Below are 41,187 nucleotides of genomic sequence, written 5' to 3'. Positions count from 1 at the left end.
CCTCGTCATCACCCCCGTCGGCAGTGACGGAACCATCGCCCTGACCAACAACTCCAACGGCACCGTCCACCTCACCGCCGACACCTCCGGCTACTACATCGCTGGAACCGCCGTAGACCCTGGCTCGTTTTCCTCCCAGACACCGTTCCGGCAGCTTGATACGCGCAACGGCACCGGAGGCACCAGCGGACCAGTCGCTCCCGGAGCCACCATCAAGGTCCCGGTAACCGGACGGGGCGGCATCCCGGCAACAGGCGTGTCAGCCGTGGCCGTAAACGTCACTGTCACCGAGCCCACCAGCAACGGATTCATCACCGTCCACGCCGGAGGCACCACCCCACCGGGAACCTCCAACCTGAACTTCGCCGCAGCCCAAACCGTGCCCAACCTCGTCATCACCCCCGTCGGCAGTGACGGAACCATCGCCCTGACCAATAACTCCAACGGCACCGTCCACCTCACCGCCGACACCTCCGGCTACTACATCGGTGGCTGATCAAATGCCGATCCTGGTCAGCTGGGAGGCAGGAAAACAGCCCGAATCCACGAAGGAAATTCCAGTAAGGGTATCCTTAGCTGAGAGCCGCATCACAAAGTGCCAAGATGTTGCCATGCGCATGGATCACGTCTCTTACGCCTGTGAACACGACGGCCTCGCGGCCACTACCGAACGTATTGCAACTGCCCTCGGCGTTGAGGCAGTGAAGGGCGGGGTGCACCCCCGGTTCGGAACCCGGAATATGATCATCCCGCTGGCCGGTCACAAGTACCTGGAGGTCGTGGAGGTCCTGGACCACCCCGCTTCTGACAAGGCACCGTTTGGACAGGCCGTACGGGCCCGTTCCGCGGCCGGCGGCGGCTGGATGGGCTGGTGCGTCGAAGTGGACGACCTCGCCCCCTTCGAGGAACGCCTTGGCCGCTCCGCCGTCAACGGCAACCGCAAGTTCCCGGACGGCCGCGAGCTGGTCTGGAAGCAGATTGGCATCCTGGGCCTCATCGCTGATCCCCAGGTCCCGTACATGCTTAAGTGGGAGGGCGATCCCTCGCTTCACCCGTCCAACGCCTACCAGAGCAGCCTCAAGATGAGGTGCCTGACCATCGCCGGCTCCGCGTCGAGGGTCACGGAATGGCTGGGCGAGCCGGTGGAGAAGCCGCTCGAAGATGTTGCGGTCGAGTGGGTCGCCCCGCACGGAACGCCGGGCATCCTGTCGGTCACCTTTGAGACCGCCAACGGGGCCGTCACTATCTGACGCTCCAGCCCTAGTCTCTTTTTGGGAGATGGGTGTGCCGGGTCCACGCCCGGATAATCTTCGGCCGCCATGAGGTGGTGACAACGGCGTCACCACCTCATGGCGGCCGAATTCGTTCAAGCGGCGTTTGACTTTTTGGGCTCAGGGCAGCGGATTTTTCTGCGCCAAGCATGCTCTTTTTCACACGGGACATTTGGGCTGCGACAGGGAACCTTTGCGTCCAAAAAGTACGACGACGGCGGGCGGCTTCGGTGGTCCGGCTTACCCACTCAGGTAAGCTGCTCGGCGCAGCTCATATTGTCAGACCCCTGTTGGATGATCTTCATATGGGAATCAGCGGTGGTGTGAGGGCAGGTGCGGAGGGCGTTCATGCCTCGGTGGCTGCCCTCGGTGCGCTGGATGCCATAAGTGCGCTGGAGCGGGAGGATGCTTTCCTGGCCTCCGGGGTTGGTGTTGGTTCCGGTGTTGATGTGCTGCAGCGGCGGTACGAGATCCGGCTGGAGCGGCTGGAACTCACGGCCCGGTTGGAGGCGCAGCTCGCGGCGATGAAGGCGCGGGATGCAGCCGAGGCGATCGGGTTCCAGCAGGCCATGACCCCGCCCGACGCGTCCATCCAGGACCGCACCTACGCCGAGATGTCCGTGGTGGAAGAGATCGCAGGGGTCCTCACCGTCAGCTCCGCCGCCACAGGCGCCCTGGTGGAACAGTCCCGAAAAATCTGCTCCCTCCCACCGGTGTTCCAGGCCCTGTCCACCGGTGCCATGTCCTGGCAGCACGCCCGCATCGTCGCGGACGAAACCGAGGGCCTCGACGCGGCCGGCGCTGCCGCGCTGGTGGCGCACTTCTTCGACCCCGACGCACCCCACCCCGCCCGCGGCGCAGCCCCGGGCGAACTCGTCCCCTCCCGCTTCCGGGCCAAAGTCCGTTCCTGGCGCGAACGCCACCACCCCGAGACACTGCAGAAACGCCACGCCAAAGGGGTGACGGACCGGCGAATGGAATACACCCCGGACCGGGACGGCATGGCCTGGATCTCGCTCTACCTCCCCGGCGACACCGCCTGCGCCATCTGGAACCGCACCACCGCCACCGCCCGCGGCCTCCAAGGCCCCAACGAACCACGCACCATCACCCAACTCCGCCCCGACATCGCAGCATCCCTGCTCCTCAGCGCCGGCAACACCAAGGGCACCGGCACCACCACCGCGGCAGAGCCGGCCAGCATCGACGACGGGACCGGCAACGACGACGTGACCGGCAACGCCATCAGTTCGTCGGCCGTGAGGGAGATCGGCAAGGTCCCCACCCCGCGGGCCGACGTCCTGGTCACGGTGCCGGTGTTCTCCCTGCTCGGACTCACGGATGAGCCCGCCATGCTCGACGGGCTCGGCCCCATCCCGGCATCCATGGCCCGCAAACTCGTCGCCGACGGCGCGGCCTTCTACCGCGTCCTGGTCGACCCCCGCGACGGGGCACCCTTGGAGATCGGCCGGAAGAACTACCGGCTCACCGAAACCATCAAACGCTGGATCAGGATGCGCGACGCCAAATGCACCTTCCCCGGCTGCACCAACCGCACCCCGGACAACGAAACCGACCACCTGAAAGCCTGGGAACACGGCGGACCCACCGGCACCAGCAACCTGGCACAACTCTGCCCCAAACACCACCGGCTCAAACACCACACCCAATGGACACCAGACCCGGCCACCACGAGTGAATCACCCGGCTGGACCTCACCCACCGGCCGCCACTACAAACCCGAACACCCCCACCCAGAACCCACACACTGGCCACCGGGAATCCTGCCGGCGGAAGCTATCGTGGCTGCCATGCCGGTGGATGCTCCACAGTGGCAGCAGCTGCTCGCGGGCATGCCTGATTGGGCCGATCCACCACCCGAAGATCCACCCGGCGAAAACCTGCTCGAGCCGGGCGAACTATGCCCGACAGATCCACTGTGGGAGGACTTCTACGCGCAGCCCTTCATTCTCCCACCGGACCCAGAAGCGGACTCCTGGTTGCTGCTGTCGTTCATCCGAGAGCAGCTATCACGCCAATAACGCCCTGCATCGTCATAACGGTGAGGCCGGGCAGCCCAGACTGAGGAGGTGGGGTATCTACCCCAACCCCACCGCCTTCCCGAAAAGGCTGAACCCGACGAACGCCACGATATCCAGCAGTGCGTGGGCTATCACCAGTGGCATGACCCGACGTGTCCGGGTATACAGCCAGGCAAAGACAATGCCCATCACTGCGTTGCCAATGAATGGACCGAAGCCCTGGTACAGGTGGTAGCTGCCGCGCAGCACCGAGCTCACGGCGATGGCCAGCGGCATGCTCCATCCGAATTTCCCAAACCGGTCGAGCAGATAACCCACCACAATGACTTCCTCGAGCACCGCATGGCGGACGGCCGACAGGATGAGGACGGGAACCGTCCACCAGTAGGCATCCAATGCACTGGGAATGATGGCCGTGGTGATCCCGAGCGCCCTGCCGGCCGCATACAGGCCCAGCGAGGGGATGCCGATCAGTGCAGCCAGCCCCAGCCCCTGAAGCAGGTCCTTTCCGGGCCGGGCGAAATCGAACCCGAGCTTCTGGAACGCGGACCGGGAGGTGCCGGGCTCACCGGGCGCGGCGGGGCGGTCCTCAGTAAGGAAGTACAAAACCAGCAGTACCGGCACCAGCGCAAAGACGATATCCAGCAGCTGGTACGTCAGGTCAAAGTACTCGCGGGTACTTTGGGAACGGTTCAGGGTGGACGTGCCCTCCGCCAGCGGGGCGCGGGTCATCTTGTCGAGCAGCTGCACCACGGAGTAGACGGCCGACTGGCCCAGGGACAGGCCCAGGACGATCCAGACTTCGAGCCGCAGGCGGCGGCGGGAGGGAACCAGCATGTTCCCATCTTGCCTTCAGTTTCTGGATCCGGCCTGATGGAACTGCCGATGCACCCAGGTCCGCAACATCAGGAGGGTGCGACGATCACTTCCGTGCCGTTGGCCTCGAACGCAGCCTTGTCACGGGCAGAAATGCCGGAATCCGTGATCAGCCTGTTGAAGTCATAGCCGTCCATGGTGGCGAAGGCGCGCACTCCTACCTTGGAGGAATCCGCGATGACATAGGACACCCGGGCACGGGAGGCCAAAAGGGCATTGACCGAGGCCTCCCCCTCGCCCGTATTGGTGGGCCCCACCTCGGGATCGATGCCGTTGACGCCAATAAAGGCGATGTCCAGCACCACCTTCTGCATGATGATGTCCGTGTAAGGCCCCACCAGTTCGTAGGACCGCGGGTTGAGGATCCCGCCGGTAACCATCACCTTGATGTTGGGTCGGACCGCCAACTGGCCGGCAATATTAATGGCATTGGTCACCACAGTGAGGGTGGGCTGGTTGGAGGGTGCGTTCAGGTCCTCCCGGGTGGCGAGAATCTGTGCAAGGGCGGTGCTGGTGGTACCCCCGCAGAGACCGATCACCGCACCCGGACGAATCAAGGCCGACGCACACTGCGCAATCTGCTCTTTGGCTTCGGCATGGTCGTCGCGGTTGTAGCGGCCTGGCAGGTCGTAAGCCAGGGCACCCGTGGTCGCCCCGCCGCGCGTCCTCGTCAAAAGCCGGCGCTTGGCGAGGCTGTCCAGGTCGCGCCGGGCAGTGGCCGGGGAAACATTGAGGGTGCTGACAATCTCGTCAACCTCTACCTGTCCCGTCTTCGCCAGCAGGTCGAGAATTGCCGTAAGCCGGTCAGTGCGCGTCATTCAAGTGGGCCTCTCAATCAAAGCAGCCACCATTCCTGATGACGTTTTCTGACTATAACGTACATTATATGATCAGAAACAATCATGTGAGCGTACTGAAGCTATCGCTCTCTGGCTCCGGCCCGCCACACAGCGTACGTCAAGGGCACGCCCGGGCGGTAAGCGAGGTGCGTGGCCGAAGGCGCATTCAGCAGGTGCAGGTCGGCACGGTGACCGACGGCGATTGACCCCACGGCGCGTTCACCGTCCGCATCCTGCCCGGTGTCCTCGTGCAACGCCAGGGCACCGCCATAAGTGGCGGCCCGTACTGCCTCATGCACGGAGAGGTGCATCTGCAGGACAGCAGTGGTCACGCAAAACGCCATGGAGCTCGTGTAGGACGTACCGGGATTGCAGTTGGAAGCAATTGCCACCTGCACTCCGGCATCGAGAAGCTCGCGGGCAGGAGCCAGCGGCTGGCGGGTGGAGAGGTCGCAGGCCGGGAGGCAGGTGGCCACAGTGCCGCGCTCCCCCGCACCGCTCACCGCGTCCCACCCGGACCACGAAGCAGCCAAGGCTTTGACGTCCTGCCCCGACAGGAAGTTCACGTGGTCCACGCTCGCCGCTCCCAGCTCCACGGCAAGTTGCACGCCGGGCCCCTCACCGAGCTGATTGCCGTGCACGCGGAGGCCCAGGCCCGCGTCCCGGCAGGCCAGCAGTACCCGGCGGGACTGTTCAGCGGTGAACGCGCCCTCTTCGCAGAAGACGTCGGCCCACTGTACGTACGGGCGAACGGCGTCGAGCATGGGTCCGCAGACCAGGTCGGTGTACTCGTCCGGGTCCTGGCCGGCGGGAACCAGATGGGCGCCGAGGTAGGTCACCTGGTCTGCCACCGTGGACGCGATGCGGGCGCTGCGGGCCTCATTCTCGACGTCCAGGCCGTAGCCGGTTTTGGTTTCCAGGTACGTGGTTCCCTGCGAGACGGCCTCGGCCACCCGGCCCATGGCCAACCGTGTGAGGTCGAAGTCGGAGGTGGCGCGCGTGGCTTCCATGGTGACGGCGATGCCGCCGGCGGCGTAAGCCTCGCCCGCCATCCGGGCTTCGAACTCGGCGGTGCGGTCGCCGGCGAAGAGCAGGTGGGTGTGCGAGTCCACCCAGCCTGGCAGCATGGCCCGGCCTCCAGCGTCGACGGCGTCGTCGGCTGCGGGGGCATCGGCTGCGGCACCGATCCATGAGATCCGTTCCCCCTCGATGACTACCGCCGCATCCTTCAGGACCCGCTGCTCAAGGTCCTGCGTCATCAGCTCGGCAATATTGGTGATCAGGGTACTCATGGGACCATTCTTCAACGCCGGATGGACCAGCGTGTGGCGGCCAGGGCCTGCGCTGTCCGGGATGCCGGACCGTCGGCTGCGCCGGCAACGAAGGCAGTACCTCCGGAGGAGTCCTGCCCGGCAAGGATCTGGGCGGCCGCGAACTCCGCCAGGGCTGCCGAGGTCTGGAACCCATATCCGCCCTGCCCCGCCAGCCAATAGAACCCTGCCGCTTCGGCGTCGAATCCCGCAACCGGAACTCCGTCCGCGGCTTCGGTCCGCAGCCCCGTCCACGCCCGCCGGACTTCCGTAATCCCCAGGCTGGTGAAGGCGTTCAGTTTCTCCACCAGGCGTTCCACGTCTCCGGGGCGCGGGCGTGCATCCTCGGGGCCACTGGGAACGGTCTCCGACGGCGAAATCAGGACGTCGCGGCCGTCGGGGCGGAAATAGAACGTGTTGTCTGCGGCAGCCACCATTGGAGTGGCGCCAGGAAGGGGACGTTCGACGGCGGCAATCGCCGCGGTGCGCCGGTACGGCTGCAGGCCCAGCTTTTCGACGCCGCTGATCACCGCGAGCTCGTCCGCCCAGGCTCCCGCGGCGTTGACCATCACTCCCACTTCGAACCCCTCGGCACCGGCACCCACCTGCCAGCCCGAACCCAGCCGTTGCGCCGAATGGACTCGGGCGCCGGTGATGATGTCGGCGCCGGCGGCGAGCGCCCGCTTGCGATGTTCTTCCAGGAGCAGCGGGGCGTTGCAGCCAAAGGATCCAGTATCTAGTCCCGCGGCAGCAAAGGTTCCGGGCTTCAGGGCCGGGCAGAGCTCCAGGGCGCGCTCCACGGAGATGGGCTGCATGTGCCCACTGGCTTCCGCGGCCACCTCAGCCTCGGAGCCGATCAGCATGAAGCTGCGCGGCGTCAGGACCGGTTCCGGGAGTTCCGCGTCCCGGGCCGCGAGCAGCTCCAGGGTCCGGACGGTGAGTTCCTGGACCACCGGCGGCCCGTAGCTGGGGATCAGCTGTCGGGCGGAGCGGGAGGACGTGTGGTACGCCAGCTCCTGCTCCGCCTCCACCAGGACAACACTGCAGCGGCCCGCGAGCGCGGACGCAAGGGAGAGGCCGGCAATGCCGCCGCCCACGATCAGGACATCGTAATGAGCTGCCATCGGTCCATCCTTGCAGAATTCAGCTGGGGTGCGGCAGGTGTCAGGCTGCCGCCTCGTCACGGCTGGCGACGAAGGCACGAACGCACGCTTCGACGTCGTCCGCTGAATGTGCGGCGGAAAGCTGCACCCGGATCCTTGCGGCACCCCGCGGAACCACGGGGAAGCTGAAGGCGGTGACGAAGACTCCGTGCTGCAGCATCCGGTCGGCCACCTTGGCGGCCATCACGGCATCACCGAACATCACCGGGACGATGGCGTGCTCGCCCGGAAGCAGGTCGAACCCCTCCTCGGTCATGCGGCGGCGGAAGAGTTCGGCGTTTTCGAACAGCCTGCGCCGCAGGTCACCGGAGCTTTCCACCAGGTCCAGCGCCTTGAGCGTGGCTGCAACGATGGCCGGAGCCAGGGAATTGGAGAACAGGTAGGGCCGTGCCTTCTGGCGGAGCATGGCGACAATCTCCCTGCGGCCGGACACGTAACCGCCCGAGGCTCCGCCCAGCGCCTTGCCGAAGGTGCCCGTGTAGATGTCCACGCGGTCACTGACACCGGCGTGTTCGGGAGTACCCGCACCTGTGGCACCCATGAAGCCCACGGCATGGGAGTCGTCCACCATCACCAGGGCGCCGTACTTGTCGGCGAGGTCGCAGATGGCCTCGAGCGGGGCAAGGTAGCCGTCCATCGAGAACACGCCATCGGTGACGATGATCTTCCGGCGGGCGTCCTTCGCTTCCACCAGCTTGGCTTCCAGGTCCGCCATGTCCTGGTTGGCGTACCGGTACCGCTGTGCCTTGCACAGGCGGATTCCGTCGATGATGGAGGCGTGGTTCAGGGCATCGGAGATGACGGCGTCCTCGGCCCCGAAGAGGGACTCGAACACCCCGCCGTTGGCGTCGAAGCAGCTGGAGAACAGAATGGTGTCCTCGGTACCCAGGAACTTGGCGACCCGGGCTTCCAGTTCCAGGTGCAGGTCCTGGGTGCCGCAGATGAAACGGACGCTGGCCATCCCGAAACCGCGCTCGTCCATGGCGGCCTTGGCGGTGCTGATGATGTCAGGATGGTCAGCCAGTCCCAGGTAGTTGTTGGCGCAGAAGTTCAGCACGTCGGCGCCGGGGCCGCCGATCTGTCCGGCGGTGATGTGGCTGGACTGCGGTGAGCTGATGCTGCGTTCGGTCTTGTAGAGCCCGGCCGCGCGGATTTCTTCCAGCTCGTCGTGGAGCTGATCCTTCATGGAGGTGTACATGGGGTTCCTTAGTATCGGGTCTTAGAGTCGGGTCCAGTCCAGGACAACCTTGCCGCCCACGCCGCTGCGGGCAATCTCGAAGCCCTTCTCCCAGTCCGCGGCCGGCAGTGCGTCCGTGACCACGGCGGAGATTCCGGCGTGGAGCACCGGGTTGGACGAGAGCATGGCGCTCATGGCGTACCAGGTTTCGTACATCTCGCGGCCATAGATGCCCTTGAGCGTGAGCATGTGGGTGACCACCTTGCCCCAGTCGATGGTGATCTCCTGGCTGGGCAGCCCCAGCATGGCGATCCGGCCACCGTGGTTCATGTTGTCGATCATCTCAGGCAGCGCGGAAGGGTGCCCGGACATTTCCATTCCGACGTCGAAGCCTTCGCGCATGCCCAGCTCACGTTGGGCGTCGCGCACCCGGGTGGTGGAGACGTCGATGGCAAGGTCGGCTCCGAGCTGCCGGGCCAGGTCGAGCCGTGGCTTGGAAACGTCCGTGATGGCGATTTTGCGTGCACCCGCGTGGCGGGCGACGGCGATGGCCATCAGTCCAATGGGGCCGGCGCCGGTGATCAGGACGTCCTCGCCCACCAGCGGGAAGCTCAGCGCGGTGTGGGTGGCGTTGCCGAACGGGTCGAAGATGGCGCCAAGCTCCGGGGTGACTGAAGGGTCGTGGTGGACCCAGACGTTGGTTTCGGGGATCACCACGTACTCGGCAAAGGCACCGTCACGCTGGACACCCACACTGACGGTGTGGATGCACATCTGGCGGCGTCCTGCGCGGCAGTTCCGGCAGATGCCGCACACCACGTGCCCTTCGCCCGAGACCCGGTCGCCTACCTTGACCTCCCGGACGTCGTCGCCCACCTTCACCACTTCGCCATAAAACTCATGGCCGGCAATGAGGGGAGCCTCGATGATCCCCTGCGCCCATGGATCCCAGGACTGGATGTGCAGGTCCGTGCCGCAAATGCCGGTGGTCATGACCCGGATCTTCACGTCCGCCGGCCCGGCCTCTGGTTCGGGCCGCTCGACGAGTTCGAAACCGGCCTGCGGGCCAGCCTTATAAAGGGCCTTCATTGGCATCCTTACTGATTGGGGTTCACGTTTGCGGGGTATGTCATCCCCATTGAAGCGCCGAGCACGCGTAAGCACAACAGCATTTTTCTCAATCAACGATGTAGTAATAGCTAATGATTAGACTGGAGCCATGGAGGTTCATCAACTCGAAATTCTGCGGGAACTCGGTGCCCTGGGCAGCGTGAAGGCGGTGGCCGACACGCTCATGGTCACCCCGTCGGCAGTGTCGCAGCAACTGGCCCACCTGCAGCGCAGCGTGGAGGTGCCCCTGACGCGCAAGGAGGGCCGGAACCTGGTGCTCACCGAAGCCGGCCAGGTCCTCGCCGACGCCGGTGCCGCCGTCGTCAGCGCCATGGCCGAGGCCCGCGGCGCGCTGCGGACCTATCATGGCTCTCCCGCCGGCAGGGTGACGGTCAGCGGGTTCCACAGCGCGGGACAGGCTTTGTTCGCGCCGCTGGCCAGGATGCTGGACCGGCCGGAGCATCCGCGGATCGAGCTCTCCGACGAGGATGTTGCGCAGCAGGACTTTCCCGCCCTCACTGCCCGTTACGACCTGGTGCTGGCGCACCGCATGGACCACAGCCCGCGGTGGCCGGCGGAACGGGTAGCCGTCATCCCCCTGGCGCACGAACCCCTCGACGTGGCACTGCCCGCCGGCCACCCCTTGGCGCAGAAGGACACGGTGACAGCGGACGACGTCGGCGCCGAAGCCTGGGTGACCAGCCACCCTGGCTACTCCCCCGCCGACGTTCTTGCCGCCGTCGCTGCCGTTTCCAGCCGGGAACCGAACATCGTCCACCGCATCAACGACTACTCGACGGTGGCGGCCTTGGTGGCCACCGGCGGCGTGGTGGGACTGCTCCCCAGGTACACGGCAGGGCCGGTGCTTAACCCGGACATCGTGCTGCGCCCGCTGGCGGGGATCAGCACCCGGCGCAGGATCGACCTGCTGGCCCGGCCGGAGAACCTGAAGCGGCGGGCGGTGGTGATGGTGTGCGAGGCACTTGAGGACATCATGGCGGGGCTGGTGCGCCAGGGCTGAAAAGTGCAGCGGGGCTGAAAAAGTCAGGCGCCCTGGTCGTCCTGGTGGTCTTTGCCCATCTTGTGGCCAAGGCCTTGACCGTGTCCCGGCGCGCCGCCCAAACCATGCCCCAGCCCAGGGCCGGGCTTGTCACCGGCGCCCTTCACGATCCGCTTGGCCGTGGCATTGTCCCCGTCCTTGACGCCTGCAATGCGGACGGCATCCCCTGCGGCAATGTCCGCGATGGTTCCGTCCGTCGGCTTAAGCCTCTTGCCGTCGTCGCGCTTTGCTCCCGGGCTGGCCGGCATGCGTGGGCTGGCTGGCGCGTCCGGGCTGGCAGTAGGCGCGGAACCATCCGCTGCTGCCGGAGGAATCCTGGTGATTCTCGTGTCGCCGTTGACGGTGTAGGTCTGGATGAAGCCGTCCTCGCTCTTGACCGTGATGGCCGAGCCGCTGACCGATTCCACCGTCCCCCGCTGTTCCAGGACGGTCTGGAAGGTGCCATCCGCGTTCTTGACCACCTCCTCGCCATGAAGTGGCTGGGGACGCTGGGCTTTCTTGTCCTGCTTGTTTTGCTGTCCGGGCGCGCTGCCTGAATGGCCTGGGGCGGATTGCGGTGCCGATTGTGACGGCGAGGGGGTGGGCGTGCCCGTGGCCGACCAGGCAAGGGCAGCCCCCGTGCCGGTCAGCGCAAGGGCCACCGCCCCGGCAAGCGCGGCCTTGCGCACCCTCATTGATTCCCGGACCACCATGGTTGTTCCTCCCGCACCTTCGCGCCGCAACTCCCGGCCCGGGGCACCGGCTCACCTGGCCTCAAGTGTAAGGGTGATGCGCACGCTCAACCACGGGTACTTTCTGTGACGGCCGCCTGAGTACTTAAAGCGCAACTGGGTCGCAGTTGTTGTCGTTATGAGGGCTCAAAACGACAACAACTGCAACCCAGTTGGGTGGGTTTGCTAGACGGTGACGCCCAGCTTCTCCAGGATCAGTTCGCGGACGCGGCCGGCGTCGGCCTGGCCGCGGGTGGCCTTCATGACCCCGCCCACGATCGCGCCGATGGCCTGGACCTTGCCGCCGCGGATCTTCTCCGCAACGTCGGGCTGGGCGGCGAGCGCGGCGTCGATGGCTTCCAGGAGGGGGCCGTCGTCGGACACCACGGCGAGGCCGCGTTTTGCGACAACCTCTTCCGGGGTGCCTTCGCCGGCGAGCACGCCGTCCAGCACCTGCGTGGCCATCTTGTTGTTGATCTTGCCGGCCTCCACCATGCGGGCGAGCTCCACGATGGTGGCCGGCTCGACGCCCAGCTGGCCGGGGTCAACGTCGGCGGCCTTGGCGCGTCCCACGATCTCGCCCATCCACCATTTGCGGGCCACGGAGGCCGAGGCGCCGGCGGCAATGGTTTCCTCGATCTCGTCCAGGACCCCGGCGTTCACCACGTCACGGAACTCGAGATCGGAGTAGCCCCAGTCAGCCTTGAGGCGCTTGCGGCGCTCGGCCGGAGGCTCGGGCAGGGTGGCGCGCAGCTCCTCCACCCATTCCCGGGAGGCAACCACGGGGACCAGGTCCGGTTCCGGGAAGTACCGGTAGTCGTCGGCGTCGGACTTGGGCCGGCCCGAGGTGGTGGTCCGGGTGTCCTCGTGCCAGTGCCGGGTTTCCTGGACAACCGGGTTGCCGGAATCCAGGACGGCTGCGTGGCGCTGGATCTCGTAGCGGACAGCGTGTTCGACGGCGCGCAGCGAGTTCACGTTCTTGGTTTCGGAGCGGATGCCGAACCGTTCGCGGCCGTGCGGGCGGAGCGAGACGTTGGCGTCGCAGCGGACGTTGCCGCGTTCCATCTTCGCGTCGGACACACCCAGGTTCTTCACGATCTCCCGGACAGCGGCCACGTACGCCTTGGCCAGCTCCGGCGCGCGCGAGCCTGCGCCCTCGATGGGCTTGGTGACGATTTCCACCAGCGGCACGCCGGCACGGTTGTAGTCCACCAGGGAGAAGTCGGCGCCGTGGATGCGGCCGGTGGCGCCGCCCATGTGGGTCAGCTTGCCGGCGTCCTCCTCCATGTGCGCGCGCTCGATCTCAACGCGGAACACGGTGCCGTCCTCAAGCTCGATGTCCAGGTAGCCGTCGTACGCGATGGGCTCGTCGTACTGGGAGGTCTGGAAGTTCTTGGGGGTGTCCGGGTAGAAGTAGTTCTTCCGGGCGAAGCGGCAGGATTCGGCGATCTTGCAGTTCAGCGCCAGGCCGATCTTGATGGAGGATTCCACGGCGGTCTTGTTCACCACGGGCAGGACGCCGGGCATGCCCAGATCCACTTCATTGACATTGGTGTTGGGCTCATCGCCGAAGACGTTCGGGGCGGAGGAGAACATCTTGGTCTTGGTGTTCAGCTCCACATGGACCTCGAACCCCAGGACGGGATCGTACTTCTCCATGGCCTCATCGAAGCTCAGGATTTCGTCAGTGCTCATTATTTTGCCTCCTGGGTTTCGAGGGTTTCAGCCGCAAGGTCGGGAGCCTGGGCCAGCAGCGGGCCGCCCCACTTCGCTTCGAGCAGCGACTCCAGGACCGCACCCACCCGGTACAGGCGGGCATCCTCGCGGGCCGGGGCCAGCAGCTGGATGCCAACGGGCAGCCCGTCCTCGTCCGCCAGCCCGCCGGGCAGCGACAGGCCGGGCACGCCGGCCAGGTTGGCCGGGATGGTGGCGACGTCGTTGAGGTACATGGCCAGCGGATCGTCCAGTTTTTCACCGAGCGGGAAGGCCGTGGTGGGGGCGGTGGGCGAGATCAGGACGTCGGCCTGCGCGAAGGCAGCCTCGAAGTCCCGCTGCACCAGGGTGCGGACCTTTTGGGCGGAGCCGTAGTAGGCATCGTAGTAGCCCGCGGACAGGGCGTACGTGCCCAGGATGATGCGGCGCTTGACCTCGTCGCCGAAGCCGGCGGCGCGGGTGGCACCCATGACGCGTTCAATGGTCATGGGGCCCTCTTCGGGGAGGACGCGCAGGCCGTACCGGACGCCGTCGAACTTGGCCAGGTTGGAAGAGGCCTCGGAAGGCATGATCAGGTAGTAGGCGCCCAGGGCGTACTGGAAGTTGGGGCAGGAGACCTCAACGATCTCGGCGCCGGCTTCCTTGAGCAGCTCGAGGGCGTCGTTGAAGCGGTTTTCGACGCCGGCCTGGTAGCCCTCGCCGTGCAGTTCCTTGATGATGCCGATCCGCAGTCCCTCCACGTTGCCGGTCTTCGCGGCGGCAACGAGGTCAGCCAGGGGTTCGGGCAGGGAGGTGGAGTCACGGGGATCGTGCCCGCCGATGACCTGATGCAGCAGGGCGGAGTCCAGCACCGTGCGGGTGACGGGACCGATCTGGTCCAGCGAGGAGGCCATGGCGATGGCGCCGTAGCGGGAGACGCTGCCGTAGGTGGGCTTCACGCCGACGGTTCCGGTAACGGCACCGGGCTGGCGGATGGAGCCGCCGGTGTCCGTTCCCAGGGCCAGGGGCGCTTCGAAGGCGGCAACGGCGGCCGCGGAACCGCCGCCGGAACCGCCGGGGATCCGGTCAAGGTCCCACGGGTTGCGGGTGGGGCCGAAGGCCGAGTGCTCGGTGGAGGAGCCCATGGCGAATTCGTCCAGGTTGGTCTTGCCCAGGATGGGCATCTTGGCGGCGCGCAGGCGTTCCACGACCGTTGCGTCGTAGGGGCTCTGCCAGCCCTCGAGGATCTTGGAGCCTGCCGTGGTGGGCTGGCCGATGGTGACAATCAGGTCCTTGACCGCGATGGGAACACCGGCCAGGACGTGCAGGGCCTCGGCTTCGGCACCCCCGGCGGCACGGATCGCGTCCACCTCGGCCGCGACGGCCAGGGCTTCCTCGGCGTTAACGTGCAGGAAGGCGTTGACCTTGCCGTCAACGGCGGCGATGCGGTCCAGGTAAGCCTGGGTCACTTCGACGGCGGTGACCTCGCGGGCGGCGAGCTTTTCGGCCAGCTGCGCGGCGGACAGTCGGACCAGGGCGTCGGCGCTGGTGCCGGTGGAGTTTTGTTCAGTCATGGTTATGCCTCATCCAGGATGGCCGGGACCTTGAAACGGTTTTCATCGGAATCCGGGGCGCCGGAGAGGGCCTGTTCCGCCGTGAAGGTGTGCCCCACGACGTCGTCGCGGAACACGTTGGTGAGCGGAATGGGGTGCGAGGTGGCCGGAACGTCGTCCCCGGCGGCCTCGCTGACGGACTTGACCGAATCGACAATGACGGCGAGCTCGCCGGCCATCCTGTCCAGCTCTTCGGCACTCATCTCGATGTGAGCGAGACGCGCGAGATGCGCGACGTCGTCACGGTTGATCGCAGCCATGGATCTCCCCTGCAAAGTTCGAATTGTTTTCCGATCCAGTCTAGTGCGGAAACGCAGATGCCCGTCTGACATCCCCCAGCGGGCGTCAGACGGGCACCTTCGATGCCCGGTCCGGTCACGGGGACGGGAGCGCGGGCAGCTACAGACTAACCGATCCCAATGGCTCCGGTCAGCATCCCGACCCCGAGCATTACAAGCGAGATCACGGCGGTGCGCCAGAGGACCTTCTTGTGGTGGTCACCGAGGTCAACCTTGGCCAGCGACACCAGCAGCAGGATGGCCGGAACCAGCGGGCTCTGGAGGTGGAACGGCTGGCCGGTGATGGAGGCACGGGCCATGTCCGCGGCTCCGACGCCATAGTGGGCGGCGGTCTCGCTGAGGACCGGCAGCACGCCGAAGTAGAACGCGTCGTTGCTCATGAAGAACGTCATGGGGATGCTGAGCACGCCGGTGATGACGGCCATGAACGGGCCCATGGAGGACGGGATGATCTGGACCAGCCAGGCGGACATGGCTTCCACCATGCCGGTGCCTTTGAGGACGCCGGTGAGGACGGCGGCGGCCATGACCATGCTGACCACGGCCACGATGGACGGTGCGTGCGCAATCAGCTGGGCGCCCTGGTCCTTGACCTTGGGGAAGTTGACCAGCAGGGCGATCGCGGCGCCAACCATGAACACGAACGGCAGCGGGATGACGTTGGCCACGAGCACCACCATGACGGCGACCGTCAGGGCCAGGTTGAACCAGAACAGCTTGGGCCGCAGGGTGCTGCGGTTGGGATCAAGGGCGGTGTCGGCAAGTCCGGCGCCGCCGTTTTCAGTAGCGGTGTCGTTGCGCTCCAGCACGGCCACGGAGGATCCGGCCGGGAAGCCGTCGACGGCGGGGGCTGCTCCGCCGGGGTTGCCGCCCTTGCGTCGGCCGGTGCCAACACCGGTGCCCGCGGCACCCGCCGGGCTGCCGCCGTCGAACTCTTCGGCAGTGTCCGGCACGCTCCAGATCTCCGGCGCAGTGGCGCGGAGCCGGTTTCGTTCCTGCAGGCCGAGCAGCCAGGCGAAGGCGAAGACCACGACCAGGCCGGCCACCAGGGAAGGGATCATGGGGACGAAGACGTCGTTGACGTCGATCTTGAGGGCGGTGGCGGCGCGGGCCGTGGGGCCGCCCCACGGCAGGATGTTCATGGTGCCGTTGGCCAGGCCGGCCACGCAGGTGAGGACCACGGGGCTCATCTTGAGGCGCAGGTAGACCGGCAGCATGGCCGCGGTGGTGAGGATGAAGGTGGTGGAGCCGTCGCCGTCCAGCGATACGGCAGCGGCCAGGATGGCGGTGCCCAGGACGACCTTGGCGGGGTCATTGCCCAGCTTGCGGAGGATGAACTTCACCAGCGGGTCAAACAGCCCGACGTCGATCATCAGGCCGAAGTAGATGATGGCGAACATCAGCAGGGCCGCGGTGGACGTCATGGACTTCATGGAGTCCATCACCATATCGCCGATGCCCAGGCCGGCGCCGGCGAAGAGGCCAAAAACAGTAGGGACAATGATCAACGCCAGCACTGGCGTCAACTTCTTCGTCATGATCAGCACCATGAATACCGCGATCATGGCGAATCCAAGTATTACCAGCACAGCCGGCTCCTTCTTGTGAACAGCACCACGGCGGTGTGATGCGTGCTACAGACTGTAGGGTGGCGGCCGTCACGGCAGTGCCTTTGGCTCAATTGATTGGCATACTGCTTATTTGGAGCATTTTGCTCATTGTGCTCACCGGGCTTTTCGCACTTTTCGTGCTGCCACGGCACCCTTGGAGCGCAGCGCCACAACCCGCTAAACCCGCGCCAGACCCGTCAAGGAGGATGAATGCAGCGTCCCGTGCCCCGGCAGCCGGTGCGGTTTTCCACCCAGACGCTGCTGCTGCAGCTGGCGGTAGTGCTGTTGGTGGTGCTGCTCAGCGCCGCCGTGCACGCCTGGCTCACCTATGACCGGGTAGGCAGCGATGCGGAGAACCAGGCGCTGACCCTGGCCCGGACCGTGGCCTCCGACCCGGAAACCCGCGCCAACGTGCAAGCCATCAGTGAACAGCCCGGCACTCCTCCGCCCGCCGAACTCCTGGCCGGGCCCCTTCAGTCATCGGCCGAGGCTGCCCGTACCCGGACCGGAGCACTGTTCGTGGTGATTACCGACGAAACCGGCATCCGGCTGGCCCATCCTGATCCGCACCGGCTTGGTGAAAAGGTCAGCACCGACCCGTCCGAGGCGTTGTCCGGGCAGGAGGTCACCACCCGGAACACCGGGACGCTTGGCCCCTCCGCCGGTGCGAAGGTTCCGGTGTACGCTCCGGGCACCGGCATGGTGGTGGGCGAGGTGAGCGTGGGCTACTCCATGGAAACCGTGGCCCAGAGCGTGGCCCGCGACATCGGACCGGTGGCCCTGACGGCCGCGGGCGCCCTGCTCGCCGGGGTCCTGGGCTCCTTCCTGCTGCGCCGCCGGCTGCAACGCCTCACCCTGGGGTTGGAACCGGAGGAGATCAGCACGCTGGTGCACGACCAGGTGGCGGTGCTGCAGGGCGTGGACGACGGCGTCATTGGCATCAGTGCCGACGGCCGGATCAGCGTGTTCAACGCCGCCGCGCAGCGACTGCTGGGACTGCCCGACCTGTCCGGCACGCGGTGGGAGAATGCGCCGGTGCCAGAGCAGCTGAAGACGCTCACGCGGGCGGTCCCCCGCGTAACCGGCGCCGCAGGTTCAACACTTGACGCCCTGGAGCTGGTGGCCGGCGGCCGGGTGCTGGTGGTGAACGCCCGCAAGGCGCTGCACCGGCGGGAGGACCTGGGCTGGGTGATCATGCTGCGCGACCGGACGGAACTGCAGGGGCTGACGCGGCAACTGGATGCGGTAGGGACCATGTCCACTGCGCTGCGGGCACAACGCCACGAGTTTGCCAATCAGCTACACACGCTCGCCGGCTTCCTGGGCATCGGGCAGCACCAGGAAGCACGCGATTACCTGGCCACGCTGGCGGCCACCGGTCCGCTGAAGTTTCCGGTGGACCAGGCCGAGCTGCTCCAGGACCCGTACCTGCAGGCGTTCGTGGGCGCCAAGGGCGTGGAGGCTGACGAGCGCGGCGTCACGCTGCGCATTGGACCGGAAACCCTGGTCCGCGGGCAGGTCACAGATGCCCAGGATGTCACCACGGTGCTGGGGAACCTGATCGACAATGCCGTCAATGCGGCTGTGGCGGGCTCAGCGACGGACCGGTGGGTTGAGCTTGAGGTGCTGGACGAGCCAGGCGACGACGGCGGCACACTGCACGTGGTGGTCGCGGACTCTGGTGACGGGCTGGCAGAGGGAACGGCTACGGAGCACGTGTTTGCCGAGGGCTTCACCACCTCTTCCGGTCCCGTCCGCGCCGGCGGCGGCCAGGGCTTCGGGCTTGCCCTGGCGCGCCAGCTGGCCCGGCGCCGCGGCGGTGACGTAAGGGTGCTCGAACGCGGGACGAAGGGCGGGCCGGGAGCCGTGTTCATGGCCACCCTTCCGCACACCACGGCAGGCAACCCTGCCAACAGTAATCCGGGGGCAGCCGGAAAGGACGGAAATGGCTGACGATTTTCGGGTTCTGATCGTGGACGACGACTTCCATGTGGCCAAGCTGCACGCCGCCTATGTGGACTCGGTGGCGGGCTTCCTTGCCCTGGCCCCGGTTGGCACGGCGTCGCTGGCGCTGCAGGCCATCCACAGCCTGCGGCCTGACCTGGTGCTGCTGGACGTCTACCTTCCCGATGCCTCCGGCCTGGACCTGCTCCAGCAGCTGGATGTGGACACGATTATCCTCAGCGCTGCCTCCGACGCCGCATCCGTCCGGGTGGCATTCCGCCGCGGCGCCCTGGGGTACCTGCTCAAGCCCTTTACGTCCGAGTCGCTGTCCCAGCAGCTGCGCTCCTACGCCCGGTACCGGCGCCTCCTGGCCCAGCCGGGCGCACTGGACCAGGAGGCGGTGGAACGTGCCAAACGGTCGCTGATTCCGGGCGACGTCACGCCGTCGTCGAAACCCCGCTCGGCAACCGAGGCGGCGGTGCTGGAGTCACTGGCCCCGGGCGAGCAGTACTCTGCCGCCGAAGTGGCCTCCCGCGTGGGCGTCTCCCGGGCAACCGCCCAGCGCTACCTGTCTTCACTGGCCGACGACGGCGCAGTGGACATCCAGCTCCGCTACGGCACCACCGGCAGGCCGGAGCACCGCTACGGCCTGCCGGGAAGGTAGGGCAAGAAACCTAGGCGCTCTTCTGGGCGACCAGTTCGATCTCAACGAGCATCTTCGGGTCCAGGAACGGGAGCACATGGACCAGGGAGAGGGTGGGGCGGATCTCGCCGAACACCTCGCCGTGCGCCCGGCCGGCTTCTTCCCATTTACTGATGTCCGTCAGGTACAGCTTGGACTGCACCACGTCCTCGTAGGCGAAGCCGGCGTCGGCCAGGACCTTGCCCAGTTTCTGCAGGATGTACTGGGTCTGGGTGTAGAAGTCATCGCCCACCACTCCGTCCTCGCCGCTGGCCGCAGTGGCGGAGATGTAGAGGGTGTTGTCCACCTGGACGGCACGGGAGTAACCGAGGGTCTGTTCCCAGACGGATCCGCTGCCGAAGGTTTTGCGCATGGGTGGGCCTTTCAAAGCTGGAATGGGTCGCCACCACTGTAGGGCTGCTACAGGTCGCGCCGATAAACCAGCAGTTTTGTGTCGGTGCCGGGAACGAACCAGTCCCGCTCGGGCACGCGCTGGAACCCGGTCTTGCGGTACAGTCCGTGCGCGCTTTCCCAGGCCTGGCCGGTGGTGAGGGACACTGCCTTGATGCCGGGAAGGGTTTTCGCGTGATTAAGGATGGCGTCCACCATGGCCTTACCGGCACCGCTGCGCTGGACGGCCGGGTCCACCACCAGCATGCGGAATTCAAGCTCGTCCTGCAGGGCGATGTCCGCGTACGGTTCCCCGGCCAGCGCCAGGGTGACTGAACCGATGACGATCCCTTCCCGTTCTGCCACCCAGATGGTGGCCTGCTGGGCGCGGGCCGCAACGTCCATGATCTTGACCATGTACGGGTGGGCGGGGTCGTCAAAGTAGCCTGCGGAAAGGTAGGAGTCGCCGGTGATGCGGGCGACGGCCGCGAAATCGGCCTTGACGGCGGGACGGATGGTCAACTGCTTGTGCACCCGTCAATGGTAGTAGCTCCCGTGCCTGCCCTCGGGCGGAACAGTGCTTTCCGTGATCGAACTATCACTACGGGCGACTGGAGCACGTGCGGCTGCCTGGAACGCTCCCCTACAGCGGGAACTTGCCGGACAGTTCCAGGCTGGCGGCGCACGTCCAGGCGTCCAGTCGCTCATCGTCCGCGGGGCCGCCGTCAAGGGGGCTGGTGAGGCGCGGCCTGCGCACCCAGCAGCCGGCTTCCTCCGCGATCAGGGCGCCGGCCGAGAAGTCGTGCTCGTTCAGTCCGCGCTCGCCGTAGGCGTCATGGGTTCCATCGGCCACCATGCACAGGTCAAGGGCAGCGGAGCCAAGCCGGCGGACATCGGCAAAGCCGTCCATCAAAGTACCGAAGGCCGCAGCCTGCTGGACGCGGATCTCGGGTTCATAGCTGAACCCTGTGGCCAGGATCTGCCCGGCGCGCCCCGGAACCGGGCCGTCGAGCCTGGTAACGACGCCCCGCTCCTCCAGCCACGCACCCTGGCCGCGGGCAGCGTAGTACACGCGGCCCAGCGCAGGCGCGTTCACGACGCCGGCCTGCCAGACGCCGTCGGCATCCGCCACCGCCACCGAGGTGGCGTAGTAGACGATATTGCGGATGAAGTTGGTGGTGCCGTCCAGCGGATCAATGGACCAGCGGTAGCCGGTGGGATCGGCGGGGCGGGTGGTTCCCTGCTCCTCACCGGTGACGCTGTCGCCGGGCCGTGCCGCGGAAATGACGTCCCGCACCGCACTCTCGGCTGCGACGTCGTAGGCGGTGACCCAGTCCCCTGCCGCCCCCTTGTTGCTCGCGTCCAGGGCGTTGCCGTCGCGGCCGGACAGGACGTGGGCACCAGCGGCGGCAGCCTGCCGGGCCACCTCCAGCAGTTCCGAAGCGGAAGTCATGCGTTCTCCCCAGTCTCGTCTTCGATTGCCGCGTCTTCCGTCTCGTCTTCGTCCGCTGCTGCCGCGTCACCCAAAGCGGCGGGGCCGCCGTCGAGCAATTGCCGGAACCCATCCTCATCCAGCACCCGGATCCCCAGCTGCTCTGCCTTGTCCAGCTTGCTGCCGGCGCTTTCGCCGGCCACCACGTAGCTGGTGTTCTTGGATACGGACCCCGCGGCCTTGCCGCCCCGGAGCAGGATGGCCTCCTTGGCCTCGTCGCGGCTGAAGTTGGGCAGGGAGCCGGTGACCACCACGGTGAGCCCTTCGAGGGTGCGCGGCATGGACTCGTCCTGTTCGTCCTCCATGCGGACACCGGCGGCGGCCCAGCGGTCGATGATCTCCAGGTGCCAGTCCTCGGCGAACCATTCCTTCAAAGCGGCGGCGATGGTGGGGCCCACCCCGTCCACGTGGGCCAGTTCCTCCTCGGAGGCTGCACGGATGCGGTCCATGGAGCCGAACGCCTGGGCCAGGGCCCGCGATGCCCGGGGACCAACGTGCCGGATGGACAAGGCGACCAGCACGCGCCACAGGGGCTGGGTCTTGGCCTTTTCGAGTTCCTTGAAGAGCTTCTGGGTGGTGGCGGTGGGCTTGGAGGGCGACTTGGCGGTGCCCTTGCTGAAGAAATACGGCACCAGCTCGGACTCGCCTGTGGGGACTCCCTTGACCTTTTTCTCGCGCCGGATCCGGACGCCGGCCAGGTCCTCCGGGGTGAGCTCGAACAGCCGCGCTTCGGAAGTCAGCGGCGGCACCTCAGGCTCCGCGGGCTGGGTAAGGGCGATGGCGGCTTCCCAGCCCAGGGCCTCGATGTCGAACGCACCCCTGCCCGCTACGTGGAACACCCGTTCGCGCAGCTGGGACGGGCACGACCTGGCGTTGGGGCAGCGGACATCCACGTCCCCTTCCTTGGCGGGGGCCAGCGGCGTGCCGCAGGAGGGGCATTCGGTGGGCATGACGAAGTCGCGCACCGGCGGGTCCTGCTGGTCGCGGAGGTTCAGGACCGGGCCCACGATCTCGGGTATGACGTCCCCCGCCTTCCGCAGGATTACGATGTCGCCGATCTTGACGCCCTTGGCCTTGACCACGTCCTGGTTGTGCAGGGTGGCCATTTCCACGGTGGAACCGGCGACCTTGACCGGCTCCATGACGCCGTAGGGGGTGACGCGGCCTGTGCGGCCCACGTTGACCTGGATGTCCAGCAGCTTGGTGTGGACTTCCTCGGGCGGGTACTTGTAGGCCACGGCCCAGCGGGGAACGCGGGTGGTGTTGCCCAGGGCCCGCTGGGTGGCGAAATCATCCACCTTGATCACGATGCCGTCGATCTCATGGAGCAGCTTGTGGCGCTGGTCGCCGTACCGCTTGATGAAGCCCAGCACGTCGTCGCGGGTTTCCAGCACCTCGAAGTACGGGCTGACCGGCAGGCCCCAGTCCTTGAGCAGCCCGTACGTCTCCGACTGGCTGCCGGCGGCAAGCCCCTCCCGGGCGCCGATGCCGTGCACAAACATCTTCAACGGCCGCTTGGCAGTCTCGGCCGGATCCTTCTGGCGCAGCGACCCGGCTGCCGCGTTCCGCGGGTTGGCCAGCGGCGCCTTGCCGGCCTGGATCAGTGCCTCGTTGAACTCGGCGAAGGCCTTGGACGGGATGAAGACCTCACCCCGTACCTCCATCTCGGCCGGGAAGCCAGTACCGCGCAGTTCCTGCGGGATTTCCTTGATGGTGAGCAGGTTGTGGGTGATGTCCTCACCCGTGGTGCCGTCGCCGCGGGTGGCGGCACGCACCAGCTTGCCGTCCCGGTACAGGAGGTTGACTGCCAGGCCGTCGATCTTGAGTTCGGTCAGCCAGGCTGCCTTGGCGCTGCCGTCACCGATTTTTTCGATGCTGGCCTCGGCCCGGTTGAGCCAGGCCTCAAGCTCCTCCAGCGAGAAGACGTCCTCCAGGCTGTACATCCGCTGCAGGTGTTCCACCGGCGCGAATGCGGCGGAGACCTCGCCGCCCACTTCCTGGGTTGGTGAATCGTTGGCCACCAGTTCCGGGTGCAGCGCCTCGATCTCCTCGAGCCGGCGGAAGAGGGCATCGAACTCGGCGTCCGACACCAGCGGAGCATCCTCCTGGTAGTACGCGAACCGATACTTCCGCACCAGGTCCGCAAGGTTTTCGTATTCCTCGCGGACGGCCTCGGTGGGGATCGCCTCTGGTTCGTGCGGTGCCGGGGTCCGGGTGGCGGTCTTTTCTGCGGGTCCTGGTCCTGTGCTCACAGACCTATCTTGCCCTACACCTCCGACAGCCACCCGGCAGGCCCGCGCGGCAGGCAGTAAGCGCTGCGGCCGGGAAGCGCCGAAGCCAGGCAGTGTTGCCGCAGGAACAGGTCAGTGCGACCGGAGCCGGTTGCGCGTCCACCAGGCAAAGGCGCCGGCTGACACGGCCAGCAGCACCGTTCCGGCGGCGATGGGCAGCAGGGCCGGGCCGCCGGGGGCCTGGCCTCGGACAGGGGCTGCGGCAGCCAACTGCGCTGGCGCGGCGGACCGGGTGACGGGGCTGTTCCAGTCCTGGCCGCTGGACGGACCGGTTGGAGGCCGGTAACCGGCTGCGGCCGAGGCGGTGCCAGGCGCGGGCTCATCCAAGTCCGCCCCTGCGGTGGCAGGGATCGCGGCGGGATCAGGTGCCGGGGCAGCGGGCTGCGGGGCCGTATCTGCCTGCGGAGGCTGGGGCTGGGCAGGCTGGGCGGGCGGCTCGGCAGGGGGTGCCGGCTGGGCGGGCGGCGGAGCCGGTTCCTTGGATTTCCGCGGCCGCCCGTTCTGGCCCGTGTCCGGGCTGCTGGCAAGGATGGGAAGACAGATCAGCCCGCAGTCGGTGGCCTGCGTGCCGGACGCCGGAGCGGGCGAGGGTGCAGTGGTTGCAGCGAGTGCCGAGCCTGCTGGGAAGAAGCCAAAGGCGAGGGCCAGGACGGCTGCGGATGCCGTCGTCGAAACGGCGTGGCGGAACGGTGCGGACGGGGTCATTGCTACCTTTCGATGCGCGCAGCCCCCCACCACGGCTTTCTGGTGTCCCCGGTAGTCTTCTACAGCGCCCTGCGGGGCCGCAAATCCGCAACGGCGCCGGCCCCGCAGTTGTCCGGGCTGTTCAGTCCCGGTTTTCAGGCGGCAGCGCCACCTGGATCTTCCGCGCCTTGCCGCGTCCCACCACGTAGCCGCGGCCGGGGATGAACTCGGGACTGACGCGGCCCAGCGAGGTGTTGAGCAGGCTGTCGCCCTCGATGTCCCCCGGGTTGAGCAGCAGCCCGCGGCGCCCGGATTTGAAGGGCTGGGCCAGCTGCCAGGCACTGGACCAGGTGGAGGATTCAGACTCGCCCACCACCCATTGGTCCGCCTTCAGCGACGCGGTGACCAGCTGCGCCATGCCCGACTCGGCGATGGTGTCGGTGAACTCGGTCAGGCCTTCGATGAAGAAGGCCACGGTCCCCGGATTTCCGGTGGAGTGCTCCACCAGGTCCTCCACCACCTCGGCGAGGTCGTCCGGCCCCACTACCGAGCGGTTCCAGATGGGGAGGGAGGCGACGGCGGACCGGCGGGATCCGAGGTAGATCAGCTCAGTGGCGGGGTTGGACCGCCGCAGCGCGTAGGCCAGGGTGACCAGGGCTACGGTCCGTCCGGCGCCGGGCGGGCCGGCCAGCAGCAGCGGGCCGCGGGCCATGATCTCGGCGGGCTGCAGTGACTCGTCGTCCACGCCGACGACGGGCAGGTCCGGGCTGCCGGCGGGCAGGACGTCCAGGTCCACCTGCTCCGGAAGCCGCTCGATGCCGGGAGCACTGCCCAGCCCCTGCCGGAGCATCGCTTCGCTGAGCTTGTGGACTTCCCTGGCCTGCAGGGCCAGGTTCGAGTTGCCGCCCAGGACGGCCAGCTGGACTTCGAGTCCGTCCAGGAGTCCGCGGCCCGGAGGCGAGTTGGCGGTGAGGACGTCCCTGGGCACATCCATGGAAATGTAGTCGTCCTCGTTGGAGAGCCGCAGGACCAGCCGGCGCTGGATGGAGGCCAGGAGCGATGCGGGGACCGCGTTGGGCCGGTCCCCCGTGACCACCAGGTGGATGCCCAGGGTGCGGCCGTCCGTTGCCAGCTGCAGGAAGATGTCCCAGAGCCCGGAGAGCTTGCTGTGCTCGTAGGCCTCCCGGAAGGCGGACATGCCGTCCACCAGCACGAAGATGCGCTTCTCGTCGGGCCGGTTGGCCAGCTTCCGGTACTCCACGATGGTGGAGGCACGGACCTCGGCGAACTGGGCCGAGCGCAGTTCGGCGATGTCCCGCAGGAGCCGCAGCAGGCGCCCGACGCGTTCCACGTCGTCGCCGTTGATGATCTCGCCCACGTGCGGAAGCTCCTCAAGCATCCGCAGCCCCGAAGAACCGCAATCGATGCCGTACACGTGGACCGGGCCGCCGCGCGGGGTGACCGCGGCGGCGATGGCGATGCCGCGCAGGGCCGCAGACTTGCCGGAGCCGCCGGTGCCATAGATGGCCATGTTGCCGTCCCGGTCCGGTTCGTAGAACACGGTGGGCTGGTCCTGGTGGACAGGATCGTCGGCCACCCCGAGCAGGAGCTGTTCGTCGGTGCGGGGGTTGGGGAGCTTGGAGAAGTCGTAGGTCTTGGCCAGCTCATCCAGCCACGGCTTGCGCGGCGGCTGGATGGCCAGGGTGTCCGCGGCGTGCACGATGGTGGAGGTCATCCTGGCGATGTCGTTGGGTCCGGCCGGTTCCTGGGCCACCGGCTTGTCGGGGGCCGGCGCTTCCCAGCTGGGGCCGGAACCGAAGGCCATCTCCACGATGTCGATTTGCGGCCGTTGCGGCTTGTCCGTAGTCCAGCCGCCCGCGTAGCCGGTCTGGAACCCTTGGATGCGGCCGGGGCCGGTCTTGGCGGCGCCGCGGCCTGGTATGGCGGGGTCGAAGTAGGCGGCATCCGGGACGCCCAGGATGTCGGTGGCATCATCCTCGTCCGCCATGCGAAGTGCCACGCGGAGGTTGGTGTTGGCGCGCAGGTTGTCCTTGATGACGCCGGCTGGCCGCTGCGTGGCCAGGATCAGGTGCAGGCCCAGGGAGCGGCCACGGGCAGCCACGTCCACCACGCCGTCCACGAACTCGGGAACGTCGTTGGCCAGGGCCGCGAACTCGTCCACGATGATGATCAGGTACGGCGGCGCCTCGGGATCGGCCTCCCGCTGCAGGGCCAGCAGGTCCTTGGCTTTCTTCCGGTTCAACAGCTGTTCCCGGTAGTGCAGCTCGGCGCGCAGCGACGTGAGGGCGCGGCGTACCAGGTGCGGGGACAGGTCTGTCACCAGGCCCACGGTGTGCGGAAGGTTGATGCAGTCCGCGAATGCGGCCCCGCCCTTGTAGTCCACGAACAAGAAGCTGACCCGGTCCGGGCTGTACGCCGCGGCCATGCCCATGACCCAGGACTGCAGGAATTCGGATTTGCCGGCGCCGGTGGTGCCACCCACCAGCGCGTGCGGTCCTTCGTTTTTCAGGTCCAGGTACAGCGGTTCGATGCCTTTGGACCCCACCAGGGCCCGCAGCGTGCCGTTGTCCTTGCGGTTGGCCACGGCGGTAGCGTGCACGGAGTTGTTTTCGGTCCAGCGTTCGGCCACGGACTGCGGGTTGTCCAGGAAGTCCTTGCCGATCAGCGTGGCGTAGGAAACAGCCCTGGGCAGGTCGGAGTCGTCATTCACGGGCTTGCCCACGTCCACCACGGGCGCCAGCATCCTGGCCAGCTGGGCGGCGAGTTCCGCGTCCACGCTTTCGCAGCTGACCGGGTAGGTGTGGCGGCCCAGGCGGACCTGGCCGGTGGTGGTGCCGTGGTCGCCGTCCACCACCATGAAGTCGCGGCAGGCTGCAGGAAGGGCCTGGATGTCGGTGGCCACCCACAGGACGTGGACGCCGGAATCCGGGCCACGCTCGGCCAGCCGGGTGAGGCGGCCGCGGTCCACCGGGGCGTCGTCTTCCACGATGACCAGCACGGAGGGCAGGACCGGCTCTTCCAGCTCGTGCTTGACGGGGTCGATGCCGGGCCGCAGGTCCGGCGCGGTCCGCTTGGCTGCTGCTTCACGCGCGTCGACCAGGTCCTCGAGCCTGGCCACCAGGGAGGACCCGCCGGCCGAACCGGCCGCCAGGTGGTCCCCGCCCAGCGGGCTGTGGCCGGAGCCGACGTGCGGCAGCCATTGCAGCCAGTTCCAGCGTTCCCGCGACTGGGCGGACGTGATGGCGGTGAGGACCACCTCAGCCGGGGAATGCAGGCCCACCAACTGCAGGACCATGCCGCGGGCAACGTCGTCCACCAGGCCGCGGGCCCCGGCGATGCCCAGGGCGCCGGAGGTGCGCAGCTGGGAGACCACGGGAACGCCTTCGATCTCGCTGAACTGCTTGATGCAGTCCTGGATCTCGCGGGCGTACTGGACCTCGGTGTCGTTGTTGGAGGGTTCTTCCAGCGGGATGCGCGACGGCGCCGTTCCCAGCCCAAAGCGCAGGCCCAGGAAGGACGAGTGCTCGGGCCGGTGCGTCCACAGCAGCGGCCCAAGCTTATAGATGGCATCCACGGTGTCGCTGACGGACGGCGCTTCCTGCAGCCGGACCGCCCGTTCCACCTGCTGCAGCTCGGTGAGGTCCTGCCGGAAGGCGGCCATGGAGGCACGGAACTGCTTGAGCTGCTCCTTCTGCTGCTTCCGGGTCCGCATCTTCGTGTCCACGTAGTGGCCCACGATGAACAGGGGCATCATCAGCATGAACACCATGGAGAGCACGTTCTGCGTCACCGCGAAGATGACCGCGCCCATCATCAGGGGCGCCACCAGCATGATGTAGGGGAAGGGCTGGTCCTCCGGGCGCTTGGGCCCGGCGGGAAGGACCCGCTTGGGTACCTCGAACCGGGGCACCACCCGCGGGGAGCGGTTGAAATCCACCAGGGGCGACGTCGGTGCTGCCGCATGGTTGTGCCCCAGCGGCACCACGGTGACAGTGGTGTCCCCCAGGGTCACCGTGTCGGAGGAGTTGAGGGTGGCGCGCGTGACGGGCAGGCCGTCCATGAGGAGCCCGTTGGCGGAGTTGGTGTCCACGATTTCGATGCTCTCGCCCACCGTGATCCGGGCGTGCCGCTTTGACGTGAGTGGGTCCGTCAACCGGATGTCCACGTCCCTGTCCCGGCCGATGTAGCTGGTGCCGGTGGGCAGCGAAAATTCGCGGCCGACGTCGGGCCCGGACAGCACCCGCAGGGTGGCAGCTGCCGGGCCCCGGTTCGCCCCTGGTTCGTGGAACTGTTCGCTCACCTGGGCCAGGGAGACCACAGAGCCGGGGCGCAGGCCCGATTCGAGGAGGTTGTCTTGGCGGGCCAGGATGTTTCCGCTGATGCCGGCGCCCACGAAGGCCTCATCGATCCGCAGGGACAGGTTGTCCGGCGCGGGCGTGCCCTTGCGGTCCGGGTCTGCCGCCCACAACACGGTGGCGATATCGGCCACGGTGGCCATGCCGTCCACCGTGACGGCCAGGTCCTTGGCGTCGGCGGGTTCACGGCGGAGTGTCAGCCGGATCCTCATCCTTCGTCCACGCCCCTCATCTTTTCGAGCAGGTACAGGTCATCGGGTGTCACCAGGTGGGTGGTGACGGCGTGTTCCACCAGGCGGGCACGGCGGTTGGTGGCCAGCTTGCCCCCGCCGCCGCGCAGCCCCACCACGCCCACCCGGTCCAGCTTGTCGCAGACATTGTCGAGTTTGCGGTTGAAGCGGGTCAGCGCCCATCCCAGGGTCTTGGCGGCCGCCGCCGAGGACGGGATGGTGCTGAAGCCGGTGCCTTCGCGCCGGAGCACCGGCTCGGCGAGCGCCACGATCAGCGCCTTCTGGGCGTCGGTGAAGACCACCGGGCCGATGGTGGTGTCCCCGCTGCTGGCGCCTTCGCGGGCTTCCTGCCGGAAGGAGGGCGTCTTCAGGTGCACGGCGAACTCGTACGTGGTGGGTCCGGCGGTGAAGATCACGTTGGTGTGGCTGAACACCAGCGGAATCCGGGCGCCGGGTGACAGCCAGGCCTGCATGCCGCCGGATGCGTCGGCAACGGTGGCGGAGAGCATGCTGCCCACGTTGCTGAGCCACCAGATCCCGTCGTACCTGGCCACCTGCAGGAACTGCCGGTGCAGGTACGGGTTGTCATCCACTTCAAGGTCGCCCTCGCGGCCGATGTTGAAGATGTCGTCGTCCGATGGCTCATACCATTCGCCGCAGAAGTCTATTGCTAGATCCCCCATGATCCACGCCTCCTTAAGGCAGAACTGTTCCGGTAACCGGAGTACTGGTGGTGTGCTGTTGCCGCGTGCCGATGCCGGCATGCCATGTGCCGGCGCAGTGACATCACTGGCCGGTGCAGGCGATGGAGTTCTCCTCCATGGGTGAGAATGCGCCGTCGGAGCGGACGATCATCACCTGGATGCAGGTCTGCCCGGTCGGGTTGGGCCGGATCTTGACCGGTGGCTTATCCACTGCGTGGAATTCAGCGCTGTTCCCGCCCATGGTGTACACCTTCCATTTGTAGGTGTCCCCTTCCTTGGGCTGCGGGTTGGTCCAGGTGAAGCTGGCCTCCCCGTCGCCGCCGATGGATCCCTTGAGGCCTTCGACGTCGGGCACCGTGCCGTTGTCCAAAGCGTCCGCGGGGGGCTTGGTCACCTGCTGGGTGGCCACGGTCTTGGGCGGGCCCGGGGCGGCGTTGGCCACCACGATGCCCACCACCGCCGCCAGCGCCAGGAGGGTGCCGCCGGTGATTGCCAGCAACAGGTTGCGTTTCCCGTGGTCTGCTTCCGGTGCCGCCTGCGGCTCGTCCACTTTTACGGCCCGCTGGACTGTTGCGTCCGCAGTGTAGGCGTCCTGCCCGGCGTCGGTTACCGGCGCACCGTAGTTCACCGCTCCCGGGCTGCCGCGCAGGATGGTGGACTGGGCCCACTCCCCCTGCCCGTCGCCGTCGGCTACTGGTGTTCCGGTGGAGCCCGGTGGTCCTGTCGGACTTGCCGGGATGGAAGGAACGGCCGGGGCAGGCCGCCATTGGCTGGGGGCTGCAGGGGTGAAGGACGACGGCGGGACGGCGCCTGTCCTGCGTCCCGTCGCGTCGGTTGCGGCCCCGGGATGATTGGCCCCGGCTGTGTTGGGGCGGGTGCGTGCCGGGAAGGTGGGGGCGCTGCCGGTGCCTTCCGGGTCGATGGCGGCGATGCTGCGGACGCGGGTCTCCTCGGTGCCGTCGTCCGGGTGGCCCTCGTCCTGCTGCGGCTCCTCCAGGACCTCGAAGGGCGTGACCGAGAGGTTGAGCTCGGCCTGGATGCGCTGCAGGGCCAGGGCGAAGGCGTGGGCCGACGAGTACCGGGACTGCGGTGACTTGGCCATGGCCGTGGCCAGCGCCAGTTCCAGGGACTCGGGCACGTCGGCCCGGCCCAGCCGCGGCAGGGCCGTGTTGCTGATCCGGTTGATCAGCTCGCGCTGCGAATTATCCGCCCCGGGCATAACGAAGGGCGAGCGTCCGGCCAGCAGCGTGTAGAGCGTGGCGCCCAGGGCCCAGACGTCCACCATGATGCCGTCTACGGGGCCGTCCCGGAACTGCTCCGGCGGCGACCACGGGATGGACATTCCGGAGTCATCGTCCGCGTCCCCGGCCAGGGTGCCGGAAATGCCGAAGTCGGTGAGGGCCGGGCGGTTGTAGTCCGTGACCAGGATGTTGGCGGGTTTGATGTCGCGGTGGGCGATGCCGGCGCGGTGGGCGGTTTCGACGGCGGACGCCACCTGGATGCCAACCGCCAGGACCTCGTCGACGCTGAAGCGCTGCCGCCGGTACCGGACGTCCAGGCTGGGCCGGGAGCAGTACTCCATGGCCAGGTAGGAGTGCCCGTCGTCGGTTACTTCCGCTTCAAAGATGGTGACGATGTACGGGTGCGAGGACAGCTGGGCCATCAGGTTGGCCTCGGACTCGAACCGCCGGCGGGCGCCCTCCGTCTTCAGGTCGGAGAGCAGTACCTTGACCGCCACCTTCCGGCGCGGCCTGTCCTGTTCGTACAGGTAGACGTCGGAGAAGCCGCCGGATCCCAGCAGGCTGATGTAGGTGAACCCCGGAATGCGGGGCGGCGGCGCGACGGGCCGTTTGGAACTCACGGAATCTCCTCAAAACGCAGTGAGATGTTGTCGCCCAGCTCCGCGATGTCGCCGTCGAGCAGGATGGCCATCTCGTTTTGGGCCAGCCGGCGCGGCGGCTGGCCTTCGCGGACCAGGACGGTGCCGTTGGTGGCTTTGAGGTCGCAAAGCATGACGTGCCAGCCCTCCAACCGCACCTCAACATGGGACCGTGAGATGTCACCGCCGGGACTTGCCACCTGGACCAGGCGCGGCATGACCCCGCCCTGGACCCGTGATACGGAGGGCTGGCGGCCGATGACCATTGACTGGTCCAGGTCCAGCAGTTCGCCGGTGGACAGCCGCATCCGGCCCAGCCGGGGACGTGCCACTTGAACGGCATCGGGCAGCAGTGCGGCACCGCAGGCGCTGCACTGGGCACGGGTGGGCGGGTTGGCGTGGCCTTGTGAACATACGCGGGCCAGTACCACCGGGCCGTCGCCTGCATCCCGCTGCGCGGCCGACGGGTTCGCGGCCAGGCCCGGACCTGCTCCCGGGAGGCTGCTCTTCATGACCGTCTGGCCATCGTGGTCGGGATCGAAGCCAACCTCCGGCTGGGCCTGATGTGGTCCCTGGGTTGCGCCGGCGGGTCCGCCGTCGGTTGAAGCGGGGGGCCCAGCTGCCGGTGACGGTGTCGTGCCGGGGCTTGGCGATGGGGCAGGTTCCGGGGTGGGTGTTGGCGCTGCTCCGCCGGTACGCCAGGGCACGGAATCGATGAGGCCCGTGGAAGCAGGGCGCGGCGTGGGCGGCGCTGCTCCGGTGTCCGGGCCAATTGCTGCCGGCTCGTCCGCGCGGGGATCCCCTGCGGGCCCGGAGCCGGCTGCCGGGAGTTGCGGGCTGGCATCCTCCGCCGAACCAAGGGCGGCCAGCGGTTCGGCCGCGGGCAGGGCTGGTGGTTGCTGCGGGACCACGTGGCCGGAGTCGGCGTCGGGTTCCTCGCGCACCGCTGCGTCCTCAATGTTCCGCATGACAGTGCGGTCCCAGAGGTGGTCGTAGGAGCTGGTGAGTTCCTCCGCCGGAGCGGCGTCGCCTGGGTCCGTTTCCAACCCGTTGGGCCCCGCCGGTCCGTCGCTAACCGGTCCCAAAGTGGCAGGTGCTCCCAGCAGTTCATCATCAGCGTCAATGATGGCGCCCGGAGCGATGGTGGCGTCTGGGTCAAGGCCGTCTGGTTCAAGAGCCTCGCGTTCAAGAGCCTCGGCGGCGAATGCCTGGGGCCGGTTCGCTTCTTCCGCGCGTTCCCCATCCAGGTCGTCGTTCAAGTCAGCGTCAGCGTCCAATTCGTCGTTCAAGTCAGGGGCAGGGTCCTCGGGCTGGTCCATGTCCAGGTCCTCGTCAATGACCCCCACCACTGTCTCGTTACCATGGATGGCGTCGGCGATACCGTTCACTTCGCCCATGCCGTCCACTTCCCCGGCAGCGTTCACTGCGAATGGCCCGTCGGGAGCGGTGGAACTCTGGGCTGCGTCCTTACCGTTCGCAGCCGCCGGGCCTTTCCCGTCCGCCGCGCCATCCACGGCGGCGGGGCCATCGACGGCAGCCGGACCAGAGGGTGCCCCAAAGGTCAGGGACCGCAGCAGCACCACGCCCTCGCCCAGCGGCAGTTCGGGGCCCGCAGCGTTCTGTGGACCACCGTTGCCTTCGGTGCCACCGTCCGCAATGCCGACCCTGCACGTGCCGGGAACCACGAACTTGCGTTCGTTCCAGGTGGTCACGTCCCTGCCGTCAAGGTCCACGGCTCCGCCGGGCTGTTCGATGGTGAGGTCGACGGCGCCGCGCAGGAACACCCGCAGCGATCCGTTGAAATCGAGGATGGCGAAGGACGGAATGCGAGTAAGGGACCCGCCGGAGCTGCTGGTCACGGCAGCGAGGACCTCGTGCGGTTCGGGCCGGCCGGCCAGGAGTTCCCACAGTGCACCGGCCAGTTCAGCGGGCGCCTCCGGTCCCAGCAGGACTGCGGTGCGGGACCGGACGATGCCCAACCAGCAGCCGGGAATGTAGCTAGCGCCGGTCATCGCCCGGCTCTCCCTCGAGCGAAGTGCCGTCAGTCAGCGCGGTCCTTGCTTCCAATGCCGTGCCGTCCACCAGCGGTTCGGGCAACGATTCTGTCACAGCCTCGGAGGACTGCGGGCGCGGCAGCGTCACTTCGTCCCCGTCAGCGGTGGTGTGGCGGGGCGCCGTGGTGCCCGCGCCGTCGTCGTTCGCCACGTTGCGGGCGTCCACCACGATGGCGGTGACGTTGTCACGGCCGCCGTTGCGCAGGGCCGCCTGGATCAGGGCGTCCACGGCGTCCTGCGGGTCTGGCACGGTGCTGAGGATCCGGAGGATGTCATCGTCTGCCAGTTCGCCGGTCAGGCCGTCGGAACAGACCAGCACGCGGTCGCCTTCCTCGACGGGGAGGAGCCAGTAGTCCGCCTCCGTCTCATCCCCGGTGCCCAAGGCCCGCGTCACCACATGCCGGCGCGGGTGGACGGTGGCTTCCTGGGGGGTGATTTCACCGGCGTCCACCAGTTCCTGGACTTCCGAGTGGTCCACGCTGATCTGCTCGAAGCGTCCCAGGCTGAGCCGGTAGGTGCGGGAGTCGCCGATGTTCATCACCAGCCAGTACGGCATGCCCATCTGTTCCACAATGACCGCGCCCGTCAGCGTGGTACCGGCGCGGGCACCGGCGGCTTCACGGATGGAGGCGTCGGCGCGGACCAGGTGCTGCTGGAGGACGGACGCAGTGATGTTCCGCTCCCCCGTGGTGACCTGGGGCATCTCGGCCAGGGCACGCACGCACAGGCCGCTGGCAATCTCGCCGGCTTCGTGGCCGCCCATGCCGTCGGCCACGGCGAAGACTGGATCGGCGGCTATGTACGAATCCTCATTCAGCTCCCGGCGGAGCCCCCTGTCCGTCCCGTAGCCGCAGGAGAGGCTAAGGCCCGGCCCCGGCTGGATGGTGGAGGAAACACTGGCGGGGTGCTGGTTCATGCCTGTCCTAGGTAAAAGGTACGGTCTCCAAAATTCACGCTGGATCCCGGGGTAACAAAGGTGGGGACGCCCGGCACCAGCGGGGTGCGCAGCCCGTCCGGGGTGGTGACGGCGCTTCCGTTGGTTGAGTGCCGGTCCGTCACCCAGATGCCTGCGCCGTCGGTGAGCAGGTGCAGGTGCGTCTTCGAAATGGAGCGGCCGGGATCGTCCACGGCCAGCAGCTGGGCATGCTGTTCCCCGACCTGTCCCACGGGGTTGCGGCCCACTAGGACGCTGCGGTCCAGCTGGAAGTCCCTGCCGTCGTCGAGGCGGATGCGCAGGACTGCGGCCTGGGCCGGCCGATTGGTGCCGGGGCGCACCTGGGTGCGTTCGACGTCGTCGTCCACATGCGGTGGGGGCATCCGGTGACCGGAGGCAGCGCCGGCAGGCACAAAGGACTGCGCGCTAGCCTGCTCGAAGCCTACCGGCGAAACCTGGGCACCAGCAGCAGGGGCGCTATCGGCGGGCGTGCCACCGGCCGGCGTCGCGAAGGATGCCGGCGAGGTGTACGGCATGGTCTGGGACGGCATGGTCTGGGATGGCAGTGCGGCCGACGGCGCAGGTGCTTGGGGTGCCTGGGCTGCAACTGCCGGGGGCGCCGCGGCCTGGGTCACGTCAGGCTGGGGCGCGACGGGCGCCGGCGCGGAGTGTGCCGGCGTGAAGGATGCCGGTGGCTGGGATGAAGCTGTTGGGGACGCCGATACCCCGGACGCCGATGGCCGGGATCCTGCCGCGTGCGGCGCTTTAGCTCCGGCCACCGGGGACAGCACCTGCTGGACGGGCGGAAGGTCCAAGGGCGCGAAGCTGTAGGGCCCCTGGATGCCACCCGTGGTGATGGGCTCCCGGCCCGCTTTGACGTCGAAAACCAAGGTCTTGGCCGCGGTGTCATTCCAGCCGCGCAGCCCGCCGTTTTTGTCCCATGTGCAGGAAACAACCACCAGCACAGCCCAGACGGCAGCCACCAGGACCAGCGGCCCCAGAATGAACAACGCAACGTCAAACCACTTGAACACCACCACCAGCACCGCCGCGAGCAAGGCCAGCAGGACGCCGGCTCCGGTAATGAGACCGCGCAGGAACACAGCTCCGGCGCCGGGCGCGTAGCCGTCCTGGTCCGCGCTGCGGATGCCCATCAGCAGGTTGCCGGGCGTCTTGCCGCTGCGGCCCTCCAGCCCGAGGACGACAAACAGGTAGGCCAGGGTCAGGCCAAGGCCGATGCCGCCGAAAAGCACCAGGGACGACGTGTCGTAGACAATGAAGCCGCCGCTCCTGGTCCGCGTGATGCCGGCAAAGCCAATGGCGAACGTCACCACCAGCACCGCCACCCCGGGCAGCCAGTCAATGACGGCAGCACCAAGCCGCTTGCCCGCCGTAGCCGGAACAAGCTGAAGGTTTACTGCCATTCCCGTTCCTCCCCCTGGAGCGGTTTCCACCTTCGTGGAACCTCCGGTCCTGCCCGGCCCGGAGCCCGTGCGTACAGGGCCCGTCAATGCGCTGCCCGCCGGCTGACCTGCCGGGGGCCTTTCTACTACCGGGATAGTACCGGGAATCCCCGGCGCATGCTCGGGGCGCGCCTCCCTGGCAGCACTGGGGCCGTGATCGGGAAGCGGGTCCGGAGTGCGGGTGCGGCGCGCCGCCCGGTTGGGCAGCGGCGCGCCGCAGGCAGTGCAGAAGGTGGCCCCCGCACGGATCTGCTGCTGGCAGCGGGGGCAGCGTTCGGCGTCGGGCATCACTGCTGGCTTGGTCCTTGCTGGGTGGGTTCTTGCTCCCGGGGCGGCGGCGCATCAGCATTGCCGGACGTTCGGCGGCGGCGTGCGGCAAGGATCCCAGGGACCGTCGGCAATGCCAATCGGCCGCCGCGCAGCTTGAGGCTCCTGCCGGAGTTCATGGCCGTCCGGGCGTCGGCGAGCAGCGAGCGCGGCGAAAACCGCGCCTGCTGCCGGCGCCAGAAGCCCATCCCGGATGTCATCTCCTTGAGCGACCCGTCAACGATCGTCCAGTACTCCCGGACCTGCTCCTCCGTCGGTTCCCCGGCCCCGAAGATTGACGCGTCCGCACGGCGGGCCAGCATGGTGGTGGTCCCCGAGGTTGCGGGGAAAGCCTCGGCGAGGACAGCGGCGCTTTCGCGCCGTGTCGAACGGGTGTCGACGGCGGCACCCAGGTCCGTCGCCAGGCTCACCACCTCGTTCCAACCTCCGCCCACACGCTGGGCGGGGTGGCCGTCACGGAAACGCGACTTCCGCCGTCGTGCCTTCAGCAAAGCGATCAGCAACAGCGGCAGTGCCAGGATGACCAGCGGAATGGCGGCGACGCCCAGGGCGCCCAGGAGCGCGCCCCAGAACAGCCACGGATTGTTCTTCTTCTGGTCCGCGTCCAGCGCGTCCGGTGAGGAGTCCGGCGGCAGGTCCGCCGGCTCCTGCGGCGGGGGCGGCGGCTGCAGCACCTGCGGCTTGGGCTTGGACTTGCTTTCGGGGTCCGGCGGGATGGGGATGTTGTCCTTGGGCGGGGTGGGATCGAAGCTGACCCAGCCCACCCGCTCGAACGCCACTTCCACCCAGGCGTGGACGTCCTTGCCGGTGATCTTTACCTCGCCCGCACCGTTTTCGGGGCTGGTCGGCTCCGGGTAGAAGCCCATCACAACGCGGGACGGGATGCCAAGGTGCCGCAGCATCAGGGACATGGCCACCGCGTACTGTTCGTCGTCGCCGAGCATCTGCTTGGCGGTCAGCAGGCTGCGGATGCGGGCGGAGCCGTGGCCCGAGACGCTGGGCAGCTGCCCCTCGCTCACCAGGCCGTTGCTGAAGGCGCCGGTCTTCTGGAAATGCGCCTCGATCTGGCGCACCCGGTCGATCGCCGTCGGGGCATCGGCAGACAGGTCGTTGGCCTGTGAGCCTACTACCGGCGGTACCTCCAGGGGGTCCGGGAGGGAGACCTTGGCGAAGTCGTACTGGGTCAGCTGCCCGTGCTCAAGCTTGACGGGATCGGAGACCTGGACAGTGTAGGAGTCGCCCTTGGACAGCCCGCTGGTGGAGACGGCGGTGTCGGATCCCGGGTTGAAGTAGAGGCCGGCAGCCGCGGCGGAGCCGGACTGGTCAAAGCTGATGCCGGTGGTCTTGCGGCCGCCGGGCACGAAAAAGCCCTGGTAGTCCTCGATGCTGATGCTGATCGAGTAGTCGTTGGTGGGCACTACCCCGGACGTGTCGGCGAGCGTATTGATGGACTTGGCGTCGCCCACCTTGCTGAAGTTGCCCGAGCCGTTGGGGTCCATGTTGTAGTTGGTGCCGTTGAAGGCATCCAGGGCTCCCAGGCGCACCCGGCCATCGCGCGGGAGGCCCTTGACTACGAACAGGGTGTCGTCCTTCTTGTCCTTCACGTAGGTCCGGAAACTGGCGAGCGGGGTGATGTAGTCCTTGGGATCGAACGGCGGCACCACCACGTTGCGGAGAACTTTCCGGTCCTCGCCGGCGCTGACCAGCGGGACAGCCACCGCGGTAATTCCCACGCTGACGGCGATGACGCCGGCGGCCATGCCCAGCCGGCGGATCCTGGCCCGCCGCGCAGTGGAACTTTCATTTTGCGGGTTGTTCACCGCCACCCGCTTGGTGCTGTTCCGGCGCAGGGCGTCCCGGCGGAAGGTTGCCCAGGCGATTCCGAGGACGGTCAGGCCGATTCCGCGTTCCAGGGTCAAGAACGCGGCGTTGGTGCTGAAGGCGATGCCCGTGACGAACAGGACCAGTACCGGCAGGAGGGGCAGGTAGGGGCTGCGGAGCCGCCAGGTCAGGAGCGCGGCCAGGAGGGCTGTGATGAACGAGCTCAGGAACGGGACGATGAGCACGCCGCCCGCCGTGCCCACCGGTACGCCCACGGTGAGCATGTCCTTCCAGGCGAAGACGACGCCCAGCAGCAGGGTGCGCAGCGAGTCCAGGGTGGGGACGAAGCCGGCGATGGCGGCGTCCGGCACGGCCAGCCAGGTGCCGAGCACCAGGTACGCTGCCAGCGCCAGGGCAGTGGTAATCAGCAGGCCCAGGCGCAGGTGGGCGTTCGCCGCCCCAATCGCCAGGCCCAGGATGATGCCCCCGAAACCCGACAGCAGGTAATAGGGGTCGCCGCCGAAGCTCAGGCCGAAGCCAAGCAGGCCCAGGCCCAGCAGGACCACCAGGGCGCCGGCGTCGAGCAGGAAGTGCCACAGCGGCTGCCCGTCAGCGAAAGCCGACTCATGGGCGGCAGTTTTCCGGCGGGTACGGGTGGGCGGGATGGACGTCTGTGGGGAACGGCCCGGTGCGGTGCTCATGCGGCCGCCTTTCTCAGCACGATGGCAAGGTCGGCCAGGTCGCCGAGCGTCAGGACAGTAAGGTCTGCGATGTTGGCCCGGGTGGGGGCCGCCCCGGCTTCCACCCGTACGGCCAGGCTTCGCACGCCGGGCGGTACCGAGGCGGCGGCGGAACGGAGCTGGGTCGCCGTGACGTTGCTGCCCACCACGAAGAAGACCACGGAGGCGTTGGGGACGGTGTCGGCCAGGGTCCGGGCGAGGTCGACGGCGGTGCGGCGCATCGGAGTGCCGACGATCCGTGTCATGTCGTCCAGCATGTTGCGGCCGGTTTCGCAGCGCAGGGGCCCCTTTTGGGTCAGGACATCCAGTTCCCGCTGCTCGCGGATGGCCTGGCGGCCGATGGAGGCAGCCACCGAGATGGCCATCTCGAACTCGGTTTCGGAGGCGTATTCCTCGGTGTTGATGGACAGCGAAATGGCCAGGTGGGCACGTCGCGTTTCCTCGAACTGGCGCACCATCAGCTTGTTGGTGCGGGCGGTGGTCTTCCAGTGGATGTGCCGGCGGTCGTCCCCCGGCACATAGTCGCGCAGTGCGTGGAAGGAAACGTCGGCGCTGGAGAGGTCTGTGGTGGGCATGCCTTCGAGGTCGCGGATGAAGCCTGCGGCCGAGCCTGCCAAGGCGACGGTACGTGGGTGGACGAAGAGGTCTTCCGGCTCGGTCCAGAGGACCTGGCGGCGCAGCAGGTGCAGTGGGTCTGCGCGGACGGAGCGGACCGGTCCCACCACGATGACGGCGCGCCGGGCGGTGGGGATGGTGAACAGGTCCTCGTGGACTTGCCCGGGCTTCATCCGCGGCAGGTGGAACACCGCGGTGGTGCTGCCCACGGGCAGTTCCAGCGCGGCCGGCAGCAGTGGCCGCGCGGAAGTGTTGGAGACGGCAATGCTGCCCACGGCACTGTCCCCCACCGCGACCCGCGTGCGGGCCAGGTCCAGGACCACCCCGTAGGAGGACCGGCCCAGGATGAAGGCCACCGCGATCACGAACATGGCGAAGGCAGCAATGGAGGCCGCAGTGGCTTCCTGCCAGCCGAATGCCTGGCCCGTGGTCCAGAGCAGGATGGCGGCGGCCAGGACGGACCAGCCCAGGATGCTGACTACGGAAAGCACCGGCCAGGCATACTTCAGCCAGGTGTCGCGGACGGCCCGCCAGGCTGGTGTCAGGGCCTGGAGGGCTGTGCTGCTGGCTTCGGACCATACCGCTGCAGGGTGCAGGCGGGTGGGGCGGCCGTTCCGGTGGAAGAGCTGTTGGAATCGCTCCGTGAGCCGGGTCAACGGGGTGCCGCTGGACGTGCCGTCGGACATAAGGGTGTGCCTTCGTTGTTGCGCTGGGATGGAGTGGTGGCGGCTGTAGCGCCGGGCTGCAGCCAGCCGGTCAGGCGTTGGTGCGCTGCTGCGGTGCGGCGACGTCGGCCAGGATCCTGGTCAGCACGGCCTCTGCGGTGGCACCGGAGAACTCGGCTTCGGGGTCCATCACGAACCGGTGGGTCCACACCACGGGGGCCAGTTCCTTGATGTCATCCGGCAGCACGAAGTTGCGTCCCTGCGAGGCGGCCCACACCTTGGCGGCCCGCACCATGGCAAGGGCGCCGCGCACGGAGACGCCGAGCCTGGTTTCGGGAGCGTTGCGGGTTTCCTCGCACAGGCGGGAGATGTACTCCAGCACCGCTGTGTCGATGTGTGCCGTTGCCGCGAGGTCCGCCATGTCCGCCACCGCCTGGGTGGTGATGACGGCGGACAGGTCCTTGGACCGGTCCTTCAGGTTGCTGCCGCCCAGGAGGCGGACGGTGGACGCGTGGTCCGGGTAACCGATGGATGTCTTGATCAGGAAGCGGTCCAGCTGGGCTTCGGGCAGGCGGTACGTGCCGGCTTGCTCGATGGGGTTTTGGGTGGCCATGACCATGAACGGGCGGCCCGCGGAGTAGGTGACGCCATCCACAGTGACCCGGGACTCCTCCATGACCTCGAGGAGAGCCGACTGGGTCTTGGGCGAGGCGCGGTTGATTTCATCGGCCAGCACGATGTTGTTGAAGATCGGGCCCTTGTGGAACTCGAACTTCTGCGTCTTCTGGTCGTAGATGGTCACGCCCGTGACGTCCGAGGGAAGGAGGTCAGGGGTGAACTGGATGCGGTTGTTGGAACCCTGCACGGTGGCGGCGAGGGCCCGGGCCAGGGAGGTCTTGCCCGTGCCCGGCGCATCCTCGAACAGGACGTGGCCCTCGGCCAGCATCGCGGTGAAGGTCAGCCGGATGACGTGTTCCTTGCCCAGCACCGCCTGCCCCACATTGGGGACTGTGGAATTAACGGTGTATCCGGCTCGACACGCCAGGCGGTCTGCTTGGCAGGAATGAGCTGGATATGCCGGTGACACTGGATGCCGTGAAGACTGCGGACACCACTGGGAAACC

General features: G+C 67.6%; 31 protein-coding genes. 6 read left to right on the top strand and 25 right to left on the bottom strand.

Annotated features, from left to right (window positions below; genetic code table 11):
• The 3 genes from ACETK3_RS05230 to ACETK3_RS05220 all read left to right on the top strand — a co-directional run.
• Positions 1–496, top strand: a 496-nt coding sequence (locus ACETK3_RS05230) for a hypothetical protein (protein WP_373992634.1), incomplete at its 5' end; no start/stop codon positions are given.
• Between the two features lie 115 nt (positions 497–611).
• Positions 612–1,250, top strand: a complete 639-nt coding sequence (locus tag ACETK3_RS05225) for a VOC family protein (RefSeq protein ID WP_237430176.1) — start codon at positions 612–614, stop codon at positions 1,248–1,250.
• A 326-nt stretch (positions 1,251–1,576) separates the two neighbouring features.
• Positions 1,577–3,313 carry an HNH endonuclease signature motif containing protein gene (locus ACETK3_RS05220; RefSeq protein ID WP_237430175.1) on the top strand — a complete coding sequence of 579 codons (1,737 nt, stop codon included), beginning with the start codon at positions 1,577–1,579 and terminating at the stop codon, positions 3,311–3,313.
• Between the two features lie 57 nt (positions 3,314–3,370).
• On the opposite strand, the gene ACETK3_RS05215 is transcribed toward ACETK3_RS05220, so the two are convergent.
• The 6 genes from ACETK3_RS05215 to tdh all read right to left on the bottom strand — a co-directional run bounded on the left by ACETK3_RS05215 (position 3,371) and on the right by tdh (position 9,767).
• Positions 3,371–4,150, bottom strand: coding sequence for a CPBP family intramembrane glutamic endopeptidase (locus ACETK3_RS05215; RefSeq protein WP_237430174.1), 780 nt, complete (start codon positions 4,148–4,150; stop codon positions 3,371–3,373).
• A gap of 68 nt (positions 4,151–4,218) precedes the next feature.
• Entirely contained in the window at positions 4,219–5,007 is a 789-nt protein-coding gene (locus tag ACETK3_RS05210) for a DeoR/GlpR family DNA-binding transcription regulator (RefSeq protein ID WP_237430173.1), read from the bottom strand.
• A 101-nt stretch (positions 5,008–5,108) separates the two neighbouring features.
• Positions 5,109–6,320: an imidazolonepropionase gene (gene hutI, locus ACETK3_RS05205; protein ID WP_237430172.1), complete on the bottom strand. Its 1,212-nt coding sequence runs from the start codon at positions 6,318–6,320 to the stop codon at positions 5,109–5,111.
• Between the two features lie 11 nt (positions 6,321–6,331).
• Positions 6,332–7,462 (bottom strand): FAD-binding oxidoreductase, encoded by a 1,131-nt coding sequence (locus ACETK3_RS05200; protein ID WP_237430171.1) that lies wholly within the window; start codon positions 7,460–7,462, stop codon positions 6,332–6,334.
• Between the two features lie 40 nt (positions 7,463–7,502).
• Positions 7,503–8,699, bottom strand: coding sequence for a glycine C-acetyltransferase (locus tag ACETK3_RS05195; RefSeq protein WP_236801825.1), 1,197 nt, complete (start codon positions 8,697–8,699; stop codon positions 7,503–7,505).
• A gap of 21 nt (positions 8,700–8,720) precedes the next feature.
• On the bottom strand, positions 8,721–9,767 hold the full coding sequence (gene tdh, locus ACETK3_RS05190; protein WP_237430170.1) for an L-threonine 3-dehydrogenase: 1,047 nt from the start codon (positions 9,765–9,767) through the stop codon (positions 8,721–8,723).
• A gap of 130 nt (positions 9,768–9,897) precedes the next feature.
• On the opposite strand from tdh, the gene ACETK3_RS05185 reads away from it, so the two are divergent.
• Complete coding sequence (locus tag ACETK3_RS05185) at positions 9,898–10,809, top strand: LysR family transcriptional regulator (protein ID WP_236801823.1); 912 nt, start codon at positions 9,898–9,900, stop codon at positions 10,807–10,809.
• Positions 10,810–10,832: 23 nt separating this feature from the next.
• On the opposite strand, the gene ACETK3_RS05180 is transcribed toward ACETK3_RS05185, so the two are convergent.
• From ACETK3_RS05180 to ACETK3_RS05160, 5 genes are all read right to left on the bottom strand, one after another.
• The gene (locus tag ACETK3_RS05180) at positions 10,833–11,540 is read right to left on the bottom strand and encodes a hypothetical protein (protein ID WP_236821677.1); all 708 of its coding nucleotides are present in this window, start codon (positions 11,538–11,540) and stop codon (positions 10,833–10,835) included.
• A 204-nt stretch (positions 11,541–11,744) separates the two neighbouring features.
• Positions 11,745–13,253, bottom strand: coding sequence for an Asp-tRNA(Asn)/Glu-tRNA(Gln) amidotransferase subunit GatB (gene gatB, locus ACETK3_RS05175; RefSeq protein WP_236821676.1), 1,509 nt, complete (start codon positions 13,251–13,253; stop codon positions 11,745–11,747).
• On the bottom strand, positions 13,253–14,824 hold the full coding sequence (gene gatA / locus ACETK3_RS05170; protein ID WP_236801820.1) for an Asp-tRNA(Asn)/Glu-tRNA(Gln) amidotransferase subunit GatA: 1,572 nt from the start codon (positions 14,822–14,824) through the stop codon (positions 13,253–13,255). Before gatA ends, gatB begins: the two co-directional genes overlap by 1 nt.
• A 2-nt stretch (positions 14,825–14,826) precedes the next feature.
• Positions 14,827–15,123 (bottom strand): Asp-tRNA(Asn)/Glu-tRNA(Gln) amidotransferase subunit GatC, encoded by a 297-nt coding sequence (gatC, locus tag ACETK3_RS05165; protein WP_175319340.1) that lies wholly within the window; start codon positions 15,121–15,123, stop codon positions 14,827–14,829.
• A gap of 146 nt (positions 15,124–15,269) precedes the next feature.
• The gene (locus ACETK3_RS05160; protein WP_236801819.1) at positions 15,270–16,751 is read right to left on the bottom strand and encodes a CitMHS family transporter; all 1,482 of its coding nucleotides are present in this window, start codon (positions 16,749–16,751) and stop codon (positions 15,270–15,272) included.
• A gap of 231 nt (positions 16,752–16,982) precedes the next feature.
• Between ACETK3_RS05160 and ACETK3_RS05155 the strand changes: the two genes are divergently transcribed.
• Both ACETK3_RS05155 and ACETK3_RS05150 read left to right on the top strand, forming a co-directional pair.
• Positions 16,983–18,725: a sensor histidine kinase gene (locus ACETK3_RS05155; RefSeq protein ID WP_237430169.1), complete on the top strand. Its 1,743-nt coding sequence runs from the start codon at positions 16,983–16,985 to the stop codon at positions 18,723–18,725.
• Complete coding sequence (locus ACETK3_RS05150) at positions 18,718–19,380, top strand: response regulator (RefSeq protein WP_237430168.1); 663 nt, start codon at positions 18,718–18,720, stop codon at positions 19,378–19,380. Before ACETK3_RS05155 ends, ACETK3_RS05150 begins: the two co-directional genes overlap by 8 nt.
• A 10-nt stretch (positions 19,381–19,390) precedes the next feature.
• Here the strand turns inward: ACETK3_RS05150 and ACETK3_RS05145 are convergent, their stop codons facing one another.
• The 14 genes from ACETK3_RS05145 to ACETK3_RS05080 all read right to left on the bottom strand — a co-directional run bounded on the left by ACETK3_RS05145 (position 19,391) and on the right by ACETK3_RS05080 (position 41,108).
• Positions 19,391–19,771: a RidA family protein gene (locus ACETK3_RS05145; RefSeq protein ID WP_237430167.1), complete on the bottom strand. Its 381-nt coding sequence runs from the start codon at positions 19,769–19,771 to the stop codon at positions 19,391–19,393.
• A gap of 47 nt (positions 19,772–19,818) precedes the next feature.
• The gene (locus tag ACETK3_RS05140) at positions 19,819–20,322 is read right to left on the bottom strand and encodes a GNAT family N-acetyltransferase (RefSeq protein WP_237430166.1); all 504 of its coding nucleotides are present in this window, start codon (positions 20,320–20,322) and stop codon (positions 19,819–19,821) included.
• Between the two features lie 109 nt (positions 20,323–20,431).
• The gene (locus ACETK3_RS05135; RefSeq protein WP_237430165.1) at positions 20,432–21,241 is read right to left on the bottom strand and encodes an inositol monophosphatase family protein; all 810 of its coding nucleotides are present in this window, start codon (positions 21,239–21,241) and stop codon (positions 20,432–20,434) included.
• Positions 21,238–23,463: an NAD-dependent DNA ligase LigA gene (gene ligA, locus ACETK3_RS05130; protein WP_237430484.1), complete on the bottom strand. Its 2,226-nt coding sequence runs from the start codon at positions 23,461–23,463 to the stop codon at positions 21,238–21,240. The genes ACETK3_RS05135 and ligA overlap by 4 nt, the downstream gene beginning before the upstream one ends.
• Before the next feature lie 180 nt (positions 23,464–23,643).
• The gene (locus ACETK3_RS05125) at positions 23,644–24,276 is read right to left on the bottom strand and encodes a hypothetical protein (protein WP_236801813.1); all 633 of its coding nucleotides are present in this window, start codon (positions 24,274–24,276) and stop codon (positions 23,644–23,646) included.
• A gap of 121 nt (positions 24,277–24,397) precedes the next feature.
• Positions 24,398–28,843: an FtsK/SpoIIIE domain-containing protein gene (locus ACETK3_RS05120; protein WP_237430164.1), complete on the bottom strand. Its 4,446-nt coding sequence runs from the start codon at positions 28,841–28,843 to the stop codon at positions 24,398–24,400.
• Complete coding sequence (locus ACETK3_RS05115; protein WP_236821667.1) at positions 28,840–29,544, bottom strand: hypothetical protein; 705 nt, start codon at positions 29,542–29,544, stop codon at positions 28,840–28,842. Before ACETK3_RS05115 ends, ACETK3_RS05120 begins: the two co-directional genes overlap by 4 nt.
• A gap of 103 nt (positions 29,545–29,647) precedes the next feature.
• Positions 29,648–31,426: a serine/threonine-protein kinase gene (locus ACETK3_RS05110; protein WP_237430163.1), complete on the bottom strand. Its 1,779-nt coding sequence runs from the start codon at positions 31,424–31,426 to the stop codon at positions 29,648–29,650.
• Positions 31,423–33,456 (bottom strand): FHA domain-containing protein, encoded by a 2,034-nt coding sequence (locus tag ACETK3_RS05105; protein ID WP_237430162.1) that lies wholly within the window; start codon positions 33,454–33,456, stop codon positions 31,423–31,425. Before ACETK3_RS05105 ends, ACETK3_RS05110 begins: the two co-directional genes overlap by 4 nt.
• Complete coding sequence (locus ACETK3_RS05100) at positions 33,443–34,414, bottom strand: PP2C family serine/threonine-protein phosphatase (RefSeq protein WP_237430161.1); 972 nt, start codon at positions 34,412–34,414, stop codon at positions 33,443–33,445. Before ACETK3_RS05100 ends, ACETK3_RS05105 begins: the two co-directional genes overlap by 14 nt.
• On the bottom strand, positions 34,411–36,183 hold the full coding sequence (locus ACETK3_RS05095; protein ID WP_373992633.1) for an RDD family protein: 1,773 nt from the start codon (positions 36,181–36,183) through the stop codon (positions 34,411–34,413). Before ACETK3_RS05095 ends, ACETK3_RS05100 begins: the two co-directional genes overlap by 4 nt.
• Entirely contained in the window at positions 36,183–38,744 is a 2,562-nt protein-coding gene (locus ACETK3_RS05090) for a transglutaminase family protein (protein ID WP_236801786.1), read from the bottom strand. The genes ACETK3_RS05095 and ACETK3_RS05090 overlap by 1 nt, the downstream gene beginning before the upstream one ends.
• On the bottom strand, positions 38,741–40,084 hold the full coding sequence (locus ACETK3_RS05085) for a DUF58 domain-containing protein (RefSeq protein WP_236821663.1): 1,344 nt from the start codon (positions 40,082–40,084) through the stop codon (positions 38,741–38,743). The genes ACETK3_RS05090 and ACETK3_RS05085 overlap by 4 nt, the downstream gene beginning before the upstream one ends.
• A gap of 70 nt (positions 40,085–40,154) precedes the next feature.
• Positions 40,155–41,108 carry an AAA family ATPase gene (locus ACETK3_RS05080; protein WP_373992671.1) on the bottom strand — a complete coding sequence of 318 codons (954 nt, stop codon included), beginning with the start codon at positions 41,106–41,108 and terminating at the stop codon, positions 40,155–40,157.
• Between the last annotated feature and the right edge of the window lie 79 nt (positions 41,109–41,187).

The sequence above is a fragment of the Arthrobacter sp. E44 genome, assembly GCF_041877125.1.
Classification (GTDB): Bacteria; Actinomycetota; Actinomycetes; order Actinomycetales; family Micrococcaceae; genus Arthrobacter.
Note: the sequence above shows the minus strand (reverse complement) of the source record. Positions and strands in the feature narration are given on the sequence as shown.

Bases quoted from the DNA above. Each gene is read 5' to 3' on its own strand.
- ACETK3_RS05135 (WP_237430165.1), bottom strand. From the start codon at position 21,241: ATGACTTCCGCTTCGGAACTGCTGGAGGTGGCCCGGCAGGCTGCCGCC.
- ACETK3_RS05215 (WP_237430174.1), bottom strand. From the start codon at position 4,150: ATGCTGGTTCCCTCCCGCCGCCGCCTGCGGCTCGAAGTCTGGATCGTC.
- tdh (WP_237430170.1), bottom strand. From the start codon at position 9,767: ATGAAGGCCCTTTATAAGGCTGGCCCGCAGGCCGGTTTCGAACTCGTC.
- ACETK3_RS05225 (WP_237430176.1), top strand. From the start codon at position 612: ATGCGCATGGATCACGTCTCTTACGCCTGTGAACACGACGGCCTCGCG.
- ACETK3_RS05125 (WP_236801813.1), bottom strand. From the start codon at position 24,276: ATGACCCCGTCCGCACCGTTCCGCCACGCCGTTTCGACGACGGCATCC.
- ACETK3_RS05185 (WP_236801823.1), top strand. From the start codon at position 9,898: ATGGAGGTTCATCAACTCGAAATTCTGCGGGAACTCGGTGCCCTGGGC.
- ACETK3_RS05220 (WP_237430175.1), top strand. From the start codon at position 1,577: ATGGGAATCAGCGGTGGTGTGAGGGCAGGTGCGGAGGGCGTTCATGCC.
- ACETK3_RS05095 (WP_373992633.1), bottom strand. From the start codon at position 36,183: ATGCCCGACGCCGAACGCTGCCCCCGCTGCCAGCAGCAGATCCGTGCG.
- ACETK3_RS05200 (WP_237430171.1), bottom strand. From the start codon at position 7,462: ATGGCAGCTCATTACGATGTCCTGATCGTGGGCGGCGGCATTGCCGGC.
- ACETK3_RS05105 (WP_237430162.1), bottom strand. From the start codon at position 33,456: ATGACCGGCGCTAGCTACATTCCCGGCTGCTGGTTGGGCATCGTCCGG.
- ACETK3_RS05090 (WP_236801786.1), bottom strand. From the start codon at position 38,744: ATGAGCACCGCACCGGGCCGTTCCCCACAGACGTCCATCCCGCCCACC.
- ACETK3_RS05155 (WP_237430169.1), top strand. From the start codon at position 16,983: ATGCAGCGTCCCGTGCCCCGGCAGCCGGTGCGGTTTTCCACCCAGACG.
- ACETK3_RS05180 (WP_236821677.1), bottom strand. From the start codon at position 11,540: ATGGTGGTCCGGGAATCAATGAGGGTGCGCAAGGCCGCGCTTGCCGGG.
- hutI (WP_237430172.1), bottom strand. From the start codon at position 6,320: ATGAGTACCCTGATCACCAATATTGCCGAGCTGATGACGCAGGACCTT.
- ACETK3_RS05150 (WP_237430168.1), top strand. From the start codon at position 18,718: ATGGCTGACGATTTTCGGGTTCTGATCGTGGACGACGACTTCCATGTG.
- ACETK3_RS05115 (WP_236821667.1), bottom strand. From the start codon at position 29,544: ATGGGGGATCTAGCAATAGACTTCTGCGGCGAATGGTATGAGCCATCG.
- gatA (WP_236801820.1), bottom strand. From the start codon at position 14,824: ATGACTGAACAAAACTCCACCGGCACCAGCGCCGACGCCCTGGTCCGA.
- ACETK3_RS05210 (WP_237430173.1), bottom strand. From the start codon at position 5,007: ATGACGCGCACTGACCGGCTTACGGCAATTCTCGACCTGCTGGCGAAG.
- ACETK3_RS05085 (WP_236821663.1), bottom strand. From the start codon at position 40,084: ATGTCCGACGGCACGTCCAGCGGCACCCCGTTGACCCGGCTCACGGAG.
- gatC (WP_175319340.1), bottom strand. From the start codon at position 15,123: ATGGCTGCGATCAACCGTGACGACGTCGCGCATCTCGCGCGTCTCGCT.
- gatB (WP_236821676.1), bottom strand. From the start codon at position 13,253: ATGAGCACTGACGAAATCCTGAGCTTCGATGAGGCCATGGAGAAGTAC.
- ACETK3_RS05100 (WP_237430161.1), bottom strand. From the start codon at position 34,414: ATGAACCAGCACCCCGCCAGTGTTTCCTCCACCATCCAGCCGGGGCCG.
- ACETK3_RS05195 (WP_236801825.1), bottom strand. From the start codon at position 8,699: ATGTACACCTCCATGAAGGATCAGCTCCACGACGAGCTGGAAGAAATC.
- ACETK3_RS05120 (WP_237430164.1), bottom strand. From the start codon at position 28,843: ATGAGGATCCGGCTGACACTCCGCCGTGAACCCGCCGACGCCAAGGAC.
- ACETK3_RS05145 (WP_237430167.1), bottom strand. From the start codon at position 19,771: ATGCGCAAAACCTTCGGCAGCGGATCCGTCTGGGAACAGACCCTCGGT.